Consider the following 47,359-nt stretch of genomic DNA (forward strand, 5'->3'; position numbering starts at 1 on the left):
CCGATTTAGTGCCACATTTCCCAGCACCGAACGGACAAACCTGCAGGTCAGCGCGGCGCCCCACCGGTCAGCCCCGATTCGTGAGCCAAGTCAGGGAAGAAGGCGGCGAGCGACCGCAGGGTCAGCCCGTCTGTCGTCGGCGCCGGGTTGGGTCCGGGCGTGGGGGCAGGGCGGGACATGGGTGGCCTCTCCGGGGGAATCGGACGTGGAGTGGCGGCAAGGGCCGTCGACGTCCACCGTTCCAGCGGGGCGGCCCGGGCGGTATCGGGGCCTGCCCCGATCCGGCCCCGAGCCGACCCCGAGCAGCGCCCTGACCGCACGGTCCCCGGCGAGCCCGCTACGCCGTCGGCAGGCCGTGGGCCAGGCGGGCGAGGGCGCCGGCGGTGAGCGCCACCTGGGTGGGGATGGTGTCGGGGTAGATGAACTCGGTGCGGGCGTGCGGCGCCGACCCGACGGCGCCCAGCCCGCACACCACCGGGCGCCCCAGGCCGGCGACGAAGTTGGCGTCGCTCGCCCCGCCGACGAAGGCCTCGCGCAGCGCGTACCCGAGCTCGCGGGCGGTGTCCCGCAGCACGGCGACGAGCGGGGCCGAGGCCTCGTTGGGGAACATCGGCGGGCGGTTCCAGTGGTGCCCCACGGTCACCCGCACGCGCGGGTCGCTGACCGTCACGGCGTCGAACGCACGGTCCACACGCTCCTGCTCGGTGGGGTCCTGGACCCGGATGTCCACCATGGCGCGGGCGTGGCCGGCCGCGACGTTGGTGCCCGAGCCGCCGTCGATGAGCCCGACGTTGATGGAGGTGCCCCGGGAGAGGTCGGCGATGCGGGTGAGCTGGGTGATGATCTCCGCGATGGCGTGGATGGCGCTGGCCCCGGCCTCGGGGTCGAGCCCGGCGTGGGCCTCGATGCCCACGACGTCGACCTGGAAGAACCCCACGCCCTTGCGGCCGGTCTTCACCGCGCCGCCGGCGGACGGCTCGGCGACCAGGACGGCGTCGACGTCGAGGGCGGCCGCCTCGATGAGCGGGCGGGAGACCGGTGAGCCGATCTCCTCGTCGCCGTTGAACAGGAACGTCACCGTCGGGGTGGGCGCGCCGGAACGCTGGAGCAGGCGCAGCGCCCACAGGCTCTGCACCAGCCCGGCCTTCATGTCGAAGATGCCCGGGCCGGTGAGCGTCTCCCGGCCGGAGGCGTCGCTCGCGCTCGTCACCGGCCACCCGGCGAGGGTGCCGGTGGGCCAGACGGTGTCGTAGTGGGCGAGCACGAGCACGCGCCCGGCGTCGGTGCCCGGCCAGGTCATGGTGAGGGTGTCGCCGTGGGCGCCGCCGGGGTGGCGCCGCTCCTCCGCCGGCGCCCCGCACAGCCGCGCCGCCAGCGCCGCCACGTGCCGCGAGCCGGCGTGCAGCGCCGCGACGTCGTAGCTGGACGTCTCGGCCTCCACGAGCGCGACGACGTCCCGGCGGATCAGCGGCAGCTCGGCGGCCGCCTGCTCCCGGGACGATCGCGCCACGGTGCGCGTGGTGGTCCCCATCGCCCGATTGTCCACCTGCGACGCGAGGGCGTCTCGGCGACCGAGCCGGCCGCCGGGAGCGTCACCGCGCCGGGCTGGGCGCGCCGGGCTCGCCACGTGGGGCTCAGCTGTACTGGAACACCGGCTCGAGCACCTCGCCCAGCCGGGCCCCGACCGCCTCCGCGTGCGGCACCTCGAGCAGCGGGCCGCCCCGCCGCTCGCGCACCCCGCGGTCGAGGACGACGTACAGGGCCCGCAGGGTGCGCATGGCGTTCGACGCCCAGGCCGGCGTGGGACCGGAGGGCAGCGCGGCGAACGCCGCCGCCACCGGGTCCAGCCAGCCTGCGGCGTCCGCGGGCGTCAGCTCGGGGCGGGTGAGGGTCAGGGCGATGGCCCGGGCGAGCCGGTCGTCCTCCTGCTCGCGGAGTACGTGGTCGGTCGGCGCGAGCAGGCGCGCCGCCGCCAGCCGGAGCATCGAGGTCGGCTCCACCGCGGGGCACCGGCCGAAGGCGGCCAGCAGGTCCGCCCCGTGGGCGACGGCGTGCAGCCACCCGAGCGCGGCGTCGTAGCCGCGCAGGTCGGGCTCGGTGGGGTACCAGGCGGCGAAGGCGGCGAGCCAGGCCGGGTCGAACGCCCCGCGCCGGACGAGCATGTCGAGCACGAGCGGGGCGAACGTCCGCGCCTGGGGCTCGGGGTCGGTGAACCGCCGCGCCATCTCGTCACCCAGGCGGTGCCGCAGCTCCGGGCCGAGCACCCCGTCGGCGATCCACGCCCGCAGGACGCCGTACGGCGCGCCGTCGCGCACCGCCGGGTCGGGGTGGCGCAGCGCCGCGGCGAGCTCGTCGGTCAGCTCGTCGAGGGCCCGCCCGGCCGGCACGGCGCACCCGGCGGCGTACACCGCCTCCCAGTTCGTCACGGCTCTGAAGGTAGCAGCGCGGGACGATCGGCCAGGGGACCCGGGACGCCCGGCGCCTCCTCCCGCAGCCCCCACGGCGACCCGTACTCGGTGAGCAGCTCCAGGAAGGGGGCGGCGTCGAAGGCCTCGGGCCCGAGCACCCCGGCCCCGTGCCAGGCACCGGTCGCGAGCAGCTCGAGGGCCACCACGGGGTTGATCGCGGTCTGCCAGACCACCGCCTGGGAGCCGTACTCGCGCATCGACCAGGCGTTGTCGACCACGTGGTAGAGGTAGACCTGCCGCGGCGCGCCGTCGCGGCCCAGCCCCCGCACCCAGGTGCCGGCGCAGGTCTTGCCGCTCATCGCCTCGCCGAGGGTCGCCGGGTCGGGCAGGCACGCGGCGACGACGTCGCGCGGGCTGACCGCGACGCCGCCGACGCGCACCTCGTCGGTGCGGTCCAGGCCCAGCTTGTGCAGGGTCTGGAGCACGTCGATGAACTCCTGGCCCAGGCCGTACTTGAAGGTCACCCGCCGCGCGTCGAGCCAGCGCGGCATGAGGAGGACCTCCTCGTGCTCGACGTTGACGCACTCCACGGGCCCGATGCCCTCCGGGAAGTCGAACACCTCCGGCTCGCTGAACGGCGGCGTGGTGTACAAGCCCCGGTCCCGCTCGAACACCACGGGCGGGTTGAGACACTCCTCGATGGTGGTCCAGATGCTGAAGGAGGGCGCGAAGTCGTAGCCCGCGACGGCGAGGTTGGCGCCGTCGCGCACGCCGATCTCGTCGATCTGCGAGAACAGGTGGTCGGCGGCGTAGCGGGCGAAGACGTCGGACAGGCCGGGCTCGACGCCCATGCCGACCAGCGCGAGGCGCCCGGCGGACTCCCAGCGCTCGGCCATGGCGAACTGCTCGTCGCCGAGCTTGACGCCGGGCTGCTCGTGCGGGCGCTCGGGGTGGGGGCGGGACAGGCTCATCGCCATGTCGAGGTAGTCGGCCCCGGCCGCGAGCGCGCCGCGGAACAGCGGCATGACGAACCGGGGGTCGACGGCGTTGACGAGCACGTCGCAGCCGTGGCGGGCCAGGGCGGCGGCGACGGCCGCCTCGTCGGAGGCGTCGAGGCGGTCCGCGACGAACCGGGAGTCGCCCGCCACGGCGGCGACGGCGGCCTCGGCGCGGGCGGGGTCGTAGTCGGTGACGACGAGACGGTCGAAGAAGGCGCGGCGGGCGGCGATCCGCACGAGGGCGGAACCGACGCCGCCGGCGCCGGCGAGGAGGATGCGCACGGGAGCTCCGTTCAGGTGAGTGCGGGGTCAGCGAGCGGGCGGGCGCGGTCAGCGTCGACCGGCGCGCCGGCGTCGGGCCTCCCCCACGGTCAGGACCAGCAGGGCGACGGCGAACATCGCCGTGCCGACGACGTTGACCTGCATCGGCACGCCGCGCTGGGCGCTGCCCCAGACGTACATGGGGAAGGTGACGGTGGTGCCGGAGTTGAAGTTGGTGATGACGAAGTCGTCGAAGGACAACGCGAAGCTGAGCATCGCGGCCGCGGCGATGCCCGGCGCGACGAGCGGCAGGGTCACCCGCCGGAACGTCTCCCACTCGTTGGCGTACAGGTCCATCGCCGCCTGCTCCAGCCGGGGGTCGAGCCCGGTCAGCCGGGCCTTGACCGTCACGACCACGAAGGACAGGCAGAACATGACGTGCGCGATCGCCACCGTCACCGTGCCCAGGGGCACCCCGGCGGCCACGAACAGCGTGAGCAGCGAGGAGCCCATGACCACCTCGGGGGTGGCCATCGGCAGGTAGATGAGCACGCTGGTCGCCGCCTGCCCGCGGTAGCGGTGCCGCACCATGGCGAAGGACATCAGCGTGCCGAGCAGGGTGGCCACCAGCGTGACGACGAACCCGATGCGGAAGCTCGTGGCCAGCGCGGCGCACATGTCGCCGGCCGCGCACGGGTTGAGCCAGTTGTCGAGGGTGAAGGCCTCGAAGTCGTAGCTCAGGCGGCTGGCGGGCTTGTTGAACGACAGCAGCGCGACGACCGCGTTGGGCAGCAGCATGTACGCCAGCACGCCGATGGCGACGATGACGACGAGGTTGCGCCCCAGCCAGCGGCGGGTGCGGTAGAGGGTGTCCATCAGACCAGCTCCTTCGTCCCGATGCGGCGGACGTAGAGCACGACCAGCAGCAGGATGATCGCCATGAGCAGGAACGACAGCGCGGCGGCCTGCGGGTAGTTCAGGGTCACGAGGAACGAGCTGTTGATGACGTTGCCGACCATGTACTGGTTCGGCGTGCCGAGGAGCTGGGCGTTGACGTAGTCCCCGGCGGCCGGGATGAACGTCATGAGCGTCCCGGCCACCACCCCGGAGGCCGACAGCGGCAGCGTCACCTTGCGGAACGCCGTGACGGGGTTGGCGTACAGGTCCCCGGCCGCCTCGACGAGGCGGGGGTCGAGCTTCTCCAGCGCCGCGTAGATCGGCAGCACCATGAACGGCAGGAAGTTGTAGGTCAGGCCGGTGACGACGGCGACGGAGGTGGCCAGCAGCCGCCCGTCCGGCGCGACGAGGCCCACCGCCCGCAGGATGTCGAGGACCGGGCCGTTGTCGGCGAGGATCGACTTCCACGCCAGCGTGCGCACGAGGAAGCTGGTGAAGAACGGCGCGACGACGAGCACGAGCATGACGTTCTTCCACCGCCCCGCCTTGAACGCCATGGTGTAGGCCAGCGGGTAGCCGAGGAGGAAGCCCAGGACGGTCGCGATGCCGGCGTAGAGGAACGCGCGCAGGAACTGCGGGGCGTAGGCCGCGACGGCGTCGACGTAGTTCTGCCAGGCGAACGCCATCCGGTAGCCGGTGGTCAGCGAGCCGGAGGGGTCGTACAGGCTCGTCGCGAAGAGCTGGACCAGCGGCAGGGCGAAGAAGACGAGCAGCCACAGGCCGCCCGGCAGGAGCAGGAGGTAGGCGGTGCGGCGCCGGCCGCGGCGCGCCCGCGCCGGGGCCTCGGCGACCTGGGTGGGGGCCAGCCCGGCGAGGGCCGTCATGCCACCGCTCCGACCTTGTCCTCGACGACGACGCCGGCGGTGGCGGCGCCGTCGGCGTCGAGGACGAACCCGTGCGCGGGCCGGAAGTGCACGCTGACCTCCGCCCCCGGCTGCAGCGGCCCCTCGAGGCCGACGTTCTGCTCGAAGACGCTGACCTCCTGGCCCCACGGCACCCGCACGAGGTACTGGGTGCTGACCCCGACGAAGCTGGTGTCGGTGATGACGCCCTCGACGGCGTTGACGCCCTCGGGCACGGGCGTCCCGGCCGGGGTCAGGCGCAGCTTCTCCGGGCGCACGCCGAGCCACACGTCCGTGCCGGTGGCCGAGCTGCGCGCGGCCGGGACGGCCCAGCGGCGCCCCTCCACGGTCAGGGCGACGTCGTCGCCGGCCGGGGTCGCCGTCGCCCGCACGAGGTTGCACTGGCCGAGGAAGTTGGCCACGAAGGTCGTCGCGGGGCGGTCGTAGAGCTCGGCGGGGCTGCCCATCTGCTCGATGCGCCCGGCGTTCATCACCGCGATGGTGTCGGCCATGGTCATGGCCTCCTCCTGGTCGTGGGTGACGTGGAGGAAGGTCAGCCCGACCTCGGTCTGGATGCGCTTGATCTCGATCTGCATCTGCCGGCGCAGCTTGAGGTCCAGCGCGCCGAGCGGCTCGTCGAGGAGGAGCACCTTGGGCTGGTTGATCAGCGCCCGGGCCAGGGCGACGCGCTGCTGCTGGCCGCCGGAGAGCTGGGCGGGGCGGCGGGCGCCGTACCCGGCGAGCTCGACGAGCTCGAGCATGCGCTCGACCTGCGCCTTGACGTCCTTGACGCCGCGGCGGCGCAGGCCGAAGGCGACGTTCTCGAAGATGTCCAGGTGCGGGAAGAGGGCGTAGTTCTGGAAGACGGTGTTGATGGGCCGGCGGTAGGGCTTGAGCCGGGTGACGTCCTGCCCGCCCAGGCGGATCTGCCCGGCGGTGGGCTCCTCGAGGCCGGCGACCATGCGCAGCGTCGTCGTCTTGCCGCACCCGGAGGCGCCGAGGAGGGCGAAGAAGGAGCCCTGCGGGATGGTCACGGTGAGGTGGTCGACGGCGGTGTGCTCGCCGAACTGCTTGGAGACGTCCACCAGCTCGAGGTCGCCCTCGATGGCGCCGGCGCGGTCCTTGCTGCGGGCGGTGCGGGCCATCCGTGCCATGTCAGGCCCCCACGACCTTCTGGAACTTCTCGGTGTAGGCCCGGTCCTGCTCCTCGGTCATCCCCATGAAGGTGTAGGAGTTGGCGAGGAAGTCGTCGGTGGGGAAGATCAGCGGGTTCTCGGCCAGCGCCGGGTCGATCTTCGCCGCCTCCTCCTGCGCGCCGGCGACGGGGCAGATGTAGTTCACCCACGCCGCGACCTGGGCCGCCACCACCGGGTCGTAGTAGTGGTCCATGAGGAGCTCGGCGTTCTTCTTGTGGGTGGCGCCGTTGGGCACGAGCATGTTGTCGCTCCAGAGGTTCAGGCCCTCCTCGGGGGCGACGAACTTGATGTCCGGGTTGTCGAACTGCAGCTGGACGACGTCCCCGGACCACGCCATGGCCGCGACGATGTTGCCCTGCACGAGGTCCTGGGCGTAGTCGTTGCCGGTGAAGGCGCGGATCTGGCCGACGTCGACGGCGCCCTGGAGGCGCTCGAGCGCCAGGTCGAAGTCCGCGTCGGTGAACTTCGACGGGTCCTTGCCGACCAGGGCCAGCATGAAGGCCATGGTGTCCTGCATCTCCGACAGGAAGGTGATGCGGCCCTTGAGCTCGGGCTTGGTCAGCAGCTCCTCGAAGCTGCGCACCTCGCCGGTCTTGGCGGCGTTGTAGGCGATGCCGGTCAGCCCGGACTGCCACGGCACCGCGTAGTTGCGGTCGGCGTCCCACGACGGCGAGGCCAGGTTGGGCAGCAGGTTCTTCTCGACATTGGGCAGGTTGCCCTTGTCGAGCTTCTGCAGCCAGCCGTTGGTGATCATGCGGGCGGCCATGTAGTCGGTGAGCACGAACAGGTCGCGCCCGGTGGGCTGGCCTTGGGAGAGCTGGCCCTGGACCTTGCCGAAGAACTCGGCGTTGTCGTTGACCTCCTCGGTGTAGGTCACCTTGATGCCGGTCTTCTCCTCGAACGCCTCGAGGCTCGGCCGCGACTTCTCGTCCTCCGAGTAGTCGATGTACAGCGGCCAGTTGGAGAAGTTGAGCGTCTTGTCCTTGTCGGACAGGTCCTCCGCCGCCGCGCCCTGGGGGCCCTTCTGGGCCGGGGTGCCGCAGGCGGCCAGCAGGGCCGCCATGCCGATGGTCAGGCCGCCGGCGCCGGCGGTGCGCAGGAACGCCCGGCGGGAGACGGCGGAGGGCACCGTGAGGGTGCGGCGGGCGGGGAGCGAGGGGCGAGCGTGGGGAGCCATCAGCGTCCTTCGAAGGGTCGGGGCGGTGCAGCGACCCGGGCACGGCGACGGGCGGCGCGCGGGTCTCGCGCCGCGATGGCGGTGCGGAACGTCATAGGTCCGACCACCTCCTTGCCATGCTCGGAGTAAGTTGACGCCGATACTGGCACGAGGTGGCCCCGATCACATAGAGATCCGTCGTAAATTTCTTGTTTCGCTACGGATTCAGTGGTCACGAATCGGTCACCGCTGACATCATGGACAGCGTGACCAGGCACCGGACGAACGGCCTCGACGACGTCTCCAAGACGATCATCGCCCAGCTCCAGCAGGACGGACGCCGCTCCTACGCCACCATCGGCCGCGCCGTGGGGCTGTCCGAGGCGGCGGTGCGCCAGCGCGTCCAGCGCCTCCTCGACAGCGGCGTCATGCAGATCGTGGCGGTGACCGACCCGGTGCAGGTCGGCGTGGGCCGCCAGGCGATGATCGGCATCCAGGTCGAGGGCGAGATCCAGCCGGTCGCCGCGCAGCTGGCCGAGATGCCCGAGGTCGACTACGTGGTCATCACCGCGGGGTCCTTCGACATCCTCGCGGAGGTGGTCGCCGAGGACGACGCGCACCTGCTCGAGATCCTCTCCTCGCGCATCCGCGGACTGCCCGGGGTGCGCGCGACGGAGACGTTCGTCTACCTCAAGCTCGAGAAGCAGACGTACGCCTGGGGCATCCACTGACCCCACCCCCCCCCACCGCGAGACGTCAAGTTGGGCGCGAGAGGTCAACGAGAGGGAGCGGGCCGTCAGGCGCCACCCGGCACGCCGCCCACGGCCGCCGGTCGCTCCCCCGCGCCGGACGTGTCGGCGAGGCGGCCGTAGGTGTCCGGCCGGCGGGTGGCGACGAGGGGGAAGAGGTCGAGCCAGTCGCGGCGCTGGGCGAGGTCGAGCTCCGCGACCAGGACGGCGTCGGCGTCGCGCGGGGCCTGCACGAGGACGCGCCCGTAGGGGTCGGAGACGAACGAGGAGCCGTAGAAGGTGTTCAGGCCTTCGTCGCCCCACCGGTTGACCGCCACCATGAAGGTCCCGTTGGTGATGCCGTGGGCGACGATGGTGTGCTGCCACAGCGGCTGGGTGTCGAAGGCGGGGTGGTCCGGCTCGGTGCCGATCGCCGTCGGGTAGGCGATGACGTCGGCGCCGGCCAGCCCGTACGCCCGGGCCACCTCGGGGAACCACTGGTCCCAGCAGGTCGGCAGGCCCAGGGCGACCCGGCCCGCGGGCGTGTCCAGGGCGACGACCGGGTACGGCTCGGGCTCGGCCGGACCAGGGCGGAAGTACGCGTCCTCGTGGTAGCCGGCCGTGACGGGGATGTGCAGCTTGCGGGTGGCGGCCAGCAGGGCGCCGTCCGGGGCGACGAGGATGGCGGTGTTGTACCCGCGCCCGTCCGGCCCGGGCGCCCGCTCGAACAGCGAGGCGTGGACCGGGACGCCGGCCGCGGCGGCCGCCTCCGCGGCGAACCGATGGGTGGGGCCCCCCTCGAGGGGCTCGGCGGTGGCGTCGGCGGGCCCGGCGGGCCGGGTGTCGGCGAGGTAGCGCGAGAGCGTGAGCTCCTGCAGGAAGACGACCTGCGCGCCGGCGTCGGCGGCGGCCAGGACGCCATCGCGCAGCACGGCGCGGTGCTCGGCCGGGTCGGGGTGCCAGCGGGTCTGCACCGCGCCGACCCGCACCGGCCGCGCCGGGGAGGGGTGGACGCGGGCTGGGGACGGCGGCGCCTGGGCGGTCAGGACCTTCATCGTGTCTCCCTTCCCGGCGCGGGCGCCGGCTGCTGCTGGGTGATGCAGTGGACCCCGCCGCCGAAGGCGAAGATGTCCCGCCCGTCGACGGTGACGACCTCCCGGCCGGGGTAGGCGGCGGCGAGGATCTCGACGGCGGCGGCGTCGTGGGGGTCCCCGAAGGTGCCCACGACGACGACCCCGTTGGCCACGTAGTGGTTGACGTAGGAGTAGTCGCTGATCCCCCCGTCCGCGGCCGGGACGGTGGGGGCGGGCAGGTCGAGGACCTCCAGGCGCCGGCCGCGGGCGTCGGTGGCGGCGGCGAGCACCTCGCGGACCTGGGCGCTCACCGCGTGGTCGGGGTGGGCGGGGTCGCGCTGGTCGTGCAGGACGACGACGCCGGGGCGCACGAACGCGGCGACGATGTCCACGTGCCCGCGGGTGCCGAACTCGTCGTAGTCCCGGGTCAGGCCCCGGGGCAGCCAGATCGCGGCGGTGGTGCCCAGCCGCGCGTGCACCTCGGCCTCCACCGCCGCGCGGTCGGCCCCGGGGTTGCGGCCCGGGTCGAGCTGGACGGTCTCGGTGAGCAGCACGGTGCCCTCGCCGTCGACGTGGATCCCGCCGCCCTCGTTGACCAGCCACGACGGCGCCACCTCGGCGCCCGCGAGCGCGGCCACCCGCCGGGCCAGGTGCCGGTCCTGCCCCCAGGCGGCCCAGGCCTGGGCGCCCCAGCCGTTGAACACCCAGTCCACGGCGACGACGGCGCCGGCGGCGCCGCGCACGAACGTCGGGCCGCTGTCACGCATCCACGCGTCGTCCAGCGGCAGCTCGACCGTCTCCACCCCGGCGGGCAGGACGGCGGCCGCGGCCTCGGCGTCGCCGGGGGCGACCACCATGGTCACCGGCTCGTGGCGCACCACGGCCGCGGCCACCGCCGCCCAGGCGCGGCGGGCGGTGGCCAGCGTGGCCGAGCCGTCGGGGCCGAAGGTGGCGTTCGCCGTCGGGAAGGCCATCCAGGTGCGCGTGTGCGGCTCCCACTCCGCCGGCATGCGCGTGCCCGGCACGTCGCCGAGCAGGGGCGGTCGTTCGTGACGTCTCGTGACCGAGTTGACGTCTCGCGGCGAACTTGACGTCTCGCCGGGAGGGGTGGGGCTCACGCGCGCACCCGGAAGACCGTGTCGTGCCAGGGCCGCTCCGGGCCGCTCTCGCGGCTGGCGAGGACGTGCTTGACGTTCGTGTACTCCTCGAGGGAGTACGCCGACATGTCCTTGCCGAAGCCGGAGGCCTTGTACCCGCCGTGCGGCATCTCCGAGGTGATGGTGATGTGGTCGTTGAGCCACACGCACCCGGCCTGGAGCTCCTCGCTCGCGCGCATGGAGCGGGCCAGGCTCGTCGTCCACGCCGAGGCGGCCAGCCCGTAGGGGGTGTCGTTGGCCAGCGCGATGCCCTCGTCGTCGGTGTCGAACGGCAGCGCGACGAGCACCGGGCCGAAGACCTCCTGCTGGACGATCTCGCTGTCCTGGGCGGCGTCGACGACCAGGGTGGGCCGGTAGAACGCCCCGGCCGCGAGGGCGCCGTCGGGCGCCGCCCCGCCGGCGAGCACCCGGGCCCCGGCGGCGCGGGCGCGGTCGACGAAGCCGGCCACCTTGTCGCGGTGGGCGTGGGTGATGAGGGACCCGAGATCGGTCCCGGGGTCGGTGGGGTCGCCCACGACCACCTGGTCCATGAGCTCGGCGACCCGCGCGGTGAACGCGGCGAAGAGCGGGCGCTGGACGTAGGCGCGCGTGGCGGCGGTGCAGTCCTGGCCGCCGTTGATGATGGCCCCGGCGACGGCGCCGCGGGCCGCGGCCTCGAGGTCGGCGTCGTCGAAGACGACGACGGGGGCCTTGCCGCCGAGCTCGAGGTGGACGCGCTTGGCCGTCTCGGCCGCGAGGGCCATGATGCGCCGGCCCACCGCCGTCGACCCGGTGAAGGAGGTCATCGCCACCCCGGGGTGGCGTACGAGGTGCTCGCCCACGGTGGGGCCCGGCCCGGTCACGACGTTGATCACCCCGGCCGGCAGGCCGGCGGCGGTGGCGGCCTCGGCGAGCAGCAGGGTGGTACCGGGGGTGAGCTCGGAGGGCTTGAGCACGATCGTGTTCCCGGCGGCGACGGCGGGCAGGATCTTCCACCCGGCCATCTGCAGCGGGTAGTTCCACGGTGCGATGGAGCCGACGACGCCGACCGGCTCGCGGCGCACCATCGAGGTGGCCCGCCCGGCGTACTCCCCGGCGGCCAGGCCCTGGAGCTGGCGGGCGGCGCCGGCGAAGAAGGTGGCGTTGTCGATGGTGCCGGGCACGTCGAACTCGGTGGACATGCGGATGGTCTTGCCGGTCTGGGCCGTCTCGACGGCGGCCAGCTCGTCGGCGCGGCGGTCGAGCTCGGCGGCCAGGCGCAGCAGCGCGTCGGCCCGCTCCCCCGGCGTCAGCCCGGACCAGGCGGGCAGCGCGGCGGCGGCGGCGGCGACGGCGTCGTCGACGTCCGCGGGGTCGGCGTACCGGACGGTCTCGGCGGCCTCGCCGGTGGCCGGGTCGATGCGGGTGCCGGTCGCGCCGCGGCCGTCGCGGTAGTTCCCGGCGATGTATTGGTGCATGGGTGCCTCCGAGGGGTGGGTGCGGCGGGGCCGGCAGGGTCAGGAGTCGAAGCCGAGCTTGAGCGCGTCGAGGAGCCGCAGCCACGGCCCGCGCCGCCCCTGGCGGCGGTCGGCCCGGGCGAGCGCGGCGACGGTGAGGGTGATGCCGAGCCAGGCCAGCGGCTCGGGCGGGAAGGGCCGGGGGCGGCGGCGGACCATGGCCAGGGCGGTGCGCTCGGTGCGCACGCCGTCGAGCAGGTCGAGCATGACGTCCCCGGCGAAGCGGGTGGCGGCCACGCCCAGGCCGGTGAAGCCGGCGGCGTAGGCGACCCGGCCGCCGTGGGCGGTGGTGAAGAAGGCGAAGAAGCGGCTGCAGGTGTCGATGGCCCCGCCCCAGGCGTGGGTGAAGCGGATGCCGCGCAGCTGCGGGAAGGTGGCGAGCAGGTGGGCGGCGAGGCGCTCGAAGGTGGCCTCGCTGGTCTCGTGCTCCGGCCGCACCCGCCGGCCGTAGTGGTACACGGCGTCGTACCCGCCGAAGAGGATCCGGTTGTCGGCGGTGAGCCGGTAGTAGTGGAAGCGGTTGCTCAGGTCCGCCAGGCCCTGGCGGCGGCGCCAGCCGATGGCCTCGAGCTGCTCGGCGCTGAGCGGCTCGGTCATGAGGGCGTAGTCGTAGACCGGGACGGTGTGCAGCCGGGTGCGGCGCAGCAGGGACGGGAAGGCGTTGGTGGCCAGGGCGACGCGGCGGGCGGTGACGGTGCCGCCGTCGGTGTCGAGCGTGACGGCGACCGGGGTGGCGGTGAGCGCGCGCACCGGCGTGTGCTCGTAGATCTCCACGCCCAGCTCCCGGCACACCCGCGCCAGGCCCCAGGCCAGCTTGGCGGGGTTGAGCAGCACGGTGCCGGCGGTGTCCCACAGGCCGGCGTGGTACAGCGGGGAGGCGACCTCGGCGCGCACGGCGGCGGCGTCGAAGTAGACCGTCGCGGCGCCGGTCTCGGCCGCCTCCTCCGCCAGCCAGGCGACCTGGTGCGGCTCGGTGGCGACGTTGAGGGTGCCCGTGCGCTCCAGGTCGCAGTCGATGCCGTGGCGCTCGATCGTCGCGACGAGCTCGGCGAGGTTCTCCCGGCCCAGCTCGCGCAGCCGGTCGACCTCGCCGGGCAGGTGGCGGGCGCCGTTGGCGTCGCCGTGCGTCAGGCTCGCCTCGCAGAAGCCGCCGTTGCGCCCGGACGCCGCCCAGCCGACGCGGCGGGCCTCGAGCAGCACCACCCGCCGGGCGGGGTCGCGCTCCTTGGCGCGCAGGGCGGTCCACAGCCCGGCGAAGCCGCCGCCGACGACGGCGAGATCGGTGGCGACGTCGCCGGCCAGGGCCGGGGCGGCGTCGGGACGGCGCGGGTCGTCGAGCCAGAAGGGGCGGCGCCGCGCGCCCGCCAGGGCGGCGCGGACCTCGGCGCGGGGGACCTCGGCCTCGGCCCGTTCGTAGGCGGTCCGGCGCTGCGCGCGCCGGGCCGCGGCCCTCGCGGGTCGGAGTTCGCTGTCCGCTGCCACGTCCACCTTCTCTGCTGCGCGGGCACGTCCCGCCGGGTTGTCGCCGATCTTGACAGACAGCCCCGACCCTAACAAGGGATTCCGTCGCAAAATCGGCGTTATGCGATGGAATCCGTGGCGCAGCGGCGGAGCCGGCGCTAGGGTCGACGCAACCGCCGACCGGAGGAACCCATGACGCTCACCGACCGCGCCGTCGTCGCGCCCGGGACGCAGGCGGCCGCGCAGCGGCACCTGTGGATGCACTTCGCCCGCCACGCGCCCGGGGAGCCGGTGCCGATGATCGTGCGCGGGGAGGGCGCCTACGTCTACGACGACGCCGGCCGGCGCTACCTCGACGGCCTCGCCGGGCTGTTCACCGTCCAGGTCGGGCACGGGCGCACCGAGCTGGCCGAGGCGGCCGCCCGGCAGGCGGCCGAGCTGGCGTACTTCCCGCTGTGGTCCTACGCCCACCCGCGCGCCGTCGAGCTGGCGGAGCGGCTCGCCGGGTACGCGCCCGGCGACCTCAACCGGGTCTTCTTCACCTCCGGCGGCGGCGAGGCCGTGGAGAGCGCGTGGAAGCTGGCCAAGCAGTACTTCAAGCTCACCGGCCGCCCGCTCAAGCACAAGGTGATCAGCCGCGCCGTCGCCTACCACGGCACCACCCACGGGGCGCTGTCGCTGACCGGCATCCCCGAGGCCAAGGCGATGTTCGAGCCGCTGGTGCCCAGCGCGATCAAGGTGCCGAACACGAACTTCTACCGGGCGACCGAGCACGGCGACGACCTGGAGGCCTTCGGGCGCTGGGCCGCGGACCGGATCGCCGAGGCGATCGAGTTCGAGGGCCCGGAGACGGTGGCCGCGGTGTGCGTCGAGCCGGTGCAGAACGCCGGCGGCTGCTTCCCCCCGCCGCCGGGCTACCTGCAGCGGGTGCGCGAGATCTGCGACGCCTACGACGTGCTCATGGTCTCCGACGAGACCATCTGCGCCTTCGGCCGGCTGGGCGAGATGTTCGCGGGCACCCGCTACGGGTACACGCCGGACATCATCACCTGCGCGAAGGGGCTGACGTCCGGGTACGCCCCGCTCGGCGCGATGATCGCCAGCGACCGGCTGTTCGAGCCCTTCGCCGACGGCGCGGCCTCCTTCGCGCACGGGTACACCTTCGGCGGGCACCCGGTCGCGGCCGCCGTCGCCCTGGCCAACCTCGACCTGTTCGAGCGCGAGGGCCTCAACGCCCACGTGCGCGCCCACGAGGGCGCCTTCCGGGCCACCCTCGAGCGGCTGCTCGACCTGCCGATCGTCGGGGACGTGCGCGGGGCGGGCTTCTTCTACGGCATCGAGCTCGTCAAGGACAAGGCCACCCGGGCCACGTTCGACGCCGCGGAGAGCGAGCGGCTGCTGCGCGACTTCGTCTCGGCCGAGCTCTTCCGCGCCGGGCTGTACTGCCGGGCCGACGACCGCGGCGACCCCGTCGTCCAGCTCGCCCCGCCGCTGATCGTCGGGCAGGCGGAGTTCGACGAGATGGAGCAGATCCTGCGCGACGTGCTCGGCCGGGCCGCGGCGCTGCTCTGACATGGCAAAAGCCCGCCTGCCGTCCGGCAGGCGGGCTTCGGAGCGGATGACGGGACTCGAACCCGCGACCCTCACCTTGGCAAGGTGATGCTCTACCAACTGAGCCACATCCGCGCGTCCGGAGCGAGCTCCGGCGTGCGTGACCATCCTAAGCCACTCCGCGCCCCTGTCCGGCGCCGGCCAGGCGGCCGGCCCACGCCGGATCCCGCGGGATTCCGCCGCTTCCCGGAGTCGCTGTGAGGGAGATAACCCGCCCGCTGCCGCACCCGCCGGTGGGTCCGCTCATCCGGGGCTGGGCGGGACCGTCATCCGTGGCTGGGCGGGTCCGCTCATCCGTGGCTGGGCGTGACCGCCAACGACGCCAGGTCCTCCGGTCGCGGGTAGGAGGCCTGGGCCCCCTCCCCCGTGGCCGCGTACGCGCCCACGAGCGAGGCGAGCCGGGCGGAGCCGACGAGGTCGAGGCCCGAGGCCAGGCCGCCGAGCAGCGCGCCCGTGAAGGCGTCGCCGCAGCCGGTGGTGTCCACCGCCTCGACCGGCGTCGGCGCGATCTCCTCGACGGCGGTGCCCGCCGCCGTGGTGCGCAGGACCACCGCCCCCTCGCCCCCGAGCGTCACCACCACGTCCGCGACGCCGAACCGGTCGAAGACCTCGCGTCCGCACTCCGCCCACGAGGTGTCCAGCGGCGAGCGCCCGAGCACGTCCGCCAGCTCGTGCTCGTTGAGGACCAGCACGTCGACGAGGCTGAGCAGCTCCGCCGAGGGCTGCCGGTAGGGCGAGGGGTTGAGCACCGTCGTCACGGACTCCTCCCGGGCGATGCGGGCGGCGGCGAGCACCACGTCGTCCGCGACCTCGAAGGCGAGACCGAGCGTGCGGGAGGCGGCGATGGCCTCACGGGCGCGGGCGACGTCCGCGGTGGTCAGCGTCCCGTTCGCACCGGGGGAGACGATGATGAGGTTCTCGGCCGAGGAGTCCACGCAGACGACGGCGGTCCCGGTCGGCACCCCGCTGCGGCGGGCCACGGCGTCGAGCCGCACGCCCGCCCGGGCCAGCTGGTCGAGCACGACGGTGCCGTTGGCGTCGTCGCCGACCGCGCCGACGAGTCGGACGGCCGCCCCCATCAGGGCCGCCGCCGCGGCCTGGTTGGCGGACTTCCCGCCCGACGTCACGCGCAGCGGGCCCCCCTCGACGGTCTCGCCGGGTCGAGGGAGCCGTTCGGTGCGAACGACCAGATCGGCGTTCAGGGAGCCGACGACGCAGACCGGGCCGTGGAGAGCCGTGGGTGCGGTCTGGAGCATGGTCATGGTGGTCCTCCTGTTTCGTGCCCTGGCCCGCCGTCGCGGGCCGACCGGCCCCGCGAGGTGGAACCCCGGGCGATGAATTCAGCGCCGGTGATGACGAGGTTCGGGGCCTCCGGCGGTCGCCCCTCGAGGATCGACGCCAGCGCCTCCACGCCCGCGGCCGCGAGCTCGGCGACAGGTTGCCGCACCGCCGAGATGCTCGGCCGCGTGACGTGGAACCAGGTGTCGTCGTCGAAGCTCACGAGCCCGACCTGCTCGCCGATGGCCAGTCCCTGCTCCTGGAGGACCTCCATGGCCCCCAGGGTGAGCAGGTTGGACAGGGCGATCACCGCGTCCGGCCGACGGGGCGCCTCGAGGAGGTCCCGCATGGCCCGCCGGCCTGAGTGCTGGGAGAAGTCGCCCTCGAGGACACGCACACCGTCGACGTCGTAGCCGGCGCGACCGAGCGCGTCGACCGCAGCCTGCGCCCGCCCCCTCCCGGTGGACGCCTGCCGGGGTCCGGCGATGATCGCGGGACGCTCATAGCCCTCCCGCGCCAGGTGGCGGGCGACGTCCAGCAGCGCCGATGCCGGGTCGACGAACACGGAGTAGGGCACCTCCGCGGCGGGCCGGCGATCGAGGAACACCACGGGAGTCGCGCCGCCCACGAGGCTGCGCATCCGCGGGGTGGGAGGGCCCGCCGGGACCAGCAGGAGGCCGTCGACCTGCTGCCGCAGGAGCATGTCCGTCACCGCTTCCTGCTGGGTGGGATCCTCCATCCCGTTCGCCATCGCCAGGACCCAGCCGCGCCGGCGCACCTCCTGCTCCACGTGGAACGCCAGCAGCGTCATGAAAGGGTTGGTGATGTCGCCGATCACCAGTCCGATCGTTCCGGTGCGCCCCGTCCGCATGGCCGCGGCGACGAGGCTCGGGCGGTACCCGAGCCGGTCGGCAACCGCCTGCACGCGCGCCCGCGTGTCGGGAGAGACGGCCTCGTGGCCCGACAGGGCGCGCGACACCGTTGCCGCCGAGACGCCAGCGTGCTCGGCAACTTCCCTGATGGTGGTCATGTATTTCCCGGATTCTCGGCGAGCGGAAGGTGCGGCGGCCAGGAAATGGCGGCCGCACCTCCCGCTCGGGCGACGGTCTAGGCCTTGTCTCCGGCCGGCTTCGGGATGAGCAGGCTCATGAGGAAGGCCAGTCCGAGAAACACTGCACCGACGATGATCGCACCGGAATACCCGGCGGTCGGACCGCTGGCGTCGAGCGCGGTCTTCACCGCGAACAGCACCGCGAACGACAGGCCCGCCCCGAGGTTGAATGCCCCGGCATTCAATCCAGGGAGGTAACCGGGATTGTCGGCCGGCGAAAGCACGATCCCCAGCCCGTTGAGCATGATGTTCCCGATGCCCGCGTAGGTGATGCCGACGAAGACCGAGACGCCGAGGAGCAGCCAGCCGGTGGGGTGGGTGACCGTCACGAGGCACAGCACGAGACCGGCGACCGTGCCGATGAGGCCGACCCGGAGGACGGCTCGGTAGCCGAACGTCCCCGCGAGCTTGCCGGCGATCGGCCCCATGACCAGGCCGGCCAGGGCGTACGGCGTGAGCGTCACCAGCGGCGCGACGTCGGCCGCGATGCCCGCCCCGACCGCCTCGTCCTGGGCGAGGGCCGGGATGATGCCGTTCATGATGGCGAACACGCCGGTCATGGTCAGCACGGTGGTGCCGAGAAGCGCCCACGTCGCGCGCGACCGCAGGTAGACCGTGGGCACGAGGGGGTGGGCGGAGGCGTCCTGCGACTTCCAGAACGCCACGAACGCCACGATGCCGACCGCGAGGAGCGCGGCGATGAGCGCCCAGGGCGCGTCGGCCACCTTGCCCGCCTCGTTGAACGCCGTCAGGACGGAGCCGACCGCGACGACGAGGAGCAGCACGCCCCGCCAGTCCATCGGCTGCGGCTCGTCGACGCGAGACTCGTCCGTGAGGTACCGGACGGCGAGCACGGCCAGGCCGGCGATGACGGCCATGACCCAGAAGATCGACCGGAACCCGAAGTGCTGGGCGAGGTAGCCGCCGGCGAGGGCGTCGACACCGGCGATGCCGCCGTTGATCGCCGTCACCACGCCGAGCAGCACCGCGTAGCGCTTGGGGTCCGGCACGGCGACGCGCAGCATGATCAGCGCGAGCGGCACGGTGGGTCCCGCAACGCCCTGGATGATCCGGCCCACGAACAGCACGGTCACGTTCGGCGCCAGCGCGGAGACCACGCACCCGATTCCGGTCAGCGCCATCATCCAGGCCAGGAGCCGGCGGCGCCCGATCATGTCGCCCAGGCGCGGAAGGAAGAGGCTGAACAGTGCCGCCGAGGTGAAGAACGCGGTCTGGGTCAGACCGATCTCCGCCGTGGTGGCATCGAGCTGCTTCTCCATGAGCGCCAGCGCCGGCGACAGCATGGACGCGTTGAGCTGGAAGGCGAAGCAGGCCGCGAGCAGGGCCGTCATCACGGCGGCCACGGACCGCCGCGTGCCCAGGGTGGGCGCGGCCGTGGTCACGCTCATGCGGCGATCTTCGAGGTGGAGACGGCGTCGATCGCGTCGACGACCATGCCCCAGAACTTCTCGAAGTCGAGGTCGACGGCCACCTGGGTGGGGCAGTCAGCGGGCGCGGGGGCGCGGAAGTCCGCCACCGTCATCCCCAGGGTGTGCGTGCCCGTCAGCTCGACCGTCAGCGGCGCCCGGCGGGTGGTCATGACGCTGGGATCGATGCAGTAGGCGACGGCGCACGGGTCGTGCACCGGCGGGAAGTCGAAGCCCTGGGCGTCCTTGTACGCCGCGCGGAAGAAGTCGAAGAGCCCGAGCACGAAGTCGGACACCGGGGTGTCGAGCGCCTGGATCCGCGCCGCCACCTCGTCCGTCGCCAGCGCCTGGTGGGTGAGATCGAGCCCGACCATGGTGAGCTCCCAGCCCGCCGAGAAGACGATGTGGGCGGCCTCCGGGTCGACCAGGATGTTGAACTCCGCGACCGGGGACCAGTTGCCCACGTGGTAGCCGCCGCCCATGAGCACGACCTCCTTGACGCGCTCGACGATCCGCGGCTCCTTGCGCGCCGCCATCGCGATGTTCGTCAGCGGGCCGACGGGCACGAGCGTGACCGTTCCCGGCTCCTCGCGCATGACGATGTCGATGATCAGGTCGACCGCGTGGCGGGGGTCGAGCGAGACCGTGGGCTCGGGCAGCTCGGGACCGTCCATGCCGGACTCGCCGTGGACGTCCGGCGCGACTTCCTGCGCCCGGACCAGCGGGCGATCGCATCCCGCCGCGATCGGCACGTCAACCATGCCGGCGACCGTGGCCACCGCGAGCGCGTTGCGCGTGACCTTGGCGAGGGTCTGGTTGCCGCCGACGGTCGTGACGGCCAGGAGGTCGATCTCCGGACTTCCGTGCGCGAGGAGCATGGCGATCGCGTCGTCGTGCCCCGGGTCGCAGTCGAGGATGATCTTCTTCGACATCGTTGTCCCCCTTCGCCCGGTCCTGTGGAGGTTGGGTACCGGGCCGTATGGAATCGATTACACGGGCACCGTAATCGGGTGTACCGACCGTCGTGAAATCGATTCCATGAGACGTGCGCCACATCGCTGCATCTGCGCAGGTGGCGTCGTTTGCGGACGCTTCGACCCCGAGTTAGGCCCGTCGAACACGGCCACGGCCGTCGGATTCCGGCCCGGCGCCGGGGGTCGCCGGGCTCGGCCGACCCGGTGTGGGGCCACCGGCGCCCGCCGACGCGTCAGCCTCCGAGGAGGAGCTTCATGCCCTCGTGGGAGGCGGCGAAGCCGAGGCGCTCGTAGAAGCGGTGGGCGTCGGTGCGGCGCTTGTCGGTGGTCAGCTGGACCAGGGCGCAGCCGCGCCGGCGCGCCTCCTCGATCACCCAGCCGATCATCGCCCGGCCCAGGCCCCGTCCCCGCCGGGCCGCGCTCACGCGCACCGCCTCGACCTGGGCGCGCAACGCTCCCCGGCGCGCCAGCCCGGGGATGACGGTCAGCTGCAGCGTGCCGACGACGGCGCCGTCGGCCTCGGCGACGACGAGGAGCTGGGCCGGGTCGGCGTCGATCGCCGCGAAGGCGCGCCGGTACGGCTCGAGGTCGCCGCCGTCGCGGGTGGCGCCGAGCTGGTCGTCGGCGAGCAGGCGGACGAGCGCCGGCAGGTCCGCCGCGCGGGCCCGGCGCAGGACGACGCCGTCGGGGAGCTGGCAGGGCAGGGTCACAGCGCCAGTGTCCCAACTCGCCGGCGCTAGGACGCGGACGCCGCGGCCCGCGCGCGCCTCCGCGGGGATGCGCCCTGCCCGAGTTGACGTCTCGCGGCGAACTTGACGTCTCACCGTGAAGGTGGGGCCTCGTCGGCGGTGGACGCCTCGCGCCCAAGATGACGTCTCAGGACAGAGTTGACATCTCGCCGTGCTCGGGGGCGGGCAGGGTCGCGCGCACCGCGTGCGCCGCGGCGACGAGGTGCTCCAGCGCGGCGGTGACCTCCTCGTAGCGGCGGGTCTTCAGGCCGCAGTCGGGGTTGACCCACAGCTGGCGCGGCGGGACGGCGGCGACGGCGGCCTCGAGCAGCTCGGTCAGCTCGTCCACGGAGGGCACCCGCGGGGAGTGGATGTCGTACACGCCGGGACCGATCTGGCGGCCGAACCCCGCGCGCCGGATGTCGGCGAGGACCTCCATCCGTGAGCGCGCCGCCTCGACGCTCGTCACGTCGGCGTCGAGCCGGTCGATCGCCCCCAGGATCGCGCCGAACTCGGAGTAGCACAGGTGGGTGTGGACCTGGGTGTGGGCCGGCGCGCCGGAGGTGGCCAGCCGGAAGGCGCGCACCGACCAGTCGAGGTAGTCGGCCCGCTCGGCGGTGCGCAGCGGCAGCAGCTCGCGCAGGGCGGGCTCGTCGACCTGGACGATGCCGATGCCGGCCGCCTCCAGGTCGGCGATCTCGTCGCGCAGCGCCAGGGCCACCTGCAGCGCCGTCTCCCCCAGCGGCTGGTCGTCGCGCACGAAGCTCCAGGCCAGGATGGTCACCGGGCCGGTGAGCATGCCCTTGACCGGCCGGTCGGTCAGCGAGGCCGCGTGCCCGGTCCACTCCACCGTCATCGGGCCGCGCCGGGCGACGTCGCCCCACAGGATGGCCGGGCGGGTGCACCGCGAGCCGTAGGACTGCACCCACCCGTGCTCGGTGGCGGCGAAGCCGTCGAGCAGCTCGGCGAAGTACTGCACCATGTCGTTGCGCTCGGGCTCGCCGTGCACGAGCACGTCCAGGCCGAGGCGCTCCTGCAGCCGGACCACCCGCTCGATCTCGGCGCGCATCGCCTGGCGGTACTCCGCCTCGCTCAGCGTCCCGCGACGCACCGCCGCGCGGGCCCGGCGGATCTCCGGCGTCTGCGGGAAGGACCCGATCGTCGTCGTCGGCAGCGTGGGCAGCCCCAGGCGAGCCTGCTGGGCGGCGCGGCGCTCGGGGTAGGGCGCCCGCGTGAACGCGGTGTCGTCCAGCGCCGCCAGCCGCTCGCGCACGCCCGTGCGCACCCCCGGGTGGGCCAGGCGGGCGCGCCGGGCCTCGGCGGCCTCGGCGAACGGCTCGGCGACCGCCTCGCGCCCGCGGGCCAGCGCGTCGGCGAGGATGAGGACCTCCTCGACCTTCTGGTCGGCGAAGGCCAGCCAGCCGCGCAGCTCCCGGCTCAGGTGCTTCTCCCGGGCGGCGTCGTGCGGCACGTGCAGCAGCGAGGTGGAGGTCGCGACGGCGACCCGGGCGCCCTCCCCGATCCCCGCGCGCAGCCGCTCGAGCAGGCCCAGGGCGGCGTCGAGGTCGGTGCGCCAGACGTTGCGCCCGTCGACGACGCCGGCCACCACGACCTTCGGGGCCAGGGTGGCCAGCTCGGCGGCGGGCGGCAGCGCGCCGCGCACCAGGTCCAGGCCCACGGCCTCGACGGCGGAGCGGGCGAGCACCGGCAGGGCGTCGCCGAGCGGGCCGTACCCGGCGGAGACGAACAGCGCCGGGCGCTCGGGCCGGCCGAGCCCGTCGGCCAGGGCGGCGTAGGCGCGCTCGGTCGCGGCGAGCACCCGATCGCGCGGGACGTCCCAGGCGTCGGAGACCAGCGCCGGCTCGTCGAGCTGGAGCCAGGGGGCGCCGGCGACGCCCAGGGCGCGGAGCAGGTCGGCGTAGGCGGCGACGGCGTCGTCGAGCCGGTCGAGGGGGTGGAAGCCGGCCGGGGCGCCCGCGGCGGGCTTGCTCAGGAGGAGGAAGGTCACCGGGCCGACCATGACGGGACGGGTGGTGACGCCGTCGGCGGCGGCCTCGAGGAACTTGAAGAGCAGGCGGTCGTCGCCGTAGCGCAGCGGGGTGTCCGGGCCGATCTCGGGCACGAGGTAGTGGTAGTTGGAGTCGAACCACTTGGTCAGCTCCAGCGGCGCGCGCTGCCCGTCGCCGCGGGCCAGGGCGAAGTAGCCGGGCAGGTCGAGCATGCCGTCCTCCCCGACGAGGTCCGCGAACCGCGCGGGCACCGCGCCGAGGGTGGTGGCGGCGTCGAGGACGTGGTCGTAGGCGGAGAAGTCCCCGGGGATGGACCCGTCGCCCGGGGGCAGGCCCAGCCGGGCCAGGCGTCCGCGGGTCTCCCGGCGCAGGGCCTCGAGGGCGGCGAGCAGGTCGTCGAGCTCGCTGCGCCCGGCCCAGAAGGCCTCCACGGCCTTCTTCAGCTCCCGGTTCGGGCCGATGCGCGGGTAGCCCAGGACGGTGGCGTCGGGGAACCACGGGACGGTGCGGTCGCGGCCGGCGCCGTCGCCCTGGGGCCTGGCGGTGGGGGTCATGGGGGCTCCTCAGGTGCGGGCGGGCGGGACGGCCGGGCGGGTCTCGAGGGCGGGGTTGCGGATGCCCCGGGCGCGCAGGTGCTCGAGGACGTCCAGGGCGGGACGGTCCTGGTTGAAGGTGTACAGGTGCAGGCCCGGCGCGCCGACGGCGAGCACGCGGTCGATGAGGGCCAAGGTGGCGTCGATGCCGCGGCGCAGCCGCTCGGCGTCCTCGTCGGTGTCCAGCAGCGCGTCGAGGGTGACGGGCACGGGCACGCCGCTGAGCTCCTCGAGGCGGTGCAGGCGCCGGCGGTCGGTCAGGGGCAGGATGCCGGGCAGGATGGGGATGTGCACGCCGGCCGCGTGGGCGTCGGCGCACAGGGAGGCGTACGCCTCGGCGTCGTAGAAGACCTGGGTGATGGCGAAGTCGGCGCCGGCGTCCTGCTTCTCGCGCAGGGCGGCCAGCTCGGCGCGCCGGGTGTGGCTCTGGCCGGAGGGGTAGGCGGCGACGGCGACCGAGACGACGTCGGCCGGGGTCACGCCGAGGTCGAGGGCCACGACGCTGGGCGCGGCGGCGCGCAGGCATCCGTCCTCGCGGCGCTCGGCCTCGACCTCGCGGATGAGCGCGACCAGCTCGCTGGACCGGCTCAGCCCGTCGGGCGGGGCGTGCCAGGCGGTCTCGCCCGGCGGCGGGTCGCCGCGCAGCGCGAGGAAGTCGCGCACGCCGGCGTCGAGCAGGCGGCCCACCCGGGCGGCGATCTCCGCGCGGGTGGCCGCGACGCAGGTGAGGTGCGCGATGGGCGGGATGCGGGTCTGGGCCAGCAGGCGGCGCAGGAGCTCGGCGGAGGCGGCCCGGGCCGCCGCGGAGACGCTGTAGGTGACGGAGAAGAAGTCCGGCCCGGCGTCGGCCATGCGCAGCACGCGCTGCCAGACCGTCTCGTCGAGCTCGGGACGCCGTGGCGGGAAGAGCTCGAAGGAGACCGTCGGGTGCGTCGCGACGCTCACGGACATCAGGCTAAGCGGTGGCATGACGCAGATCACGCTCCAAGCCGGTCCGGAACACCGCCGCTCAGCCGGTGACCTCGACGACGACCTTCCCGGTCGCGTGCCCGGACTCCACCGCCGCCATGGCCTCGGCCACCCGCCCCAGCGGCAGCACCGCGCTCACGCGCGGGCGCACCTTCCCGGCTGCGACGTGCCCGAGCAGGGCGCCGAGCGACTCGCGGGTCGGGTGGCGCTGGACCACCGTGCCGCCGAGCTCGCGGGCGGTGGCGGGATCCGCCGTCGTGACGATCGTGGCGGGGTCCTTGGCCAGCGGCGCGACGTCGCGCAGCGGCTGGCCGCCGACCAGGTCGACGACGGCGTCCACGCCGTCGGGGGCGAGCGCCCGCAGCCGGCCGGTCACGCTGGCGCCGGCGGGCGCGAACTCGGCGCCGAGCTCCTCGACGAGCGCCCGCTTGCCCTCGCTGGCCGTGCCGACGACCCGCAGCCCCAGGACGGCGGCGCCGAGCTGGACGGCGATGACCCCCACGCCGCCGCCCGCGCCGTTGACGAGCAGGGTCTGGTGAGGCGCGAGGGGGACCTGGTGGACGGCGTCGTAGGCGGTGGCCCCCGCCACCGGCAGCGCGGCGGCGTCGACGAAGGAGACCTGGGAGGGCTTCGGCACGACGTCGCCCACGCGGGCGATCGTGTGCTCGGCCAGGGCGCCCCAGCCGCGGGCCGGCACGCCGAGGACGGCGTCGCCCGCCGCCAGGCCCTCGACGTCCGGCCCCACGGCCTCGACGACGCCGGTGAACTCCAGGCCCATGGGCGCCGGCAGGGCGATCCGCGTGCCGAAGCGCCCCGAGCGGCGCTTCCAGTCCGCGGGGTTGACCCCGGCCGCCCGGACCGCGACGCGCACCTCCCCCGGGCCCGGCTCGGGCACCGGGCGGTCGAGGAAGGCCTGGGTCTCGGGGCCGCCGTAGTCGCGGAAGACGAACACCTGGGACATGGGCGCATCCTTGCGCACGGGCCGGGAGGGCACCCGGCGAACCGCGCCCGCCGGCCGACGTCGGCACACCCCGGACCGCACCCCGGACCGCGGCTACCGGCGGGACCGGCGCCCGGCCCCGGTCCGCGGCCGGTTAGGTTGGCGGCGGGCGTTCCGGACGCCGTCAGAGGTCCGGGAGGTCCGTCACGGGCGGCGAGAAGCGGAGGTTGGATGATCTGGGTCCTGCTCGTCGGGGCGATCGCCGCCGAGGTCGTGGCCACGAGCCTCCTGCCCCGGACCCAGGAGTTCCGCGCGCTCCGCCCCACCGCCGTCGTGCTCGCGCTGTACGGGGTGGCCTTCGTGCTGCTCTCCCGGGTGCTCCTCGAGCTCGAGGTCGGCGTCGCCTACGCGCTGTGGGCCGGGCTGGGCACCGCCGCGGTCGCCGTCGTCGGGATGCTGGTCCTCGGCGAGCGACGGTCGGCCGCCAAGCTCACCGGCCTGGCGCTCGTCATCGCCGGCGCGGTCCTGCTCAACCTCTCCGGCGGCCACTGATGGCCGGGTGGCTCTCCCTCGCCGGCGCCATCGTGGCGGAGATCCTCGCGACCACGCTCCTGGCCCGCAGCGACGGCTTCGCCCGCGCGGGCATCGGCGTGCTCGCCCTGGCCGGGTACGCCCTGGCCTTCTACCTGCTGACCCGGGCGCTGCGCACGGTGTCGCTGAGCGTGGCCTACGCCCTGTGGTCGGGCATCGGCACCGCCGTCGTCGCCACCATCGGGGTGCTCTTCCTCGGCGAGACCCTCACGCCCACCAAGGTCCTCGGCCTGCTCGCCGTCGTCGTGGGCGTGGTCATCCTCGAGCTCTCGGGGAGGGAACCGCGGAGCGAGGGCGCCGCGGCGCCGTGAGGGCGGCGCGCCTTCCCGGGGACCGTCGCCGGGGCCCGCGGTGGCCCGGCCATACCGCCCTTCCTCGATAGATACGGACGGTTCACTGCGGGTTTGCTGAGCCGTCGGCGACCCGTCGGAGGGACTCCACGCCGGGGTCGCCCCGCGGCCCACTCGGGTTCACCGCCGGCTGGGAGCGTCGGGTCCGATCGGCCGGGAGGGGCCGGCCGACATCCCGACAGGAGCCACGTGACCGTGAACCGCAACTTGTCCAGATCCCTGCTGCACCGCCGCACCGGCCTCGCCGCGACCGCCGTCGCGATCGCCGTCTCCGGCGCGACGCTCGTGCCCGCCGCCGCGACCGCCGCGCCCGGCGGCCCGCAGGCGGCGCCCTGGGCCGAGACCGCCTACCGCGGCGGCGTCCACGTCGTCGAGGGCACCGGCGAGGACCAGGACGTCCTCGACGGCACCGTCTTCGCCGACAAGAACCACAACTCCGTCCAGGACCAGAACGAGCAGGGTCTGGCCGGGGTGACCGTGTCCAACGGGCGCGACGTCACCACCACCGACAGCCACGGCCGCTACGAGCTGCCCGCCTTCGACAACATGACCGTCTTCGTCACCCAGCCGCGCGGCTACCAGGTGCCCGTCGACGAGGACAACGTCGCGCAGTTCTTCTACCACCACCTGCCCGAGGGCTCACCGGAGCTGCGCTACGGCGGCATCGAGCCCACCGGGCCGCTGCCGGACGAGGTCAACTTCCCCCTCGCCAAGAGCCAGCTCACCCAGTCCCCCGAGCAGCACTGCGTCATCGGCGGGGACATCCAGACCTACAACGAGCAGGAGGTCGAGTACGCCCGCGCCGGCGCCTTCGCCGATCTCGCCGCGCGCACCGACTACGCCGGCTGCGGCGTGACCTTCATCGGCGACGTCGTCGGCGACGACCTCTCCCTGTATCCGCAGACCCGCGAGCTGGCCGGCATGCTCAACGGCCCGGCCCGCTTCCTGCCGGGCAACCACGACCTCGACTTCGACGCGACCACCAGCGAGCACACCTTCGACACCTTCCGCGCCCAGCTCGGCCCGGAGTACTACTCCTACGGCACCGGCAAGGTGCACGTCGTCGCGCTGAACACGGTCGAGTACCGCGCCGGCACCGCCTACACCGGCGCGCTGGACGACCAGCAGCTGGAGTGGCTGCGCAACGACATCGCCCAGGTGCCCGAGGACCGGCTCATCGTGCTCGCCGCCCACATCCCGCTGCTCGACTACGCCGACCAGGGCGCCGCCCGCCACCAGGTGGCCCAGGTGCAGGAGATCTACGAGATCCTCGAGGGCCGCGAGGCCGTCGCCGTCGGCGGGCACACCCACAGCATCGAGAACCTCCGCGAGGGCGACAGCCTCGCGGGGTGGTCGCAGCTGTTCGGCGTGGAGGGCCTGCCCTTCACCCACATCACCTCCGGCGCCATCTCCGGGGACTGGTACTCCGGCCGCCTGCTCGACGGCGGCTACCCGACGGCGATCCAGCGCGACGGCGGCGTGCCCGGCGTCCTCACGCTCGACATCAAGAACACCACGTTCCAGGAGCGCTTCACCGTGCGCGGTGACGGCGCCCACCAGATGGCCCTCGGCCTGAACGCCCCGCGCTACCGCGAGTGGTACGCCGCGAACCTCGCCAACCGCGGGTCCGCGCCGGCCTTCGAGAACCCGCTCGCGGTCTCACGCGAGGACCTCGCCGGCGGCACCTGGCTGACGACCAACTTCTGGATGGGCTCGACCGGCTCCACCGTGCAGGTCACGCTCGACGGCGGCCAGACGGTCGAGACCGTGCGCACCCAGCAGCTGCAGGGCGAGGGCCAGCTCGTCGGGGCCGAGTGGTCCGACCCGGCCGCCGTCCAGGAGCAACTGGTCCACGGCGGCAGCGTCGCCGACCGCTCCATGCACCTGTGGCGCCTCGAGCTGCCCGCCGACCTCGCGGCCGGCGAGCACACCGCGGAGGTGACCGCGACCGACGTCCACGGCCGCGCCTTCACCGAGACCATCACCTTCGAGATCACCGAGTAACCGGGACGACGGCGAGGGGCGGGGCCTGCGGGCCCCGCCCCTTCGTCGTCCCGCGCCGAGTCGTCGACCGGGCGCCACCCCACGGTCGGCGATCCGTCCGATTTTGTTCATGTCGGGTTGGGACGGTGGGGCCGATCGGCCGGGAGGGGCCGGCCGACATGCGACAGGAGTCATCTGACCGTGAACCTCAACCCATCCAGATCCGTGCTGCACCGGCCCGCCGGGCTGGCCGCGACCGCGCTCGCGCTGGCCGTCTCCGGGGCGGTGCTGGTGCCCGCCGCCGCCACGGCCCAGCCCGGTGCCGACCCGGCGTCGTGGGCCGGGACCGCCTATCGCGGCGGCGTCCACGTCGTCGAGGGCGGCGACGAGACCCCGGACGTCATCGACGGCACCGTCTTCGTCGACGCCGACCAGGACTCCGTGCAGGACCCGACCGAGCGGGGCCTGGGCGGGGTGACCGTGTCCAACGGGCGCGACGTCACCACCACCGACAGCCAGGGCCGCTACGAGCTGCCGGCGTTCGACAACATGACCGTCTTCGTCACCCAGCCCCGGGGCTACCAGGTGCCGGTGGACGCCGACAACGTCGCGCAGTTCTTCTACCACCACCTGCCCGAGGGTTCTCCGGAGCTGCGCTACGGCGGCATCGAGCCCACCGGGCCGCTGCCGGACGAGGTGAACTTCCCGCTCGCCAAGAGCCAGCTCACCCAGTCCCCCGAGCAGCACTGCCTCATCGGTGCGGACGTGCAGACGTACAACCCGAAGGAGGTCGAGTACGCGCGCAACGGGGTCTTCGCCGACCTCGCCGCGCGCACCGACTACGCCGGCTGCGGCGCGCTGTTCGTCGGTGACGTCGTCGGCGACGACCTCTCCCTCTTCCCGCAGACCCGCGAGCTGACGGGGATGCTCAACGGGCCGGCCCGGTTCCTGCCGGGCAACCACGACCTCGACTTCGACTCCCCCCGGCGCGAGCACAACTTCGACACGTTCCGTGCCCAGCTCGGCCCGGACTACTACTCCTACGACTCGGGCAAGGCGCACGTCATCGCGCTCAACTCGATCGAGTACCCCACGAAGCCGCAGCCCAGGAAGAGCGACTACACCTACGGCCTCGGCGAGAAGCAGATGGAGTGGCTGCGCAACGACCTCGCGCAGGTGCCGGACAACCAGCTGATCGTCCTGGCCTCCCACAGCCCGCTGCTGGAGTTCTACTACTCCGACTCCCACCGGACCAAGCAGCTCGAGGAGATCTACGCGCTCCTCGAGGGCCGCGAGGTGGTGGCCGTGAGCGGGCACACCCACATGTCGGAGAACCTGCGCGAGGGCGACCTCATGGCCGGCTGGAAGGACATCGTCGGCGAGGAGGGGCTGCCGTTCACGCACCTGACCGTCGGCGCCGTCTCGGGTCAGTGGTACGCCGGGCGCGTGCTCGAGGGCGGCTACCCGACGGCGATCCAGCGCGACGGCACGCCCCCCGGCGTCCTGACCCTGGACATCAAGAACACCGAGGTCACCGAGCGCTACACCGTGACCGGCGGGGACGAGTCCGCACAGATGGCCCTGGGGCTGAACACCCCGACCTACCGCGCCTGGTACGCCGAGAACGTCACCAAGCCGCGCGGCACGGCCCCCGCCCTGGACGACGCCCTCACCGTCTCGCGCGAGGACCTGGCCGGCACCACCTGGCTGACCACCAACTTCTGGATGGGGTCGACCGGCTCCACCGTGCAGGTCGCCCTCGACGGCGGCGAGACCGTCGAGGCCGTGCGCACCCAGGAGCTGCGCGGCGAGCGGCCGCGGATCGGGGCCGAGTGGTCCGACCCGGTCGCCATCCAGGAGCAGTTCGTCCACGGCGGCGGGCTGGCCGACCGGACCATGCACCTGTGGCGCCTCGAGCTCCCCGCCGACCTTCCGGCCGGCGAGCACACCGCCGAGGTCAGCGCGACCGACGTCCACGGCCGCACCTTCACCGACACGCTCACCTTCGAGGTCGTCGAGTAACCCGCGCGCCCGGTGAGGCGTGCCGGACGGCGCCCCTCACCGCGGCGGCCCGACCCGTGCGGCACCCGGTCCACCGACCGGGTGCCGCACCCGTTCGTGGCGGTGTCTGTGGCGACACTCGTTCGTGGCGGTCTCTGTTGCGACGCGGGCGACGTTTCGGCAAGGTTCCGTCCCATGCACGCCAGTGAGGCCGCACGCCTCGCCGCCCTCCGCTCGCTGGGCGTCCTCGACACCCCCCGTGAGGAGCGCTTCGACCGCATGGTGCGGCTCGCCCGCCGCGTGTTCGACGTGCCCATGGCGGCCATCACCCTCATCGACGAGGACCGGCAGTGGCACAAGGCGAACGCGGGCTTCGACGGGTTCCGGGAGGGCCCGCGCCACGAGTCGTTCTGCACCCACACCGTCGAGCGGCCCGAGATCCTGGTCGTCCCCGACGCCACCCAGGACGCCCGCTTCGCCGGCAACCCGCACGTCGTCGGCGAGCCGCACGTCCGGTTCTACGCCGGCGAGCCGCTGCGGGCCCCGGGCGGCGAGCGGGTCGGCGCGCTCTGCCTCGTCGACACCCGGCCCCACGACCTGGGCGAGAGCGAGCGGGCCCTCCTGCGGGAGATGGCCGACTGGGTGGAGCGGGAGCTCGCCCACCAGCAGGAGATGGACCACGCCGTCGAGGTCCAGCGCCTCCTCCTGCCCGCCGCGCCGCCGCCCCTGAACGGGTACGAGCTGGCGGGCCGGTACCTGCCCGCGCGGCAGGTCGGCGGGGACTTCTACGACTGGTACCTGCTGGGCGACCAGCTGCAGATCGAGGTCGCGGACGTCATGGGCAAGGGTCTCGCCGCCGCGATCATCGCCTCCTCCGTCCGGGCGCTGCTGCGCGGCGGCGCCCGGTTCAACGAGCAGGGTTCGGCGGTCACGAAGGCCGCCGCGGCGCTCGACCCCGACCTGACCGGGACCTCCACGTTCGTCACCCTCTTCAGCGCCCGGCTCGACCCCGCCACGGGCGACCTCGCCTACGTCGACGCCGGGCACGGGCTGGCCGGCATCGCCGACGGCCGCGGCGGGTACCGGCGGCTCGAGCCCTCCGGGCCGCCGCTCGGCGTGCTGCCCGACCTCACCTACCCCGCCCACACCACCCGTCTCGCCCCCGGGGAGTCGCTGGTCGTCGTCAGCGACGGGTACCTGGACTTCTTCCCGGTGGTCGAGGAGGCGCTGCAGGTGGCGGCCGACGTCGTCGCCGCCTGCACCTCGGCCGAGGAGGTCGTCGCGAGCTTCGCCGACTACGCCGGCGAGCGGAGCCTGGCCGACGACGCGACCGTCCTCGTGCTGCACCGGGTGGGCCGGTGACCCGCCAGCTGCTCGTCCGCACCCTCGTCGTCCTCACCCTGACCACCGGCACCGTCTACGTCGGGTGGCGGTGGCTGTACTCGGTGAACTGGGAGAACTGGTGGATCGCCGTCCCGCTGGTGGTCGCCGAGACGTACGCCCTCGTCGACGCCTACCTCTTCGGCCTGACCGTCTGGCGGAGCAAGCGGCGCGGCGAGCCGCCCCGGCCCGACCCCGGCGCCACCGTGGACGTGCTGATCACCACGTACAACGAGCCGGTCGACCTGGTCGCCGCGACGGCCGCCGCCGCCCGGCGCATCACCCACCCGCACACCACGTGGATCCTCGACGACGGCGCGCGCCCGGAGATGGCCGCCGCCGCCGAGCGCCTCGGCGTCGGGTACATCACCCGCACCGAGGGCTGGACGAACCGCCCCCGGCACGCCAAGGCCGGCAACCTCAACAACGCCCTGTTCGCCACCGAGGGCGAGTTCCTCCTCATCCTCGACGCCGACCAGGTGCCCGACCCGCGCATCCTCGACCGCACCCTCGGCTACTTCACCGACCCGGACGTCGCCCTGGTGCAGACGCCGCAGTGGTTCACCAACGTCGAGGACGCCGACCCGCTCGGCAGCCAGGCGCCGCTGTTCTACGGGCCGATCCAGCAGGGCAAGGACGGCTGGAACGCGGCCTTCTTCTGCGGGTCCAACGCCGTGCTGCGCCGCGAGGCCCTCATGCAGCTCGGCGTGGTCGGCTACGTCCGCGAGGTCGAGGCCGGCGTGCGGGCCGCCCTGCGCGCCGCGGGCCGCATCCTGCGGCGCGCCGCCCGCACCGCCGACCGGTACGGCCCCGGCACGGTGGCCGCCGTCGAGGAGGTGCGCGCCGCCGTCGCCACCGCCTCCCGCCGGCTCGCCGACGGGGACGACCTGTCCTCGGTCACCTACGACTTCCGCCAAGCCGTCGACGCCGCCTCCCGCCGGCTCGTCGGCCAGGACTTCGCCGGCATCGAGGCCGACCTCGCGGCGATCGCCGCGCTGCCGGTCGCCGTCGACGACGAGCTCGGGGAGCTGGTGGTCAACGAGCGGGCCCTCGACCGGCTGGCCGACCGTGAGTTCTCGCCGCTGGGCGCGCTGGAGTCGGTGCGCGCCCTGGTCACGGCGGTGGACGTCGACCGGGGTGACGAGGCGCAGCCGATGATGCCGATGGCCACCGTGTCGGTCACCGAGGACATGGCCACCTGCATGCGGCTGCACGCCCTCGGCTGGTCGTCGGTGTACCACCACGAGATCCTGGCCCACGGCCTGGCCCCGGAGGACCTCGGCACGATGCTCACCCAGCGGCTGCGCTGGGCGCAGGGCACCATCCAGGTGATGCTGCGGGAGAACCCGCTGGTCCAGCGCGGCCTGTCGCTGGGGCAGCGCCTCATGTACTTCGCGACGATGTGGAGCTACCTGTCGGGGTTCGCCGCGGTGGTCTTCATGGTCGCGCCGGTGCTGTACCTGTGCTTCGGCGTCCTGCCGGTCAACGCCTACGGCATGGAGTTCCTCGAGCGCTTCGTGCCGTACATGGTGGTCAACCAGCTGCTCTTCGCCGCCGTCGGGTACGGGGTGAAGACCTGGCGCGGGCAGCAGTACAGCTTCGCCCTCTTCCCCATCTGGATCCGCGCCTGCTGGACCGCCGCCGCGAACGTCTTCTGGGGCCGGCCGCTGGGCTTCGCGGTCACGCCGAAGTCCCGCCAAGGCGGGGACGCCTTCCCGTGGCGGCTGGTCCTGCCCCAACTGCTCGCCTGCACCGCGCTCGTGATCGCGTGCGTGGTCGGCGTGGTCCGGCTGTGGACCGGCGCGGCGAGCAGCATCATCGGCACCGGCGTGAACGTCGCGTGGGTCGCCTACGACCTCGTGATCATGAGCGTGGTCTTCCGGGCCGCGCTCTACCGCCCCGCACCAGCCCACAACTAGGAGGCCTGATGGAGATCGACACGCAGCAGCGCGACGGGGTGGCCGTCGTGGCCTGCACCGGCAGGCTCAACATGGTCACCTCGCCGCACCTGCGCGGCGAGCTCCGCTCGACGGTCGAGGCGGGCACGAGCCGCGTCGTCGTCGACCTGAGCGAGACGAGCTTCATCGACTCCTCGGGCCTCGGCGCCCTCATCGGCGGCCTCAAGGAGGCGCGCCAGGCGGGCGGGGACCTGCGCATCGCGGGACCCGGCCAGCAGATCCTCACCGTCCTGCGGCTGACCAACCTCGACAAGGTGCTGCGCCCCTACCCCACCGTCGAGGAGGCCCTTCGTGGCTGGTGAGTACCTCCTCGAGGGACTCGCGGTCCCGGAGTCGCTCTCGGACCTGCACGACCTCCTCGAGCGCGTCGCCGCGGACCACCCCGACGTCGACCCCGGCGACCTCATGATGTTCGAGACCGCGGTCATCGAGGTCGCGGGCAACGTCGTCGAGCACGGCCGCCCGCACGGCAAGGTGCTCTACACCTTCCGGCTGCGGGTCCTGCCCGACCGGGTCGAGGCACGGCTGCGGGAGGCGAGCCAGGCGGTGGCCCCGGACGTCGTCGCGGCCGAGATGCCCGACCCGCTCGCCGAGGACGGCCGCGGCCTCGCGCTGTCCCGGGCGATGCTCGACGAGCTGCGCTACGAGCGGATCGGCGACGCGAACGTCTGGACGCTCGTCCGGCGGCTGGGCTGAGGCCGGCCCCCGCCCGCCGCCCGGCGGGGCGGGCTCACCCCCGGCGCCGCCCGGTCACCGCGTGGAGCGGGTCGCCGGGGGTCAGGCGGCGCGCGCCGGTCACCTCCAGCCCGGCCGCGGCGAGGTAGCCGGCCAGGTCCCGGGCCGTGGGCAGGGACATCTCGCCCTCCTGGGCGCGCAGCAGCAGGTCGAAGTGGCGGCTGAACGCGCTCGGCTCGGCGACGGTGGAGACCACCATGACCGTCCCGCCCGGGCGCACCAGGGCCGCGACGTCGTGGAGGAAGTCGGACCGCTCCGCCGCGGGCAGGTAGTAGACGACGTTGGCGAGCAGCGCGAGGTCCACCGGGCCGCCGAGCCGGGCGGGGTCGGCCAGCAGGCCGCGCACGTCCATGGCGAGCACCCGCCCCCGGTCGGCGAGGTCGGCCCGGGCGAGGCGCTCCTGGGCCATGCGGGCGGCGACGGCGTCGACCTCGACGCCGGTGCCCTCGGCCTCCGGGGCGGCGCGCAGGATGTGCTCGAGGTTGGTGCCGTCCCCGCAGCCGACGTCGAGCACCCGGGCCGGGCGCAGCCGCTCGACCTCGGCCGCGAGCGCGTCGTGGACCAGGGGCTCGAAGGCCCGCGACAGGCGGGCGATGACGTCCCCGTGCCGGGCGATGTCCGAGCGAGCCGGGCCGCCGCGCAGCTGGACCGGCAGGTCGCGGTACAGGCCGGTGTGGTAGCCGCTGAACCCCTCGTAGGCGGCGCGGACGACGTCGTCGGCGAGCACGGCCCGGCCCCGGCGGGTCAGCCGGTGCCCGGCCGGACCGCTGCGCACGAGCCGCCCCGCCTCGAGCGCCTCGAGGAACGCCTCGAGCAGCCGGACGTCGGTGACCGCGAGGGTGTCGGCCAGCGCCGCCGTCGTGCGCGGCTCGACCAAGGCGTCGAGCACCCCGGACTCCAGCGCGGCGCCGACGGTGGCCACGCGGATCGCCGCCTGGCCGTCGCGCAGGCTGCGCAGCCGCTCGGGCAGGCTGCCGGCGAGGGCCAGCTTGACGGCGCTGCGTGGTCTCATGCCCCTCACGCTCCCGTGGTGGATGGGCCGGTTGTGCCCGGGGCACCAGGGTGGCGGGTGGACGGCGTCCGGTCCAGCCCGGGGCGGGGCGGGCGGCCGCCGGGCCAGGCGTGGGCCGCCAGGCCCTGGCGCCGGCCGACGGTGGCCGCCATGCTGGCACCACCGGACCATGGGGGTCCGGCAGCACGGGAGGTCACGGTGGACAGGAAGCGGATCACGTGGGCGGAGCTCAGCGGCGGGCAGCGGGCGGCCCTGGTGGCGCTCGGTGCGGTCGAGGTGGCGCTGGCGGCGGCGGCGTGGACGGACCTGGCCCGGCGCCCGGCCGATGCGGTCAACGGCCGCAAGTCCCTGTGGGCCGCGGCGATCGCGGTGAACATCGTCGGGCCGCTGTCCTACTTCAAGTGGGGCCGGCGCACCGCGCAGTAGCGGGTGCCTGAGATGGGCGCGGCCGTCGAGGTCCGCGGCCTGCGCGTGGTCCGCGGCCGCACGACGGCGCTCGCCGGCGTCGACCTGGACGTCGCCGCCGGCACGGTGACCGGGCTGCTCGGCCCCTCCGGCTCGGGCAAGACCACGCTCATGCGCTGCGTGCTCGGCGTCCAGCGGGTCGCCGCCGGGCGCGTGACGGTGCTGGGCCGGCCGGCCGGGAGCCGGGAGCTGCGCCGGCGGATCGGGTACGTCACCCAGGCGCCGAGCGTCTACCCCGACCTCACGGCCGAGGAGAACCTGCGCTACTTCGCGCGCGTCCTCGGCGTGGACCGCCGCGCCCGCGGGGTGACGACGGTGGCGGAGGCGCTCGACGTCGTCGGCCTCGCCGCGCAGCGCCGCCAGCTCGTCGGGACCCTCTCGGGCGGGCAGCTGTCCCGGGTCTCCCTCGCCGCCGCCCTGCTCGGCTCCCCCGAGCTGCTCGTGCTCGACGAGCCCACCGTGGGCCTGGACCCGGTGCTGCGCGAGTCGCTGTGGGCGACCTTCCGGGAGATCGCCGGAACGGGCACGACCCTGCTCGTCTCCTCCCACGTCATGGACGAGGCGGCGCGCTGCGACGAGCTGGTCCTGCTCCGGGCGGGCCACATCCTGGCCCGCACCACCTTGCCCGAGCTGCTCCGGCGCACCGGCGAGCGCGACGGCGAGCGCGCCTTCCTCCGCCTCGTGCGGGACGCCGCCCCGGTCCGGGAGCTGCCGTGATCGCCACCGCCCACCGGGTGCTGCTCCAGCTGCGCCACGACCCGCGCACCGTCGGGATGATCCTCGTCGTCCCCTGCGTGCTCCTGACCCTGCTGTGGTGGATCTACGACGAGGGCGGCCCCATCTTCCAGCGGATCGGCCCGGCGCTGCTGGCGCTGTTCCCGGTCATCATCATGTTCCTCATCACCTCCATCACCACGCTGCGCGAGCGGCGCTCGGGCACGCTGGAGCGCCTGCTCACCCTGCCGCTGGGCAAGGTGCCCTTCCTGCTCGGCTACGCCCTCGCCTTCGCCGTCGTCGCCGTGGTCCAGGCGCTGGTGGCCTGCGCGCTGATGCTCGGGCCCCTCGGCCTGGAGGTCGCCGGGCCGTGGGGGGCGCTGGTCCTGGTCGCGGTGCTCGACTCGCTCCTCGCCGTCGCGCTGGGGCTGTTCGTCTCCGCGTTCGCCAGCTCGGAGTTCCAGGCGGTGCAGTTCATGCCCGCGATCGTGCTGCCGCAGCTCCTGCTGTGCGGGCTGCTCGTGCCCCGCGCGCAGCTGCCGCCGGTGCTCGAGTACGTCTCGGACGTGCTGCCTCTGTCCTACGCCGTGGACGCGATGAACGAGGTGTCCGGGCAGGCGAGCCCGGACCTGGCGCTGCCGGTGGCGGTGCTGGCGGGGTTCATCGTCGCGGTCCTCCTGCTCGGCGCCGCCACCTTGCGTCGACGCACCCCCTGAGGCGGGACCTTCGGCTCTCGTCGGAGGCGGTCGCTTCGGCGATCCTGCTGGTGTGACCACCGGAGGTCCACCATGTCCGACATCGGTTCCCACCCCTATCCCGACCCTCTCGGCGACGAGGCCGAGCTGCGCCGTCTGGCCCTCAAGCGTCTGAAGGCCAAGCGCGACCTCAAGGCGCACGTCCTCGCCTACGTCGCCGTCAACGCCTTCCTCGTCGTGCTCTGGTACATGACGTCGGGCGGCTTCTTCTGGCCCATCTTCCCGATCCTCGGCTGGGGCATCGGCCTCGCCTTCCACGTCATGGACGTCGTCTCGCCCGAGCCCGGACCCGCCGAGGTCGCGGCCGAGATGGAACGGCTGCGCCGGCCGAGCGGGGTGTAGCGGAACTGCTCGCGGCACGCCGGCCGGCGTCAGGCCGGGCCGGCAGCAGGCACGGCAGCAGGCACGGCAGCAGGCCCGCAGCAGGTCGGCCGACGAAAGGCCGTCGCGGGCGCTCGACCTGCGGTTCTAGGCTCGATGCATGGCCACACGCAGCCACGCCGAGCAGGTCGGCGAGGAGCGGCTCCTCGCCGCCACCGGGCGCACCCGCGAGGGGTGGTACGCGCTGCTCGACGAGGCGGGGGCGCGCGAGTGGGACCACACCCACATCGCCCGCTGGCTCGGCGGCGAGCACGACGTGGACGCCTGGTGGGCGCAGGGCGTGACGGTGGGCTACGAGCAGTCGCGCGGGCTGCGCGCGCCGGGCCAGCGCCCCGACGGGACCTACGAGACCACCGTGACGAAGACGCTGCGGGCGACGCTCGCCCAGGCCTGGCCCTACCTCGCCGACGACGACCTGCGCAGCGAGTGGCTCGACGTCGACTGGCCCGTCATGGGGCTGACCGCGCCGCGGACGGCACGGTTCCGCGGCGACGACGACTCGCGGGTCCTCCTCGCCCTCTCCGAGCTGCCGCCCGCCCGGGACGGCCGGCCCCGCACCCGCGTGGCCGCCGCCCACACCCGGCTGCGCGACGCCGACGAGGTCGCCGAGACGCGGAAGTTCTGGAAGGACAGCCTGCAGGCCCTCGCCGGGCTGGTCGAGCAGGAGTGACCGCCAGTATTCGGGACGGCACCTGCCTGAATGCTGAGACCCGATGCCTGAGGTCCTGACGGACGTCATACCAAACCTTTACCGTGGTCGCATGGAGGTCACGATCACCACGCCGCGCGGCGTCCGGCTGGCCGGGACCTTCGAGCCCGGGCCTGGGCCGCGCGCGGTGCTCTTCGCGCACGGGTTCCTCTCCGACCGCCACTCCTCGCTGCGCTTCGACATCCTCGCCTCCGCCTACCGCACGGCCGGCTACGCCACCTTGCAGTTCGACTTCTCCGGCTGCGGGGCCAGCGACGAGGACGTCGTGACCGTCACCAACGAGATCGAGGACCTGCGCTCCGCCTCCGCCTGGCTGAGCGAGCAGGGCTACCCGGTCCAGGCGGTCCACGCCCACTCCTTCGGCTCGCTCGCCGCGCTGCGCGGCCAGCCCGCCGACGTCGTCGCCATGGTGGTGACCGGCGCGCTGACCGGGCCGCTGAACTACCCGTGGGAGCAGATCTTCTCCCCCGGCCAGCTCGACGAGCTCGAGACGCACGGCGTGACCCGCGTGCCCGACGACAACGAGGCCTCCACCCGGGAGTACTCGGTGATCTCCCGCGAGACCCTCGCCGACTACTCCCTCATCGACCAGCACGAGCTGCTGGGGAAGGTGCGCGTGCCCGTGCTCTTCCTCTACGGCGAGGCGGACGAGGAGACCGACCTCGTGGCGATGGCCCGCGAGGGCCTCCGGCTCGTGCCCACCCCCGCCCGCCTGCAGATCGTCACCGGCGCCCAGCACGGCATGAAGGACCGCCTCGACGTCGTCGCCGAGCTGGCGCTGGCCTGGTTCGCCGAGCACCTGCCCAGCGACACCTGAGCGCCGCTACGGCGTGACGGTCAGCTCCGAGCGGATGCCGTTGCCGACCATGCCCGGCTTGCACGCCACCTCGTAGGTGCCGGCGGCCAGGTCGACGGCGACGTTGGCGCCCGTGCCGGGACCGATGTTCTCCTTCTCGGTGACCACCTTGTCGCCCGCGTAGACGTAGACTTCGGTGACCTCCTTGCCCGAGTTGGTGATCGCGAACGTGGTCCGGCCGGCCGGGACCGTGGCGGTGGAGAGCTTGCAGGCGGAGTCGGAGGCCGTCACCTGGATCGTGCCCGCGGCGGACGACGCCGCGCCGGTGGCCCCCTGGTCGGAGGAGCAGGCCCCCAGGGCCAGGAGCGGCAGCGCCGCCAGGACCGGCAGCAGACGACGAATGGGCACGTGGTCTCCTCGAAAGGGTCGGGCGGGGCCGGCGCGGGGCGGCTGCGGCCCGCGCGGACGGGTCAGGCCACCGCCGGGGTGGGCGACGCGGCGCTCACCCGCGGCCGGGCGGGGCGGAAGAACTGCACCATCATGACCGTCACGTACGTCAGCCAGGCGACGGCCTGCAGGACGGTCGTCTGCGGCGAGAAGTTCAGGGTGCCCTTGAGCACCGTGCCGTACCAGCTGGTCGGGGGCACCTGGGCGCTGACGTCGAAGGCCAAGGTGGTCAGGCCCGGCAGCACGCCGGCCTCCTGCAGGTCGTGCACGCCGTAGGCCAGCACCCCGGCGGCGACGACGATGAGGGCCGCGCCGGTCCAGGTGAAGAACTTGCTCAGGTTGACCCGCAGCAGGCCGCGGTAGATGAGGTAGCCGAGCACGACGGCGAGGGCCAGGCCGATCGCCGCGCCGGTGACCGGCGCCCCGCCCTGCCCGGTGGCCTGGATGGCCGCCCAGAGGAAAAGCGCGGTCTCCAGCCCCTCCCGGGCGACGGCGAGGAAGGCGGTGAGCACGACGGCGCCGGCCCCCATGGCCAGCGCGCCCGCCATCCGGTGGTCGAGCTCGCGCTTGAGCCCGCGGGCCGCCCGGCGCATCCAGAAGATCATCCAGGTCACGAAGCCGACGGCGACGATCGAGAGCGTGCCGCCGAAGATCTCCTGCTGCTCGAACGTCATGTTCCGGGACGTGAACTGCAGCAGGGCGCCGAACGCCAGGCTCAGCGCGACGGCGGCCACGACGCCCGTCGCGACGAGCGGGAGGCGGTCGCGCCGGCCCGTGCGCACCAGATAGGCGACGAGGATGCCGACGACGAGCGAGGCCTCCAGGCCCTCGCGCAGGCCGATGAGCAGGTTGGCGATCACGGACGTTCCTTCGTGACGGGGTACGAGCGAAGGTAAGGCTAGCCTTACCCCGGAAACGCGTCTAGACCCAGAACTGGCGGGATATCAACACTTCGTGGGCCGAAACTGCCGCCGGCCCACGCCTGCCGCGGAGGCGGAACGACCCTGCCGGTCGCGTCGCGGTCATCGCGCGTGGCTCACGAGGACGGCCGTCTCCACGCGGTCCGCTCGTCCCGAGATGCGCGTCGGCCGCGCCACCCCCACACTGGACTCAGTTTGACCGAAATGGCTGGCTCCACGGCGCAGGGGGGCGTGGAGCCGGCCGTCGGCGTTCCGGGGCAGACGACGGGGCCGCCTACCGGCGGCGCCGCCGGGGGTAGAGCACCGTGAACCGCTCGAGCACGACGGGCGTGTCCGCGGTGAGCTCCTTGCCGTACGCGCCGAGCACCTGCCGGAGGTAGGTCTCGTGCACCCGGCGCCAGTGCTCGAGGGTGCGGTCGCCCTCGCCCTCCGCGGCGGCGTGGTCGGCGGGCACCTGGTCGAAGGGCACGACCTCGACGGCCGTGGTGCGCGCCAGCACGTGGGGCTCGCCCGCGCCGTCGCAGATGATCGACAGGTCCCCGGGGCGCGGCAGCTCCTCCCCTTCCGCCTCCCACTCCCAGCGGGCGCTCGACGTCGCGGTCTTGACGCCGGCCAGGACGAGCGCGAGGAGCTCGTCCGCCTCCTCGGCGTTCGTGCCGAAGGACCAGGCCGGCGGGGTCAGCGCGGCCACCTCGTTCTCGCCGACGACGACGTCGAGCCGGGTGAACCCGGCGACCTTGCGGGCCTGGGCCCAGAACCGCTCGACGGCCTCGTCCTCCGGCGGGGTGGTGTCCATGCGCCGAGTCTGTCAGGTCGCCGGGCCGGCGCCGCCGTCCGCGCGCTCGTCGAGGAACGCGACGAGGTCGGCGAGGGTCTGGCCCGAGATCCCGTGGCCCAGGCCCGGGTAGACCCGGCGGGTGAGCGTGGCGTGGGCGGGCAGCCACCGCTCGGCGCGCTCGACGAGGAACGGCGCGATGACCTGGTCCGCCGCGCCGCGGGCCCAGAACACCGGCGGGCGCCGCTCGGCGAGGACGGCGTCGCCGTCGAGCTCGCCGGGTGCGACGAACCCCGAGAGGTTGACGACGAACGCGGCCCCCTCGGGGTCCTGGCGCAGCACCTGGGTGGCGATCGCCCCGCCCTGGGAGAACCCGCCCAGGGCCACCGACGAGAAGCTCTCGCCGAGGCCGCTCAGCCAGGCGCGCACGGCCCGGGCGGCGGCGTTGGCGCCGTCCTCCCGCAGCCGGTCGGTGACGGCGCTCTGCTCGTGCCCCCGGGCGCCGGCCAGCTCCCCGTCGAGGGAGAACCACTCGTGCCCGAACTGGTTGGTCCCGGGTGCGCGCAGCGAGGCGACGACGTACGTCGGCGGCAGGTGCGGGGCCAGCGCGAACAGGTCGCGCTCGTTGGAGCCGTAGCCGTGCAGCAGCACGAGCAGCGGGCGGCCGGCGCGGTCCGCCGGCGGCGCGGACCAGAGGACGACGTCGGGATCGATGACGGGCACGGGCATGGACGCTCCTGGTCAGGGGTGGGCCGCGGGGGCCCGGGAAGGACGGGCCGCGCGGTGGCCGGGGACGGGACGACGGGCCGCGGCGCGACCCTCGGGGCAACCCGCCGCCGCTCCCCCGCATTCCGGCCGCCCGAGTGGCACGGCGCGCCGCGGTGCGATCCCATGCCGGGAGGGCACACGAACGGAGGACGTCATCGTGGGACGACTGACCACCGCGCTGGGCCGGGGGCTGATCGCCGGCGCCGCGGGGACCACGGCGCTGAACGCCGCGACCTACCTCGACATGGTCCTGCGCGGCCGGCCGGCGAGCAGCACGCCGGAGAGCACCGTCGACCGGGCCGCGGACCTGCTCGACGTCGACATCCCGGGCGACGACGCCCAGCGCGACGCGCGCCGGACCGCGCTCGGCTCGCTGCTGGGCTCGGCGGCCGGGGTCGGGGCCGGCGCCGTGCTCGGCGCGGTGCGGGCCACCGGCCACCCCCGCGGCGCGGCGGGGACGCTCGCGCTGTCGTGGGTGCTCGCCATGATCGCCGGGAACGGCCCCATGACGGCCCTCGGCGTCACCGACCCGCGCACCTGGGCGGCCAAGGACTGGGCCGCCGACGTCGTCCCCCACCTCGCCTTCGCCGCGGCGGCGACGGCCACCCTGCGGTCGTGGCCGAGCGAGGCGTAGGCCGGCGCCGCGCGGGCGCCGGCCGCCGTGCGTGACGTCGTCCGTTTCGCTGTGAGCGGTGCGGTGGGGCGGGGCCCGGGGCGCATCGGTGAGAATGGGACATCGTGAGCGGCGACCAGGACGAGCGGACGACGACGGCGGCGGGAGCGCCGTCGGGCGAGCGCACCCCCCGGCGCCGGCGCGGGCGCGGCGGCGAGCGCGGCCGGGAGCGGCGGGGACCGGGCGACGGGCGCCACGGCTTCCGCCCGTTCACCCCCGACCAGCTGCGCGCCCGCCAGGCCGCCCTGCCGCGGATCACCTACCCCGAGCAGCTGCCCGTCTCCGCCCGGCGCGAGGAGATCGCCGCGGCGATCCGCGACCACCAGGTGGTCATCGTCGCGGGCGAGACCGGCTCGGGGAAGACCACGCAGATCCCGAAGATCTGCCTCGAGCTCGGCCGCGGGATCACCGGGACCATCGGGCACACCCAGCCGCGGCGGATCGCCGCGCGCACGGTCGCCGAGCGCATCGCCGAGGAGCTCGGCGTCGAGCTCGGCGGGGCGGTGGGCTACCAGGTGCGCTTCACCGACGAGGTCTCGGCGACCACCCTGGTCAAGCTCATGACCGACGGCATCCTGCTCGCCGAGATCCAGCGCGACCCGCTGCTGCGCCGCTACGACACGATCATCGTCGACGAGGCCCACGAGCGGTCCCTCAACATCGACTTCATCCTCGGCTACCTCGCCAACCTGCTGCCCCGCCGCCCCGACCTCAAGGTCGTCATCACCTCGGCGACCATCGACTCCGAGCGATTCGCCGCCCACTTCGGCACCCACGAGGGCGGCCGGCCCGACGGCGAGCTGCTCGAGCCGGCGCCCGTCGTCGAGGTCTCCGGACGCACCTACCCCGTCGAGATCCGCTACCGCCCCCTGGTCCCGGACGCCGACGACGACGCCGAGCAGGACGACGACGGCGAGCGCGCCGCGGGCCGGCACGGCCGCGGCGACAGGCAGGCCCCCCGCGAGGAGCCGCTGGACCAGGTCACCGGCATCGTCCAGGCCGCCGCCGAGCTCATGGCCGAGGGGCCCGGCGACATCCTCGTCTTCCTCTCCGGGGAGCGGGAGATCCGCGACGCCCACGTGGCCCTGCAGGAGCACCTCGGCCCGCGCTACGTCGCCCCCGGCGGCCGGTCGGCGGTGCCCGGCGCGGTCGAGATCGTCCCGCTCTACGCGCGGCTGTCCTCCGCCGAGCAGCACCGGGTCTTCGAGCCGCACGCCACCCGCCGGATCGTGCTGGCCACCAACGTCGCCGAGACGTCGCTGACCGTCCCGGGCATCCGCTACGTCATCGACCCGGGCACCGCGCGCATCTCGCGCTACTCCACCCGCACCAAGGTCCAGCGCCTGCCCATCGAGCCGATCTCCCAGGCCAGCGCCAACCAGCGCTCCGGGCGGTGCGGGCGCGTGGCCGACGGCATCGCCATCCGCCTGTACAACGAGCAGGACTTCGCCGCCCGCCCGGAGTTCACCGAGCCGGAGATCCTGCGCACCTCCCTCGCCGCGGTCATCCTCCAGATGGCGGCGCTGGGGCTCGGCGACGTCGCCCGCTTCCCGTTCGTCGACCCGCCCGACACCCGCGCGGTGCGCGACGGCGTCCAGCAGCTGCACGAGATCGGCGCCCTGGACGTCCACGCCGCCGGCGCCGACCGGCTCACCCCGATCGGCCGCCAGCTCGCCCGCCTGCCGATCGACCCGCGCCTGGGCCGGATGCTGCTCGAGGCGGAGAAGAACGGCTGCGCCGCCGAGGCGATGATCATCGTCGCCGCCCTGTCCGTGCAGGACGTGCGCGAGCGCCCCAGCGAGCACCAGCAGGCCGCCGACGAGAAGCACCGCCGCTTCACCGACCCCACCTCGGACTTCCTCGCCTACCTCAACCTCTGGCGCTACCTGCGCACCCAGCAGCGCGACCTGTCCGGCTCGGCGTTCCGCCGGATGTGCCGGGCCGAGTTCCTCAACTACCTGCGGGTGCGCGAGTGGCAGGACGTCGTCGCCCAGCTGCGCCAGCTCGCCAAGCCGCTCGGGCTGAGCCTGCGCCCGCTGGCCCTGCCGCACGAGACCGAGATCGCCGCCACCGCCGAGGCGACTCCGGACGGGCGGCCGGACCCCGCCCGGGCGGTGGTCGCCGTCGGCCGCTCCGCCGACGCCGCCGGCGCCGACGCCGTCCACCGCTCCCTGCTCGTCGGTCTGCTGTCCAACCTCGGCTCCTGGGACGAGCGGCGCCGGGAGTACGCCGGCGCGCGCGGCACCCGGTTCGTCGTCTGGCCCGGCTCGGGGCTGGCGAAGAAGACCCCGGCGTGGGTCATGGCCGCCGAGCTGGTGGAGACCTCCCGGCTGTTCGCCCGCACGGTGGCGCGGATCCAGCCCGAGTGGGTCGAGCCGCTGGCGGCTCACCTGGTCAAGCGCACGTACTCCGAGCCGTACTGGTCGGCCAAGCACGGCGCGGCGATGATCAAGGAGAAGGTGCTGCTCTACGGCATGACGCTGGTCGCCGACCGGCCGGTGCTGCTCGGGCGGCTGGGCGAGACCCCCATCGGCGACGTGACCGCGGCCGAGCTGGCCCGCGAGATGTTCATCCGCCACGCCCTGGTGGGCGGGGAGTGGCGCACCCACCACCAGTTCTACGCCCGCAACCGCGAGCTGCTCGCCGAGGCCGGGCAGTACGAGGCCCGCGCCCGCCGCCGCGACCTGGTCATCGACGAGGACGGGCTGTTCGCGTTCTACGACGAGCGCCTGCCCGACGCGATCGTCTCGGCCCGGCACTTCGACGCCTGGTGGAAGCAGGCCCGCCGGGACGACCCGGAGCTGCTCACCTTCACCCTCGACCTGCTCGTGCCCGAGGCCGGCGCGGTCAGCGGCGCGGACTTCCCCGACACCTGGCACCAGGGCGACCTCACCCTGCCGCTGACCTACCAGTTCCAGCCGGGCAGCTACGCCGACGGCGTGACGGTGCACGTGCCGGTCGCCGTGCTCTCCCGGCTGCGCCCCGACGGCTTCGACTGGATGGTCCCCGGCCTGGCGCACGAGCTGGCGACGGCGACGATCAAGGCCCTGCCCAAGAAGGTCCGGGTCCAGCTCGTGCCGGCCCCGGACGTGGCCCGCCAGGTCGTCGAGCTGCTCCCGCCCTGGGCGGAGGTGGCCCCCGCCCCGCCGGGTGCGCCGTCCTACCACGAGGCCTTCGCCGCGGCGGTGCGCCGGCTGCGCGGGGTGGAGATCCCCGAGGACGCCTGGGACGACGAGAAGCTGCCCGACCACCTGCGGATGACCTTCCGGGTGCTCTCCGAGCGCGGCGCCGTGCTCTCGGAGGGCAAGCACCTGGTGGCGCTGCAGCGCGAGCTCGCCCCGCAGGCCCAGCAGGCGGTGCGCGCGGCCGTGCGCGGCGCCGTCCGGGTGGCCATGGAGGAGGCCCAGGCCCGCGGCGGTGGCGCGGCCTCGAGCACGACTGGGGCCGGTGGGGCGACCGGCGGCGGGACGGTCGCCTCGGGAGCCGCTGCTGCCCCAGGTGGGGCGGGCGCGGGGGCGGTCCTCCCGATGCTGCCCGAGCAGGACGACCTGACCACCTGGCCCGAGGTCCCCGACGGGGTCATCCCGCGCCAGGTGGAGTCCACCGGCGCGCAGGGCCTGGTCGTGCGCGGCTACCCCGCGCTGGTCGAGGTGCCCGGCCCGCGCGGGGCGGCGCCCACGGTGTCCCTGCGGGTGCTCGCCGACGCGAGCAGCCAGGCCGGCGCGCACCGGCTCGGCCTGCGCCGGCTGGTGCTGACCGAGACCGCGCTGAACACCCCGCGGGTCACCAGCCGGTGGACCGGCAAGGAGGCGCTGACCCTGGCGGCCAGCCCGTACCCGGCCACCGAGGCCCTGGTGGCCGACGTCCAGCTCGCCGCGGTCGGGGCGCTGGTGGACGAGTGGACCGCGGCGCACGGCGGGCACCAGGTGGTCGACGCCGACCGGTACCGCGAGCTCGTCGCGCACGTGCGCGCCGCCCTCGAGGACCGGGTGTACCGGGTCATCGGGCAGGTCGTCACCACCCTGGACGCGCACCGCGAGCTCGAGGCGACGATCAAGTCGGCCTCGTCGATCGCCCTGCTCAACACGCTCACCGACGTGCGCGACCAGGTGGCCCGGCTCGTCCACCCCGGGTTCGTCTCCGCCACCCCGCCCGGGCAGCTGGTGCACCTGCCGCGCTACCTCAAGGCGGCGCAGCGGCGCATCGAGCGGGCGCAGGTCAACGTCCACCAGGACGCCGACCTGGCGTGGAAGGTCGGCGAGCTCGAGGACGCCTACGACGCGGCGGTCGAGGCCTCCGACCGGCTCGCCCCGGACCCGGCCCGGCGGGACCGGCTCGAGCAGGTGCGCTGGATGCTCGAGGAGCTGCGGGTCAGCTTCTTCGCGCAGCAGCTCGGCACGCCGATCAAGGTCTCGGAGAAGCGGATCCGCAAGGCCCTCGCCGAGCTCTGACACCCCCGCCCTCCGGCGAGACGTCATCCCTGAAGGAGCGTGGTGAGTCAAGGGGGTTGGTGACCGGCGGTCTGGTCCCCTTCGCGTAGTTGAGGGTGCGTCGGGCATGAGGCGTCGGGGTCAAGGCTCGCGCGGAGCGCGAC

Annotated in this window: 42 protein-coding genes and 1 tRNA gene; 18 read left to right on the forward strand and 25 right to left on the reverse strand. The window is 74.2% G+C overall.

Features of this window, described 5'->3' with window-relative positions; genetic code table 11:
* Nucleotides 1-337: 337 nt before the first annotated feature.
* From GD970_RS16070 to GD970_RS16100, 7 genes are all read right to left on the reverse strand, one after another.
* Complete coding sequence (locus tag GD970_RS16070; protein WP_152203919.1) at nt 338-1,531, reverse strand: M20 family metallopeptidase; 1,194 nt, start codon at nt 1,529-1,531, stop codon at nt 338-340.
* Between the two features lie 103 nt (nt 1,532-1,634).
* Nucleotides 1,635-2,426 carry a DUF2785 domain-containing protein gene (locus tag GD970_RS16075; protein WP_152203920.1) on the reverse strand — a complete coding sequence of 264 codons (792 nt, stop codon included), beginning with the start codon at nt 2,424-2,426 and terminating at the stop codon, nt 1,635-1,637.
* Nucleotides 2,423-3,688 (reverse strand): saccharopine dehydrogenase family protein, encoded by a 1,266-nt coding sequence (locus GD970_RS16080; protein WP_152203921.1) that lies wholly within the window; start codon nt 3,686-3,688, stop codon nt 2,423-2,425. Before GD970_RS16080 ends, GD970_RS16075 begins: the two co-directional genes overlap by 4 nt.
* A 48-nt stretch (nt 3,689-3,736) precedes the next feature.
* Nucleotides 3,737-4,543, reverse strand: a complete 807-nt coding sequence (locus GD970_RS16085; protein WP_152203922.1) for an ABC transporter permease — start codon at nt 4,541-4,543, stop codon at nt 3,737-3,739.
* Nucleotides 4,543-5,448, reverse strand: a complete 906-nt coding sequence (locus GD970_RS16090) for an ABC transporter permease (RefSeq protein WP_152203923.1) — start codon at nt 5,446-5,448, stop codon at nt 4,543-4,545. Before GD970_RS16090 ends, GD970_RS16085 begins: the two co-directional genes overlap by 1 nt.
* Complete coding sequence (locus GD970_RS16095) at nt 5,445-6,611, reverse strand: ABC transporter ATP-binding protein (RefSeq protein WP_152203924.1); 1,167 nt, start codon at nt 6,609-6,611, stop codon at nt 5,445-5,447. Before GD970_RS16095 ends, GD970_RS16090 begins: the two co-directional genes overlap by 4 nt.
* Nucleotides 6,612-6,621: 10 nt before the next feature.
* The gene (locus GD970_RS16100; protein WP_152203925.1) at nt 6,622-7,839 is read right to left on the reverse strand and encodes an ABC transporter substrate-binding protein; all 1,218 of its coding nucleotides are present in this window, start codon (nt 7,837-7,839) and stop codon (nt 6,622-6,624) included.
* A 236-nt stretch (nt 7,840-8,075) separates the two neighbouring features.
* On the opposite strand from GD970_RS16100, the gene GD970_RS16105 reads away from it, so the two are divergent.
* Nucleotides 8,076-8,549: an Lrp/AsnC family transcriptional regulator gene (locus tag GD970_RS16105; RefSeq protein WP_152203926.1), complete on the forward strand. Its 474-nt coding sequence runs from the start codon at nt 8,076-8,078 to the stop codon at nt 8,547-8,549.
* Between the two features lie 65 nt (nt 8,550-8,614).
* On the opposite strand, the gene GD970_RS16110 is transcribed toward GD970_RS16105, so the two are convergent.
* From GD970_RS16110 to GD970_RS16125, 4 genes are all read right to left on the reverse strand, one after another.
* A complete protein-coding gene (locus GD970_RS16110; protein WP_152203927.1) occupies nt 8,615-9,601 on the reverse strand; it encodes a nitrilase-related carbon-nitrogen hydrolase in 987 nt (328 codons plus the stop codon).
* Nucleotides 9,598-10,629 (reverse strand): agmatine deiminase family protein, encoded by a 1,032-nt coding sequence (locus tag GD970_RS16115; protein WP_152203955.1) that lies wholly within the window; start codon nt 10,627-10,629, stop codon nt 9,598-9,600. Before GD970_RS16115 ends, GD970_RS16110 begins: the two co-directional genes overlap by 4 nt.
* A gap of 104 nt (nt 10,630-10,733) precedes the next feature.
* A complete protein-coding gene (locus tag GD970_RS16120; protein WP_152203928.1) occupies nt 10,734-12,212 on the reverse strand; it encodes an aminobutyraldehyde dehydrogenase in 1,479 nt (492 codons plus the stop codon).
* A gap of 39 nt (nt 12,213-12,251) precedes the next feature.
* Nucleotides 12,252-13,733 (reverse strand): NAD(P)/FAD-dependent oxidoreductase, encoded by a 1,482-nt coding sequence (locus GD970_RS16125; RefSeq protein ID WP_152203929.1) that lies wholly within the window; start codon nt 13,731-13,733, stop codon nt 12,252-12,254.
* 171 nt (nt 13,734-13,904) lie between these two features.
* On the opposite strand from GD970_RS16125, the gene GD970_RS16130 reads away from it, so the two are divergent.
* Nucleotides 13,905-15,284 carry an aspartate aminotransferase family protein gene (locus tag GD970_RS16130; protein ID WP_152203930.1) on the forward strand — a complete coding sequence of 460 codons (1,380 nt, stop codon included), beginning with the start codon at nt 13,905-13,907 and terminating at the stop codon, nt 15,282-15,284.
* Between the two features lie 41 nt (nt 15,285-15,325).
* Here the strand turns inward: GD970_RS16130 and GD970_RS16135 are convergent.
* The 9 genes from GD970_RS16135 to GD970_RS16175 form a co-directional block, all read right to left on the reverse strand.
* Nucleotides 15,326-15,398: transfer RNA gene (locus tag GD970_RS16135), tRNA-Gly, on the reverse strand.
* 215 nt (nt 15,399-15,613) lie between these two features.
* Nucleotides 15,614-16,585, reverse strand: coding sequence for a ribokinase (locus tag GD970_RS16140; RefSeq protein ID WP_152203931.1), 972 nt, complete (start codon nt 16,583-16,585; stop codon nt 15,614-15,616).
* Nucleotides 16,582-17,631 (reverse strand): LacI family DNA-binding transcriptional regulator, encoded by a 1,050-nt coding sequence (locus tag GD970_RS16145; protein ID WP_152203932.1) that lies wholly within the window; start codon nt 17,629-17,631, stop codon nt 16,582-16,584. The genes GD970_RS16140 and GD970_RS16145 overlap by 4 nt, the downstream gene beginning before the upstream one ends.
* A 77-nt stretch (nt 17,632-17,708) precedes the next feature.
* Nucleotides 17,709-19,121 (reverse strand): uridine transporter UriT, encoded by a 1,413-nt coding sequence (gene uriT / locus GD970_RS16150; RefSeq protein ID WP_152203933.1) that lies wholly within the window; start codon nt 19,119-19,121, stop codon nt 17,709-17,711.
* Nucleotides 19,118-20,071 carry a uridine-preferring nucleoside hydrolase UriH gene (gene uriH, locus GD970_RS16155; RefSeq protein WP_152203934.1) on the reverse strand — a complete coding sequence of 318 codons (954 nt, stop codon included), beginning with the start codon at nt 20,069-20,071 and terminating at the stop codon, nt 19,118-19,120. Before uriH ends, uriT begins: the two co-directional genes overlap by 4 nt.
* A 275-nt stretch (nt 20,072-20,346) precedes the next feature.
* Complete coding sequence (locus tag GD970_RS16160) at nt 20,347-20,823, reverse strand: GNAT family N-acetyltransferase (RefSeq protein WP_211489742.1); 477 nt, start codon at nt 20,821-20,823, stop codon at nt 20,347-20,349.
* Between the two features lie 166 nt (nt 20,824-20,989).
* Complete coding sequence (gene metE / locus GD970_RS16165; protein ID WP_152203935.1) at nt 20,990-23,404, reverse strand: 5-methyltetrahydropteroyltriglutamate--homocysteine S-methyltransferase; 2,415 nt, start codon at nt 23,402-23,404, stop codon at nt 20,990-20,992.
* Nucleotides 23,405-23,413: 9 nt separating this feature from the next.
* Nucleotides 23,414-24,394, reverse strand: a complete 981-nt coding sequence (locus tag GD970_RS16170) for a methylenetetrahydrofolate reductase (protein WP_211489746.1) — start codon at nt 24,392-24,394, stop codon at nt 23,414-23,416.
* A gap of 58 nt (nt 24,395-24,452) precedes the next feature.
* Nucleotides 24,453-25,373 (reverse strand): NADP-dependent oxidoreductase, encoded by a 921-nt coding sequence (locus GD970_RS16175; RefSeq protein WP_152203937.1) that lies wholly within the window; start codon nt 25,371-25,373, stop codon nt 24,453-24,455.
* Nucleotides 25,374-25,583: 210 nt separating this feature from the next.
* On the opposite strand from GD970_RS16175, the gene GD970_RS16180 reads away from it, so the two are divergent.
* The 8 genes from GD970_RS16180 (at nt 25,584) to GD970_RS16215 (ending at nt 34,311) form a co-directional block, all read left to right on the forward strand.
* The gene (locus GD970_RS16180; protein WP_152203938.1) at nt 25,584-25,904 is read left to right on the forward strand and encodes a DMT family transporter; all 321 of its coding nucleotides are present in this window, start codon (nt 25,584-25,586) and stop codon (nt 25,902-25,904) included.
* Nucleotides 25,904-26,254, forward strand: a complete 351-nt coding sequence (locus tag GD970_RS16185; protein WP_152203939.1) for a DMT family transporter — start codon at nt 25,904-25,906, stop codon at nt 26,252-26,254. The genes GD970_RS16180 and GD970_RS16185 overlap by 1 nt, the downstream gene beginning before the upstream one ends.
* A 228-nt stretch (nt 26,255-26,482) precedes the next feature.
* Nucleotides 26,483-28,297: a calcineurin-like phosphoesterase C-terminal domain-containing protein gene (locus GD970_RS16190; RefSeq protein WP_249043195.1), complete on the forward strand. Its 1,815-nt coding sequence runs from the start codon at nt 26,483-26,485 to the stop codon at nt 28,295-28,297.
* Between the two features lie 180 nt (nt 28,298-28,477).
* Complete coding sequence (locus GD970_RS16195) at nt 28,478-30,298, forward strand: calcineurin-like phosphoesterase C-terminal domain-containing protein (protein ID WP_211489743.1); 1,821 nt, start codon at nt 28,478-28,480, stop codon at nt 30,296-30,298.
* A gap of 174 nt (nt 30,299-30,472) precedes the next feature.
* On the forward strand, nt 30,473-31,639 hold the full coding sequence (locus GD970_RS16200) for a PP2C family protein-serine/threonine phosphatase (RefSeq protein ID WP_152203940.1): 1,167 nt from the start codon (nt 30,473-30,475) through the stop codon (nt 31,637-31,639).
* Nucleotides 31,636-33,576 (forward strand): glycosyltransferase, encoded by a 1,941-nt coding sequence (locus tag GD970_RS16205; protein WP_152203941.1) that lies wholly within the window; start codon nt 31,636-31,638, stop codon nt 33,574-33,576. Before GD970_RS16200 ends, GD970_RS16205 begins: the two co-directional genes overlap by 4 nt.
* An 8-nt stretch (nt 33,577-33,584) precedes the next feature.
* Nucleotides 33,585-33,917 carry an STAS domain-containing protein gene (locus tag GD970_RS16210; RefSeq protein ID WP_152203942.1) on the forward strand — a complete coding sequence of 111 codons (333 nt, stop codon included), beginning with the start codon at nt 33,585-33,587 and terminating at the stop codon, nt 33,915-33,917.
* On the forward strand, nt 33,907-34,311 hold the full coding sequence (locus GD970_RS16215) for an ATP-binding protein (RefSeq protein ID WP_152203943.1): 405 nt from the start codon (nt 33,907-33,909) through the stop codon (nt 34,309-34,311). Before GD970_RS16210 ends, GD970_RS16215 begins: the two co-directional genes overlap by 11 nt.
* Nucleotides 34,312-34,345: 34 nt before the next feature.
* On the opposite strand, the gene GD970_RS16220 is transcribed toward GD970_RS16215, so the two are convergent.
* Nucleotides 34,346-35,362 (reverse strand): class I SAM-dependent methyltransferase, encoded by a 1,017-nt coding sequence (locus tag GD970_RS16220; RefSeq protein ID WP_152203944.1) that lies wholly within the window; start codon nt 35,360-35,362, stop codon nt 34,346-34,348.
* A 198-nt stretch (nt 35,363-35,560) separates the two neighbouring features.
* Between GD970_RS16220 and GD970_RS16225 the strand changes: the two genes are divergently transcribed.
* The 6 genes from GD970_RS16225 (at nt 35,561) to GD970_RS16250 (ending at nt 39,203) form a co-directional block, all read left to right on the forward strand.
* Entirely contained in the window at nt 35,561-35,788 is a 228-nt protein-coding gene (locus tag GD970_RS16225) for a PLDc N-terminal domain-containing protein (RefSeq protein ID WP_226925401.1), read from the forward strand.
* 12 nt (nt 35,789-35,800) lie between these two features.
* The gene (locus GD970_RS16230) at nt 35,801-36,544 is read left to right on the forward strand and encodes an ABC transporter ATP-binding protein (RefSeq protein WP_152203945.1); all 744 of its coding nucleotides are present in this window, start codon (nt 35,801-35,803) and stop codon (nt 36,542-36,544) included.
* Nucleotides 36,541-37,257: an ABC transporter permease gene (locus GD970_RS16235; protein WP_152203946.1), complete on the forward strand. Its 717-nt coding sequence runs from the start codon at nt 36,541-36,543 to the stop codon at nt 37,255-37,257. Before GD970_RS16230 ends, GD970_RS16235 begins: the two co-directional genes overlap by 4 nt.
* Nucleotides 37,258-37,329: 72 nt before the next feature.
* Entirely contained in the window at nt 37,330-37,638 is a 309-nt protein-coding gene (locus GD970_RS16240; RefSeq protein ID WP_152203947.1) for a 2TM domain-containing protein, read from the forward strand.
* A 139-nt stretch (nt 37,639-37,777) separates the two neighbouring features.
* Nucleotides 37,778-38,347 (forward strand): hypothetical protein, encoded by a 570-nt coding sequence (locus GD970_RS16245; protein WP_152203948.1) that lies wholly within the window; start codon nt 37,778-37,780, stop codon nt 38,345-38,347.
* A 91-nt stretch (nt 38,348-38,438) separates the two neighbouring features.
* On the forward strand, nt 38,439-39,203 hold the full coding sequence (locus GD970_RS16250; RefSeq protein WP_152203949.1) for an alpha/beta hydrolase family protein: 765 nt from the start codon (nt 38,439-38,441) through the stop codon (nt 39,201-39,203).
* Between the two features lie 6 nt (nt 39,204-39,209).
* On the opposite strand, the gene GD970_RS16255 is transcribed toward GD970_RS16250, so the two are convergent.
* The 4 genes from GD970_RS16255 to GD970_RS16270 form a co-directional block, all read right to left on the reverse strand.
* Nucleotides 39,210-39,590, reverse strand: coding sequence for a cupredoxin domain-containing protein (locus GD970_RS16255; protein ID WP_152203950.1), 381 nt, complete (start codon nt 39,588-39,590; stop codon nt 39,210-39,212).
* 62 nt (nt 39,591-39,652) lie between these two features.
* Entirely contained in the window at nt 39,653-40,489 is an 837-nt protein-coding gene (gene efeU / locus GD970_RS16260) for an iron uptake transporter permease EfeU (RefSeq protein ID WP_152203951.1), read from the reverse strand.
* Nucleotides 40,490-40,823: 334 nt separating this feature from the next.
* On the reverse strand, nt 40,824-41,345 hold the full coding sequence (locus GD970_RS16265; protein ID WP_152203952.1) for an ASCH domain-containing protein: 522 nt from the start codon (nt 41,343-41,345) through the stop codon (nt 40,824-40,826).
* 12 nt (nt 41,346-41,357) lie between these two features.
* Nucleotides 41,358-42,053, reverse strand: coding sequence for an alpha/beta hydrolase (locus tag GD970_RS16270; RefSeq protein ID WP_152203953.1), 696 nt, complete (start codon nt 42,051-42,053; stop codon nt 41,358-41,360).
* A 196-nt stretch (nt 42,054-42,249) separates the two neighbouring features.
* Between GD970_RS16270 and GD970_RS16275 the strand changes: the two genes are divergently transcribed.
* Together GD970_RS16275 and hrpA are read left to right on the forward strand one after the other, a co-directional pair.
* On the forward strand, nt 42,250-42,726 hold the full coding sequence (locus tag GD970_RS16275; RefSeq protein ID WP_226925402.1) for a hypothetical protein: 477 nt from the start codon (nt 42,250-42,252) through the stop codon (nt 42,724-42,726).
* Between the two features lie 104 nt (nt 42,727-42,830).
* Nucleotides 42,831-47,216: an ATP-dependent RNA helicase HrpA gene (hrpA, locus tag GD970_RS16280; protein WP_152203954.1), complete on the forward strand. Its 4,386-nt coding sequence runs from the start codon at nt 42,831-42,833 to the stop codon at nt 47,214-47,216.
* Nucleotides 47,217-47,359: the final 143 nt, after the last annotated feature.

The sequence above is a fragment of the Georgenia thermotolerans genome, from assembly GCF_009193185.1.
Taxonomy (GTDB): Bacteria; Actinomycetota; Actinomycetes; order Actinomycetales; family Actinomycetaceae; genus Georgenia; species Georgenia thermotolerans.

Bases quoted from the DNA above. Each gene is read 5' to 3' on its own strand.
- GD970_RS16110 (WP_152203927.1), bottom strand. From the start codon at position 9,601: ATGAAGGTCCTGACCGCCCAGGCGCCGCCGTCCCCAGCCCGCGTCCAC.
- uriT (WP_152203933.1), bottom strand. From the start codon at position 19,121: ATGAGCGTGACCACGGCCGCGCCCACCCTGGGCACGCGGCGGTCCGTG.
- GD970_RS16240 (WP_152203947.1), top strand. From the start codon at position 37,330: ATGTCCGACATCGGTTCCCACCCCTATCCCGACCCTCTCGGCGACGAG.
- GD970_RS16245 (WP_152203948.1), top strand. From the start codon at position 37,778: ATGGCCACACGCAGCCACGCCGAGCAGGTCGGCGAGGAGCGGCTCCTC.
- GD970_RS16175 (WP_152203937.1), bottom strand. From the start codon at position 25,373: ATGTCCCAGGTGTTCGTCTTCCGCGACTACGGCGGCCCCGAGACCCAG.
- GD970_RS16145 (WP_152203932.1), bottom strand. From the start codon at position 17,631: ATGACCACCATCAGGGAAGTTGCCGAGCACGCTGGCGTCTCGGCGGCA.
- GD970_RS16185 (WP_152203939.1), top strand. From the start codon at position 25,904: ATGGCCGGGTGGCTCTCCCTCGCCGGCGCCATCGTGGCGGAGATCCTC.
- GD970_RS16090 (WP_152203923.1), bottom strand. From the start codon at position 5,448: ATGACGGCCCTCGCCGGGCTGGCCCCCACCCAGGTCGCCGAGGCCCCG.
- GD970_RS16265 (WP_152203952.1), bottom strand. From the start codon at position 41,345: ATGGACACCACCCCGCCGGAGGACGAGGCCGTCGAGCGGTTCTGGGCC.
- GD970_RS16130 (WP_152203930.1), top strand. From the start codon at position 13,905: ATGACGCTCACCGACCGCGCCGTCGTCGCGCCCGGGACGCAGGCGGCC.
- GD970_RS16105 (WP_152203926.1), top strand. From the start codon at position 8,076: ATGGACAGCGTGACCAGGCACCGGACGAACGGCCTCGACGACGTCTCC.
- GD970_RS16120 (WP_152203928.1), bottom strand. From the start codon at position 12,212: ATGCACCAATACATCGCCGGGAACTACCGCGACGGCCGCGGCGCGACC.
- GD970_RS16085 (WP_152203922.1), bottom strand. From the start codon at position 4,543: ATGGACACCCTCTACCGCACCCGCCGCTGGCTGGGGCGCAACCTCGTC.
- GD970_RS16180 (WP_152203938.1), top strand. From the start codon at position 25,584: ATGATCTGGGTCCTGCTCGTCGGGGCGATCGCCGCCGAGGTCGTGGCC.
- GD970_RS16250 (WP_152203949.1), top strand. From the start codon at position 38,439: ATGGAGGTCACGATCACCACGCCGCGCGGCGTCCGGCTGGCCGGGACC.
- GD970_RS16100 (WP_152203925.1), bottom strand. From the start codon at position 7,839: ATGGCTCCCCACGCTCGCCCCTCGCTCCCCGCCCGCCGCACCCTCACG.
- metE (WP_152203935.1), bottom strand. From the start codon at position 23,404: ATGACCCCCACCGCCAGGCCCCAGGGCGACGGCGCCGGCCGCGACCGC.
- GD970_RS16115 (WP_152203955.1), bottom strand. From the start codon at position 10,629: ATGCCGGCGGAGTGGGAGCCGCACACGCGCACCTGGATGGCCTTCCCG.
- GD970_RS16095 (WP_152203924.1), bottom strand. From the start codon at position 6,611: ATGGCCCGCACCGCCCGCAGCAAGGACCGCGCCGGCGCCATCGAGGGC.
- GD970_RS16200 (WP_152203940.1), top strand. From the start codon at position 30,473: ATGCACGCCAGTGAGGCCGCACGCCTCGCCGCCCTCCGCTCGCTGGGC.
- GD970_RS16270 (WP_152203953.1), bottom strand. From the start codon at position 42,053: ATGCCCGTGCCCGTCATCGATCCCGACGTCGTCCTCTGGTCCGCGCCG.
- GD970_RS16230 (WP_152203945.1), top strand. From the start codon at position 35,801: ATGGGCGCGGCCGTCGAGGTCCGCGGCCTGCGCGTGGTCCGCGGCCGC.
- uriH (WP_152203934.1), bottom strand. From the start codon at position 20,071: ATGTCGAAGAAGATCATCCTCGACTGCGACCCGGGGCACGACGACGCG.
- GD970_RS16070 (WP_152203919.1), bottom strand. From the start codon at position 1,531: ATGGGGACCACCACGCGCACCGTGGCGCGATCGTCCCGGGAGCAGGCG.
- GD970_RS16220 (WP_152203944.1), bottom strand. From the start codon at position 35,362: ATGAGACCACGCAGCGCCGTCAAGCTGGCCCTCGCCGGCAGCCTGCCC.
- GD970_RS16140 (WP_152203931.1), bottom strand. From the start codon at position 16,585: ATGACCATGCTCCAGACCGCACCCACGGCTCTCCACGGCCCGGTCTGC.
- GD970_RS16170 (WP_211489746.1), bottom strand. From the start codon at position 24,394: ATGTCCGTGAGCGTCGCGACGCACCCGACGGTCTCCTTCGAGCTCTTC.
- GD970_RS16210 (WP_152203942.1), top strand. From the start codon at position 33,585: ATGGAGATCGACACGCAGCAGCGCGACGGGGTGGCCGTCGTGGCCTGC.